At 61.9% G+C, this 56,529-nt stretch carries 49 protein-coding genes and 2 pseudogenes (2 of these 51 only partly in view); 32 read left to right on the top strand and 19 right to left on the bottom strand.

The window, feature by feature from the left end:
* Positions 1-752: the 3' portion of a methyl-accepting chemotaxis protein gene (locus UCMB321_RS31870; protein WP_425338605.1), read on the top strand. The gene continues 271 nt to the left of window position 1, outside the view; only the last 752 of its 1,023 coding nucleotides appear in the window; its start codon lies off the left edge, out of view; the stop codon is at positions 750-752.
* A 169-nt stretch (positions 753-921) separates the two neighbouring features.
* Here the strand turns inward: UCMB321_RS31870 and UCMB321_RS22430 are convergent, their stop codons facing one another.
* The 5 genes from UCMB321_RS22430 to norR all read right to left on the bottom strand — a co-directional run bounded on the left by UCMB321_RS22430 (position 922) and on the right by norR (position 5,201).
* Positions 922-1,674, bottom strand: a complete 753-nt coding sequence (locus UCMB321_RS22430) for a YkgJ family cysteine cluster protein (protein WP_040070720.1) — start codon at positions 1,672-1,674, stop codon at positions 922-924.
* A 102-nt stretch (positions 1,675-1,776) separates the two neighbouring features.
* Positions 1,777-2,100 (bottom strand): hypothetical protein, encoded by a 324-nt coding sequence (locus UCMB321_RS22425; protein ID WP_040070718.1) that lies wholly within the window; start codon positions 2,098-2,100, stop codon positions 1,777-1,779.
* Positions 2,101-2,136: 36 nt separating this feature from the next.
* Positions 2,137-2,628, bottom strand: a complete 492-nt coding sequence (locus UCMB321_RS22420) for a GNAT family N-acetyltransferase (protein WP_040070717.1) — start codon at positions 2,626-2,628, stop codon at positions 2,137-2,139.
* A gap of 1 nt (position 2,629) precedes the next feature.
* Positions 2,630-3,532, bottom strand: a complete 903-nt coding sequence (locus UCMB321_RS22415) for a chemotaxis protein CheV (RefSeq protein WP_040070715.1) — start codon at positions 3,530-3,532, stop codon at positions 2,630-2,632.
* A gap of 118 nt (positions 3,533-3,650) precedes the next feature.
* A complete protein-coding gene (norR, locus tag UCMB321_RS22410) occupies positions 3,651-5,201 on the bottom strand; it encodes a nitric oxide reductase transcriptional regulator NorR (RefSeq protein ID WP_040070713.1) in 1,551 nt (516 codons plus the stop codon).
* A gap of 155 nt (positions 5,202-5,356) precedes the next feature.
* Between norR and hmpA the strand changes: the two genes are divergently transcribed.
* From hmpA to UCMB321_RS31860, 10 genes and pseudogenes are all read left to right on the top strand, one after another.
* The gene (gene hmpA / locus UCMB321_RS22405; protein WP_040070711.1) at positions 5,357-6,538 is read left to right on the top strand and encodes an NO-inducible flavohemoprotein; all 1,182 of its coding nucleotides are present in this window, start codon (positions 5,357-5,359) and stop codon (positions 6,536-6,538) included.
* A gap of 353 nt (positions 6,539-6,891) precedes the next feature.
* The gene (locus tag UCMB321_RS22400) at positions 6,892-7,401 is read left to right on the top strand and encodes a disulfide bond formation protein B (RefSeq protein WP_040070709.1); all 510 of its coding nucleotides are present in this window, start codon (positions 6,892-6,894) and stop codon (positions 7,399-7,401) included.
* Between the two features lie 803 nt (positions 7,402-8,204).
* Positions 8,205-9,143, top strand: coding sequence for a ubiquinol oxidase subunit II (cyoA, locus tag UCMB321_RS22395; protein WP_040070707.1), 939 nt, complete (start codon positions 8,205-8,207; stop codon positions 9,141-9,143).
* Between the two features lie 3 nt (positions 9,144-9,146).
* Positions 9,147-11,165: a cytochrome o ubiquinol oxidase subunit I gene (cyoB, locus tag UCMB321_RS22390; RefSeq protein WP_040070705.1), complete on the top strand. Its 2,019-nt coding sequence runs from the start codon at positions 9,147-9,149 to the stop codon at positions 11,163-11,165.
* A gap of 3 nt (positions 11,166-11,168) precedes the next feature.
* Complete coding sequence (locus UCMB321_RS22385; RefSeq protein WP_040070704.1) at positions 11,169-11,795, top strand: cytochrome o ubiquinol oxidase subunit III; 627 nt, start codon at positions 11,169-11,171, stop codon at positions 11,793-11,795.
* Positions 11,796-12,125, top strand: a complete 330-nt coding sequence (gene cyoD / locus UCMB321_RS22380) for a cytochrome o ubiquinol oxidase subunit IV (protein ID WP_040070701.1) — start codon at positions 11,796-11,798, stop codon at positions 12,123-12,125.
* A gap of 10 nt (positions 12,126-12,135) precedes the next feature.
* The gene (cyoE, locus tag UCMB321_RS22375) at positions 12,136-13,023 is read left to right on the top strand and encodes a heme o synthase (protein ID WP_040070700.1); all 888 of its coding nucleotides are present in this window, start codon (positions 12,136-12,138) and stop codon (positions 13,021-13,023) included.
* Positions 13,024-13,448: 425 nt separating this feature from the next.
* Positions 13,449-13,754 (top strand): DUF4124 domain-containing protein, encoded by a 306-nt coding sequence (locus UCMB321_RS22370; RefSeq protein ID WP_040070698.1) that lies wholly within the window; start codon positions 13,449-13,451, stop codon positions 13,752-13,754.
* 132 nt (positions 13,755-13,886) lie between these two features.
* Positions 13,887-14,657, top strand: a pseudogene (locus tag UCMB321_RS31865) (MCP four helix bundle domain-containing protein); the annotation flags it as partial.
* Positions 14,649-15,512, top strand: a complete 864-nt coding sequence (locus tag UCMB321_RS31860; protein ID WP_425338604.1) for a methyl-accepting chemotaxis protein — start codon at positions 14,649-14,651, stop codon at positions 15,510-15,512. The pseudogene UCMB321_RS31865 and the gene UCMB321_RS31860, both read left to right, overlap by 9 nt.
* A gap of 7 nt (positions 15,513-15,519) precedes the next feature.
* On the opposite strand, the gene UCMB321_RS22360 is transcribed toward UCMB321_RS31860, so the two are convergent.
* Positions 15,520-16,104, bottom strand: a complete 585-nt coding sequence (locus UCMB321_RS22360; RefSeq protein WP_040070694.1) for a DedA family protein — start codon at positions 16,102-16,104, stop codon at positions 15,520-15,522.
* 75 nt (positions 16,105-16,179) lie between these two features.
* Positions 16,180-17,085, bottom strand: coding sequence for a LysR family transcriptional regulator (locus tag UCMB321_RS22355; protein ID WP_040070693.1), 906 nt, complete (start codon positions 17,083-17,085; stop codon positions 16,180-16,182).
* Between the two features lie 102 nt (positions 17,086-17,187).
* On the opposite strand from UCMB321_RS22355, the gene UCMB321_RS22350 reads away from it, so the two are divergent.
* Positions 17,188-18,423, top strand: a complete 1,236-nt coding sequence (locus UCMB321_RS22350; protein WP_084615133.1) for an acetylornithine transaminase — start codon at positions 17,188-17,190, stop codon at positions 18,421-18,423.
* Between the two features lie 189 nt (positions 18,424-18,612).
* Here UCMB321_RS22350 and UCMB321_RS22345 read toward each other — a convergent pair whose 3' ends face one another.
* Both UCMB321_RS22345 and UCMB321_RS22340 read right to left on the bottom strand, forming a co-directional pair.
* Entirely contained in the window at positions 18,613-19,626 is a 1,014-nt protein-coding gene (locus UCMB321_RS22345) for a sensor domain-containing diguanylate cyclase (protein ID WP_040070690.1), read from the bottom strand.
* 185 nt (positions 19,627-19,811) lie between these two features.
* Complete coding sequence (locus UCMB321_RS22340) at positions 19,812-20,516, bottom strand: hypothetical protein (RefSeq protein WP_040070689.1); 705 nt, start codon at positions 20,514-20,516, stop codon at positions 19,812-19,814.
* Between the two features lie 335 nt (positions 20,517-20,851).
* Between UCMB321_RS22340 and bcsQ the strand changes: the two genes are divergently transcribed.
* Genes bcsQ through UCMB321_RS22295 form a run of 9 tightly spaced genes read left to right on the top strand, consistent with a single transcriptional unit; the run spans position 20,852 to position 35,544 of the window.
* A complete protein-coding gene (bcsQ, locus tag UCMB321_RS22335; protein ID WP_040070687.1) occupies positions 20,852-21,967 on the top strand; it encodes a cellulose biosynthesis protein BcsQ in 1,116 nt (371 codons plus the stop codon).
* Positions 21,964-24,225, top strand: coding sequence for a UDP-forming cellulose synthase catalytic subunit (gene bcsA / locus UCMB321_RS22330; RefSeq protein ID WP_040070685.1), 2,262 nt, complete (start codon positions 21,964-21,966; stop codon positions 24,223-24,225). Before bcsQ ends, bcsA begins: the two co-directional genes overlap by 4 nt.
* Positions 24,222-26,528, top strand: coding sequence for a cellulose biosynthesis cyclic di-GMP-binding regulatory protein BcsB (bcsB, locus tag UCMB321_RS22325; protein WP_040070684.1), 2,307 nt, complete (start codon positions 24,222-24,224; stop codon positions 26,526-26,528). The genes bcsA and bcsB overlap by 4 nt, the downstream gene beginning before the upstream one ends.
* Complete coding sequence (gene bcsZ, locus UCMB321_RS22320; protein ID WP_040070682.1) at positions 26,525-27,706, top strand: cellulose synthase complex periplasmic endoglucanase BcsZ; 1,182 nt, start codon at positions 26,525-26,527, stop codon at positions 27,704-27,706. Before bcsB ends, bcsZ begins: the two co-directional genes overlap by 4 nt.
* Positions 27,688-31,584 (top strand): cellulose biosynthesis protein BcsC, encoded by a 3,897-nt coding sequence (locus tag UCMB321_RS22315; protein WP_040070680.1) that lies wholly within the window; start codon positions 27,688-27,690, stop codon positions 31,582-31,584. The genes bcsZ and UCMB321_RS22315 overlap by 19 nt, the downstream gene beginning before the upstream one ends.
* Positions 31,585-31,603: 19 nt before the next feature.
* Positions 31,604-32,290 carry an SGNH/GDSL hydrolase family protein gene (locus tag UCMB321_RS22310; RefSeq protein ID WP_040070678.1) on the top strand — a complete coding sequence of 229 codons (687 nt, stop codon included), beginning with the start codon at positions 31,604-31,606 and terminating at the stop codon, positions 32,288-32,290.
* Positions 32,287-32,964 carry a cell division protein FtsQ gene (locus UCMB321_RS22305; RefSeq protein WP_040070677.1) on the top strand — a complete coding sequence of 226 codons (678 nt, stop codon included), beginning with the start codon at positions 32,287-32,289 and terminating at the stop codon, positions 32,962-32,964. The genes UCMB321_RS22310 and UCMB321_RS22305 overlap by 4 nt, the downstream gene beginning before the upstream one ends.
* A 19-nt stretch (positions 32,965-32,983) precedes the next feature.
* Entirely contained in the window at positions 32,984-34,399 is a 1,416-nt protein-coding gene (locus UCMB321_RS22300; RefSeq protein ID WP_040070675.1) for an MBOAT family O-acyltransferase, read from the top strand.
* Positions 34,399-35,544 carry an alginate O-acetyltransferase AlgX-related protein gene (locus tag UCMB321_RS22295; RefSeq protein ID WP_040070674.1) on the top strand — a complete coding sequence of 382 codons (1,146 nt, stop codon included), beginning with the start codon at positions 34,399-34,401 and terminating at the stop codon, positions 35,542-35,544. Before UCMB321_RS22300 ends, UCMB321_RS22295 begins: the two co-directional genes overlap by 1 nt.
* A 153-nt stretch (positions 35,545-35,697) precedes the next feature.
* On the opposite strand, the gene UCMB321_RS22290 is transcribed toward UCMB321_RS22295, so the two are convergent.
* The 3 genes from UCMB321_RS22290 to UCMB321_RS22280 form a co-directional block, all read right to left on the bottom strand.
* A complete protein-coding gene (locus UCMB321_RS22290) occupies positions 35,698-37,098 on the bottom strand; it encodes an amino acid permease (protein WP_040070672.1) in 1,401 nt (466 codons plus the stop codon).
* A gap of 189 nt (positions 37,099-37,287) precedes the next feature.
* On the bottom strand, positions 37,288-37,524 hold the full coding sequence (locus UCMB321_RS22285; RefSeq protein WP_040070670.1) for a hypothetical protein: 237 nt from the start codon (positions 37,522-37,524) through the stop codon (positions 37,288-37,290).
* Positions 37,514-38,302, bottom strand: a complete 789-nt coding sequence (locus tag UCMB321_RS22280) for an MlaA family lipoprotein (RefSeq protein ID WP_040070669.1) — start codon at positions 38,300-38,302, stop codon at positions 37,514-37,516. Before UCMB321_RS22280 ends, UCMB321_RS22285 begins: the two co-directional genes overlap by 11 nt.
* A 169-nt stretch (positions 38,303-38,471) precedes the next feature.
* On the opposite strand from UCMB321_RS22280, the gene UCMB321_RS22275 reads away from it, so the two are divergent.
* From UCMB321_RS22275 to kdoO, 7 genes and pseudogenes are all read left to right on the top strand, one after another.
* Positions 38,472-39,182: a response regulator gene (locus UCMB321_RS22275; protein WP_040070668.1), complete on the top strand. Its 711-nt coding sequence runs from the start codon at positions 38,472-38,474 to the stop codon at positions 39,180-39,182.
* Positions 39,183-39,250: 68 nt separating this feature from the next.
* Positions 39,251-40,528 (top strand): sensor histidine kinase, encoded by a 1,278-nt coding sequence (locus UCMB321_RS22270; RefSeq protein ID WP_084615136.1) that lies wholly within the window; start codon positions 39,251-39,253, stop codon positions 40,526-40,528.
* Positions 40,529-40,791: 263 nt separating this feature from the next.
* A pseudogene (locus tag UCMB321_RS31855) lies at positions 40,792-41,820 on the top strand (HAMP domain-containing protein); the annotation flags it as partial.
* Positions 41,821-41,913: 93 nt separating this feature from the next.
* The gene (locus UCMB321_RS31850; protein ID WP_425338603.1) at positions 41,914-42,678 is read left to right on the top strand and encodes a methyl-accepting chemotaxis protein; all 765 of its coding nucleotides are present in this window, start codon (positions 41,914-41,916) and stop codon (positions 42,676-42,678) included.
* Between the two features lie 94 nt (positions 42,679-42,772).
* Positions 42,773-43,561 (top strand): DeoR/GlpR family DNA-binding transcription regulator, encoded by a 789-nt coding sequence (locus UCMB321_RS22260; protein ID WP_040070665.1) that lies wholly within the window; start codon positions 42,773-42,775, stop codon positions 43,559-43,561.
* A 110-nt stretch (positions 43,562-43,671) separates the two neighbouring features.
* A complete protein-coding gene (locus UCMB321_RS22255; protein ID WP_040070664.1) occupies positions 43,672-44,142 on the top strand; it encodes a hypothetical protein in 471 nt (156 codons plus the stop codon).
* Positions 44,143-44,424: 282 nt separating this feature from the next.
* Positions 44,425-45,294, top strand: coding sequence for a Kdo hydroxylase KdoO (kdoO, locus tag UCMB321_RS22250; RefSeq protein ID WP_040070663.1), 870 nt, complete (start codon positions 44,425-44,427; stop codon positions 45,292-45,294).
* Between the two features lie 194 nt (positions 45,295-45,488).
* On the opposite strand, the gene UCMB321_RS30830 is transcribed toward kdoO, so the two are convergent.
* A complete protein-coding gene (locus UCMB321_RS30830; protein ID WP_157016036.1) occupies positions 45,489-45,632 on the bottom strand; it encodes a hypothetical protein in 144 nt (47 codons plus the stop codon).
* Positions 45,633-45,694: 62 nt separating this feature from the next.
* On the opposite strand from UCMB321_RS30830, the gene UCMB321_RS22245 reads away from it, so the two are divergent.
* Positions 45,695-46,138 (top strand): TM2 domain-containing protein, encoded by a 444-nt coding sequence (locus UCMB321_RS22245; protein WP_040070661.1) that lies wholly within the window; start codon positions 45,695-45,697, stop codon positions 46,136-46,138.
* Positions 46,139-47,148: 1,010 nt separating this feature from the next.
* Positions 47,149-47,697, top strand: coding sequence for a sterol desaturase family protein (locus UCMB321_RS22240; protein ID WP_052451340.1), 549 nt, complete (start codon positions 47,149-47,151; stop codon positions 47,695-47,697).
* Here UCMB321_RS22240 and UCMB321_RS22235 read toward each other — a convergent pair.
* Positions 47,666-48,520: a DUF4087 domain-containing protein gene (locus UCMB321_RS22235; protein ID WP_040070659.1), complete on the bottom strand. Its 855-nt coding sequence runs from the start codon at positions 48,518-48,520 to the stop codon at positions 47,666-47,668. The genes UCMB321_RS22240 and UCMB321_RS22235 overlap by 32 nt on opposite strands.
* Before the next feature lie 133 nt (positions 48,521-48,653).
* Positions 48,654-49,643 carry a LysR substrate-binding domain-containing protein gene (locus tag UCMB321_RS22230; RefSeq protein WP_167337457.1) on the bottom strand — a complete coding sequence of 330 codons (990 nt, stop codon included), beginning with the start codon at positions 49,641-49,643 and terminating at the stop codon, positions 48,654-48,656.
* A gap of 85 nt (positions 49,644-49,728) precedes the next feature.
* On the opposite strand from UCMB321_RS22230, the gene UCMB321_RS22225 reads away from it, so the two are divergent.
* Together UCMB321_RS22225 and UCMB321_RS22220 are read left to right on the top strand one after the other, a co-directional pair.
* On the top strand, positions 49,729-50,898 hold the full coding sequence (locus UCMB321_RS22225; protein WP_040070655.1) for a M20 aminoacylase family protein: 1,170 nt from the start codon (positions 49,729-49,731) through the stop codon (positions 50,896-50,898).
* Between the two features lie 65 nt (positions 50,899-50,963).
* Positions 50,964-51,752, top strand: a complete 789-nt coding sequence (locus tag UCMB321_RS22220) for an ABC transporter substrate-binding protein (protein WP_040070654.1) — start codon at positions 50,964-50,966, stop codon at positions 51,750-51,752.
* Positions 51,753-51,932: 180 nt separating this feature from the next.
* Here the strand turns inward: UCMB321_RS22220 and UCMB321_RS22215 are convergent, their stop codons facing one another.
* From UCMB321_RS22215 to UCMB321_RS22200, 4 genes are all read right to left on the bottom strand, one after another.
* The gene (locus UCMB321_RS22215; protein ID WP_040070653.1) at positions 51,933-53,135 is read right to left on the bottom strand and encodes a hypothetical protein; all 1,203 of its coding nucleotides are present in this window, start codon (positions 53,133-53,135) and stop codon (positions 51,933-51,935) included.
* A gap of 209 nt (positions 53,136-53,344) precedes the next feature.
* Positions 53,345-53,566 carry a formate dehydrogenase subunit delta gene (locus UCMB321_RS22210; RefSeq protein ID WP_040070651.1) on the bottom strand — a complete coding sequence of 74 codons (222 nt, stop codon included), beginning with the start codon at positions 53,564-53,566 and terminating at the stop codon, positions 53,345-53,347.
* A complete protein-coding gene (gene fdhF / locus UCMB321_RS22205) occupies positions 53,563-56,451 on the bottom strand; it encodes a formate dehydrogenase subunit alpha (protein WP_040070649.1) in 2,889 nt (962 codons plus the stop codon). Before fdhF ends, UCMB321_RS22210 begins: the two co-directional genes overlap by 4 nt.
* Positions 56,448-56,529 carry the final stretch of a formate dehydrogenase beta subunit gene (locus tag UCMB321_RS22200; protein WP_209437198.1) on the bottom strand. The gene runs 1,481 nt beyond the window's last position, so only the last 82 of its 1,563 coding nucleotides appear in the window; its start codon lies off the right edge, out of view — the gene reads right to left on this strand; the stop codon is at positions 56,448-56,450. Before UCMB321_RS22200 ends, fdhF begins: the two co-directional genes overlap by 4 nt.

Below are 56,529 nucleotides of genomic sequence, written 5' to 3'. Positions count from 1 at the left end.
AGGCCGAAACCGACCAGGTCGCGGCGGCCATCCAGCAGATGAGCGCCAGCGTGGCCCAGGTCGCCAGCAATGCCCAGCAGGCGTCCGAAGCGGCCGACCAGGTGGGTAGCGAAACCCGCGAGGGTCATCATCTGGTGGGGGAAAGTCGCAGCGCGGTGTTGCGCCTGGCCGACGAACTGGCGCGGGCCACCGAGGTCATCCTGCATCTGGAGAGCCACAGCACCGAGATTTCCACGGTGCTGGAAGTGATCCGCGGGATTGCCGACCAGACCAACCTGCTAGCGCTCAATGCCGCCATCGAAGCCGCCCGCGCCGGGGAGCAGGGCCGCGGGTTCGCGGTGGTGGCCGACGAGGTGCGTGGGCTGGCCCAGCGTACGCAGCAGTCGACCAACGAAATCCAGCGGATGATCAGCAACCTGCAGGACGGTGCGCGCAATGCGGTGACGGTGATGCAGCAGAGCAGCCAGCAGGCCGAGGACAGTGTGCAGCAGGTCCAGCAGGCGGCCGATGCCCTGGCCGGGATCAGTCAGCGGGTCAGCCGGATCACCCAGATGAGCCAGCAGATCGCTTCGGCGGTGGAGGAGCAGAGCAGCGTCAGCGAGGACATCAGCCGCAATATCGTCAGTATCCGCAATGCCTGCGAGGCGCTGGTCAGCGTCGGCAAGCAGAGCCATCTCAACTCGGGCGATGTGGCGGGACTCGCGGACGACCTGCGCTCACTGGCCCAGGAGTTCTGGCGCAAGCGCTGCTGAAATACCTCGCTGGCTGACGGGGTCAACGCGATCTCTTGTAGGAGCCGGCTTGCTGGCGATGGCGTCCGAATGATTGCCGCAAGACTCAAGGGCCTCATCGTCGGAACGCCGCCCGCAGCAAGCCGGCTCCTACAGGTCCGTGTTTCTCCAGGGGGATCTTTATCAGGGCTCAGGCTGGCTGCAAGGCGATAAAGGCATAGGTTGTCGCCGCTTCGCTCACCACCCGCGCCCCCGCCGCCTGCAACTGGTCGGCGATGCCCGGGCCGGAGACATGAAAGCTCCACTCGCCCGCCGCCGGCCAGTGCGTCAGTTGTCGCACCTGGTCAATCGCCGCCGCGAACGCCGACATCTGCGGCAGGTAGGCGGTAAAGCCGTCCCCCTTGAGCGCCGTGGTGCGAATGCCCAGCTGTGCGCAGATCACTTCCTTGGCCTGGATGTCGTCACGGTCGGCCTGGCGCGAGGCCTCGATCAGCCGCGCCAGTTCCGGGTCCTGCAACTGTCCACCGACGATCAGCAGCGGTTGCGTGTCTTGCCAGGACTCGGGCGGGCAGTCCTTGGCCTCGGGCCGCAGCGGGATATGCGGATTGATTTCCATCGGGTAGATCCGGCACACCAGTGGCCGCCGTTGATAGATCCGGCAGAGCAGGTCTTCGTCAAGATTCCGGCAGGGGCCGCTGTTGTAGGCGGCAAAGGTGATGGCGACACGGGCTTCGGTGCGACCGCTGGGCACGCCCCAGGAGCGGCGCAGCACGTGATCGCGTTGGGCTTCCGGCAGGCCCGGGCCATCCGTCAGGAAGGCTTCGACCAGGACAATCACCTGGCCGCCGTCCGCGGCCCATTGCCGGGCCTCGGCAAGCGTCAGGGGCACATGGTGATCGGTGCAGCATTTGCCGCAACCGACGCAGGAAAAATGGGTACTCATGGGGGAAACGACCGAAAGGCAAGGACAGGGCAGGGACGGTGACGTAATTCCGTTTTGTTTCGCCGTGGAAGCTTCGGTCAAAGCAAGTTATGCGCCAGCCGCTCAGTTGCTGCGGGCGGGCATGACCGAGTCCCATTCACTGATGACGGCACTCTTGCTCTTCTTGTTGTACAGGCACAATTCGGTACCCGGCTGGTTCTTCATGTGCGCCTGGGGATAGCGACCGTGCAGCAGCAGCGCGGTGTAGCCGACCTTGTCGTCGAATTGCGCGGGGTTGCCCACGGGCTTGACGTTCTTCAGTTTGCTGGCCTTGGTGCAACTGGCGACCACGGCCTTGTTGTAGCTTGCCCAGGCGTCCGGGCTGGCGGCCTGGGCCTGGCTGGCCAGGGTGACGAGGCTGATGAAGAGCAGGGTGAAGGCTTTCATGACAGGTCTCCTTCAAGGGCGGCGGGCAAGGGGGGATTATGCCTGAGCCGGGCTGACTTCATAGCGTTCGATAAAGCGCATGCCGGCGCGCTCGTAGAGTCGCCTGGCGACCAGGTTGTTCTCCATGACCTTGAGATCGACGAAGGCTTCGCCCCGCGAGGCGAACACCTTGAAGGCCTGGCGCAGCAAGGCCTGGCCGAGGCCTTGGGCGCGCCGACGCGGATGCACCACCAGGTCCTTGATATAGGCGCTGGTCCAGCACAGGGCGACACCGACCAGGCCATGCTCGTCCAGGGCGATCAGGCACAGCGAGGGATCGAATTCGGCGTCGCTGATGAAGCGTTCGCGCCACTCGGCGAAGCCTTCGACGCTGCCGCCGCCGTCCCGGTAGCCCAGCTTCAGCAAGGCATGCACCGGTTCCATCAGGTCCGTTCGCAACACGCCCACGCGGATACCGGTCGGCCACTGGGGGAGGTCCAGCAAGTCGTCGAGGTCCTTTCGCAGCAACTGGCAGTGACGGTCCGACATTTCAGATCCCTTGGGCCGCGACGGTCCTGGCGGCCTGGATCAGGCACTTGGTCAGTTCCGGCGAGGAAAACTTGGTCAGCACCGCATTGGCCCCGGCCAGCCTGGCCTTTTCACTGTTCATGGCGCTGTCCAGCGAGGTATGCAGGAGGATATAGAGGTCCTGGAAATCCGGGGTTTCGCGCACCGTGCGGGTGAAGGCGTAGCCGTCCATCTCGGACATCTCGATGTCGGAGACCACCACGTTGATCTGCTCGGCGGTGCCTTGCAGCTCCAGCAGGCAACCAATGGCGTCCTTGGCGCTGCGGGCGGTGTGGCAGGTCAGGCCGAGGTTGCGCAGGGTGTGCACCGATTGCTGCAGGGCCACCTGGCTGTCGTCGATCACCAGGATACGTGCATGGCCGAGGATTTCCGCTTCTTCCATGCTCAGTTCGGTCGGCGTGACGTCGATCTGCACCGGCGCGATGGCGTGGATGACCTTTTCGATATCCAGCACCTGGACCAGCGTCCCGTCGACCTGGGTCACCCCGGTGATAAAGGCCTTGGGGCCGCCGGAGCCGTAGGGTGGCGGGCGGATATCGGTGGTCAGGCAATGGACGATCTTGCTCACCGCCTGGACATGCAGGCCCTGTTTGGAACGGCTGATATCGGTGACGATCAGGCAACCGCCGTCCGGGTCCACCAGGGGCCGTTCGCCGATGGCGCGGCTCAGGTCGATCACCGACAGCGAAGCCCCGCGCAGGGTGGCGATGCCTTTGACGTGGGGATGGGACTCCGGCAGCTTGGTCAGCGGCGGGCAAGGAATGATTTCACTGACTTTCAGCAGGTTGATCGCCATCAGCTTGCCGCTGCGCAAGGTAAAGAGCAGAAGTGACAGCGAGTCTGCGCGGGCTTTGTTGGAAGACATAGAAACCTTCTGTGGAAAAAGGTGGTCCGGGACAGGTTAACCCTGAACGGCTCTCGATGATGGGTTATCGACCCGAGAGGAGCGGGCTTTAGGCGTCATGCACAACTCCCTCGTAGGTTTACTTCAAGTTCAGGCGTTTCGCCATCCGCCCCAGGTTGGCCCGGTCCAGCCCCAGTTCCCGGGCGGCGCTGGCCCAGTTGTGCTGGTGTCGCTCCAGGCAGGCGCTGATCAGTTGCCGCTGGTAGTTTTCCGTGGCCTGGCGCAGCTCGACACCGCTCTCCAGGCTCGGCGGGGCAGGGGGTGGCGCTGCCGGGGGCTCTGCCGCCGCTGTCGGCAAGTCCAGATCGGCGGCGCTCAGGCTGAGGATCTTCGGCCGTTCGTGGCAATTGCCCAGGGCTTTCAAGGCGCTGCGCCCGATCAGGTGTTCCAGTTCCCGTACGTTGCCCGGCCAGTTGTAGGCCAGCAGCGCCGCCTGCGCATCCGGGCTCAGGCGCAAGCTGCCCAGGCCCAGGCGCGAGCGGTTCTGCTCAAGGAAAAAACCGCTCAACAGCAGGACATCGCGACCGCGATCGCGCAGCGCCGGCACTTGCAGCGGGTAGACGCTCAGGCGATGGTAGAAGTCGGCGCGATAGCGTCCGCTGCGCACCTCTTCGGCCAGGTCGCGGTTGGTGGCGGCGATCAGGCGTACATCCACCTGATGCTCGCGGTCCGAGCCCAATCGCTGCAGCTGGCCGCTTTGCAGCACCCGGAGCAATTTTGCCTGGACGGTCAGCGACAGCTCGCCGACCTCATCGAGAAACAGCGTCCCGCCATTGGCCAGCTCGAACTTGCCCCGGCGATCGCTCACGGCGCCGGTGAAGGCGCCGCGCACGTGACCGAACAACTCGCTCTCCACCAGGGTATCCGGCAGGGCGGCACAGTTGAGGCTGATGATGGGTTTTTCCGACCGCGGCGAGGCGGCATGGATCGCCTGGGCGACCAGTTCCTTGCCGACCCCGGTTTCACCGGTGATCAGTACCGTCAGGTCGCTGCCGCCCACCAGGTTGATCTCTTCCACCAGGCGCTTGTGGGCTTTGCTCTGGCCAATCATTTCGCGATTTTGCGGGCCGTTGGCCTGGCGATAGAGTTCGGCGCGCTGGTGTTCGTCCTCGACGCGCAACGCCAGGCGTTCGATGCGTTCGGCGGCATTGACCGTGGCCGCCGCGAGGCTGGCGAAGGCCTGCAGGGCATCGAGCTCGATCCGTTCGAAACGCTCCGGGTCGAGGGCGTCGAGGGTCAGCAGGCCCCAGGGGCGTTCATCGATGAACAGCGGGCAGCCCAGGCAGTCATGGACCTCCAGGTGTTCGGTCAACCCCTCCACCAGGCCGTCGTAGGGGTCCGGCAGATCGGTGTCGCTGTCGAAACGGGTCGGCCCTTGGCTGCCGAGCAGGATCTGGAAACGCGGATGCTCGCTGACTTTGAAGCGCCGACCGAGGGTGTCGGTGCTCAGGCCATCGACGGCCAGCGGCACCAGCCACTCGCCGTCCAGGCGCAGCAGCGCGGCGGCGTCACAGGGCAGCAGGGCGCGCATGGCTTCGAGCAGGCGTCGATAGCGTTCGCTTTCCGGCAGCTCCCGTGAGAGATCCGAGACCAGCGGCAGCAGGGTGGTCAGCAAGAGTTTTGCAGTCATATTGACTCCTGTGGTGTCAGAATGACTATAAAGTGCTTGTGGTCTTTATGACTAACATTATTTTAACTAATTGATTTATAAGGTTTTTAATTTTGGCATGGAGTGTGATTGATACAGGTCAATTCAGATCAAACCTCACACCCAGGAGTTGACCCATGCTGAGCGTTCAAGACCGTGCCATCGTCAAATCGACTGTCCCGCTGCTGGAAAGCGGCGGCGAGGCGCTGATCACTCACTTCTATCGGATGATGCTGTCCGAGTATCCGGAGGTGCGCCCGTTGTTCAACCAGGCCCACCAGTCCAGCGGCGACCAGCCCCGGGCCCTGGCCAACGGTGTGTTGATGTATGCCCGGCATATCGATCAGCTCGACCAGTTGGGCGATCTGGTGGCCAAGATCATCAACAAGCACGTCGCGCTGCAGATCCTTCCGGAGCATTACCCGATTGTCGGCACTTGTCTGCTGCGGGCCATCCGTGAAGTGCTCGGCGATGAAATCGCCACCCCCGAGGTGATCGCTGCCTGGGGCGCGGCCTACAACCAGTTGGCCGACATCCTGATCGGTGCCGAAGCCGCGATCTATGACGAGAAGGCCCTGGCGCCCGGCGGCTGGCGCGGTGCCCGTCTGTTCAAGGTCGCGGCCAAGGTCGAGGAAAGCCTGGAAATCACCTCGTTCTACTTCGAACCGGTGGACGGCCAACCGATCCTGGCGTTCACGCCCGGGCAGTACATCGGCATGAAACTGGTCATCGATGGCGAAGAGGTGCGGCGCAACTACTCGCTCTCGGCGCTGGCGAAGGCCGGGCAGTACCGGATCAGCGTCAAGCGCGAGGCGGGGGGGCGGGTGTCGAACTACCTGCACGACCAACTGGCGGTCGGCGCCACCCTGGAGCTGTTCCCGCCGGCGGGCGAGTTCACCCTGGCGGCCAGCGACAAGCCGCTGGTGTTGATCAGCGGCGGGGTCGGCATCACACCTACCTTGCCGATGCTTGAAGCCGCCTTGGCGAGCGAGCGGCCGGTGCACTTTATCCACTGCGCGCGCAATGGCCAGGTGCATGCTTTCCGTGACTGGGTCGATGGCCTGGCCGAGCGCCATCCGCAACTCAAGCGCTTCTATTGCTATGCCGAGGATGACGGCGTGAGCCCGCCGGCGGACAAGGTCGGCTTGCTGAGCCAGGAACAGTTGGGCGAGTGGTTGCCGCAGGAACGTGACCTGGATGCCTACTTCCTCGGACCCAAGGGGTTCATGGGCGCGATCAAGCGTCACTTGAAAGCCCTGGGGGTGCCGGAGAAGCAGAGCCGGTATGAGTTCTTCGGCCCGGCCGCGGCGCTGGAGTAACCTGCGAGACAGCCGTGGCAGGCGCATCCTCCACGGCTGTCGGGATCAGGGATTGCGCGGATGGATAAAAATCCCCGGGCGCGTTAATCCCGGTTTAATCGGTTTGTCGTTAATTCGCCGATCATTGTCGGCGATCCTGTGGTGGTTTACCCATACTCCCGCGGACACTGGCGTGGTGTGTTCAATACGCTCAAAGGTCATGGTCAACGTGTAGACTTGCCGGTAACGAATGTCCGTCGGGTTGAAACGGTCGGATCGCGACCCATGGGCCTATGGGACACAATCTCGGTCTGATGACGCAGCGTGTTGCGCTGCCCTCTGGCCGATCCAACAACGAGTCTAAGGGAAACAGGATGACTGACGAAATGATGCGGCTGGGACGGGAAAAGCGCTTCCTGGTCCTGCTGGGGCTGATCTGCCTCGCCTTGATCGGCGGCGCGTTGTACATGCAGGTGGTGCTGGGCGAACTGCCTTGCCCGTTGTGTATCCTGCAGCGCTACGCCTTGCTGTTCATTGCGCTCTTCGCCTTTATCGGCGCGTCCATGCGCACCACGCGCAGCCTCACGGTGCTGGAAGTGCTGGTATGGCTCAGTGCCGTCGGCGGCATCATTGCGGCGGGCCGGCATGTCTATATCCAGGCCAACCCGGCGGTGAGCTGCGGCATCGACGTGTTGCAACCGATCGTCGATGGCCTGCCCCTGGCGTCGATCTTCCCGTTGGGCTTCCAGGTCGAGGGTTTCTGCGAAACACCGTACCCGCCGGTGCTGGGTCTGTCCCTGGCGCAGTGGGCGTTGGTGGCCTTCGTGCTGACGGTGCTGCTGGTGCCGGTGGGTATCTACCGCAATCGCCGGAAAAGCCGCTGATTCCTGCGTCTGGTCCTTGCAAAAACGCCCCGATTCTTTGTACAAGGTCGGGGCGTTTTCGTGTCCGCCAAACCTGCTGAAAGACACCCTGATGCGGGGCAATAAGAGGGGTGAAAAAAGTGCGACATATTGTCACGTCGCAGCGGTCGCACCCGCGGTTTCGGACCTCGATGTCATCTTCTGATTGACAGCCATTCTCGAAAAAGTTCCCTTCCTCCCTCCCGGCATCGACGGTTTGCCGAGGCGGCCTCGACACCCCCCGGATACCCACCCAACGCCCCGTCATGCTTGGGCCAGAGCCTCTTTCAAAAGCCCCGGCGCGGCGCTTTCGGGGCGGATCAGTTGTCCGACAAAAGAAAAGATCACAGCTTTTTGTTGAGAATGAAAATCGATACAATTCACGATCGTTGCAAAAACAGTTAATGATTGTTGCCTGAATTGATAAAAAATATTTCAGGATGAGACGTGGTTTATAAAACGCGACCTCACTACAATCGCCGCACTGAATGTCCGGCGCCGCGCTGCCTGAGCGCAATAGGGCGGTCGAAGGGCGCAAGGGCGCTATGCGGCCCCAGGTGCTGGCAGTCTTTCCAAGTATCCGCACCAAATGGAATTGGTCTGTAAAAAGGCCTATGACCCAAGAAATCGAATAAGAACTCACGCCCGTTCCAGAGGTGCCGATCAGCGATTGGCGCGACGGACAGGCCCTTATTCAATCGGAAAAAATTGCCAACCCTTGGCAGGGTGAAGTGTTGGCTATCGAAACCCAACTGCATTGCGCAAGCTGCTTTAGAGGTCGTGAGATGAGTAAAACAAGGTATCCCAGATTCTTAGGCTTATTGCCGCTGCTCGGCACGTTGTTGCTGGGAGGGTGCAACATGACCTTGCTCGACCCGAAGGGTCAGGTGGGCCTGGACGAACGTAACCTGATCATCACCGCTACGCTGCTGATGCTGTTGGTCGTGGTGCCGGTTATCTTCATGACCCTGGCCTTCGCCTGGAAATACCGCGCGTCGAACAAGGACGCCACCTACGCGCCAAAATGGAACCACTCGACCAAGATCGAAATCGTGATCTGGGCTGTTCCCGCGATCATCATCCTGTTCCTGGGCATCGTGACCTACAAGTCGACCCACGCCCTGGACCCTTATCGTCCGCTGGAATCCGACGTCAAGCCGATCACCGTCGAAGTGGTCGCCCTGGACTGGAAGTGGCTGTTCATCTACCCGGAACAGGGTATCGCCACCGTCAACAAGCTGGTCTTCCCGGCCAAGACCCCGGTGAACTTCAAGATCACTTCCGACAGCGTGATGAACTCGTTCTTCATCCCGGGCCTGGGCGGTCAGATCTACGCGATGGCCGGCATGCAGACCAAGCTGCACCTGATCTCCAACGAGAATCATGAGTACGAAGGGATTTCCGCCAACTACAGCGGCGCCGGCTTCACCGGTATGAAATTCAAAGCGACCGCAACCAGCCAGGCGGATTTCGATGCCTGGGTAGCTGAGGTCAAGAAGGCACCTAAACAGCTTGAACAAGCTGAATACGCAGCCCTTTCCAAGCCAAGCCAAGACAATCCGGTCGAGCTTTATTCCACCGTTACGCCGAACCTGTTCCAGACCATCGTCGACAAGTACGAAGGGATGAAACCAGGCAAGCCGGTCGAGCACGAGAAGAAAGAAGTGGCCGCATCGGAAGGGATGGACATGAGTTCGCATTCAGCTGCCGGGGCAGAGGAGTAAACGATGTTTGGTAAATTAAGTTGGGACGCGGTCCCGTTCCACGAGCCGATTGTCATGGTGACCCTTGCCATGATCGCGGTCGGTGGTCTGGCGTTGTTCGCGGCGATCACCTACTTCAAGAAGTGGACCTACCTGTGGACCGAGTGGTTGACCTCCGTCGACCACAAGAAAATCGGTGTCATGTACATCGTCGTGGCCATGGTCATGCTGCTGCGCGGTTTCTCCGACGCCATCATGATGCGTACCCAGCTGGCCATGGCCACCGAGGGTTCCCCTGGCTACCTGCCGCCTCACCACTATGACCAGATCTTCACCGCCCACGGTGTGATCATGATCATCTTCATGGCGATGCCTTTCTTCACCGGCCTGATGAACATCGTCGTGCCGCTGCAGATCGGTGCGCGTGACGTGGCCTACCCGTTCCTGAACTCCCTGAGCTTCTGGCTGCTGGTCTCCGGCGTGGTGCTGATCAACGTTTCCCTGGGTGTCGGCGAATTCGCCAAGACCGGTTGGGTGGCCTATCCGCCGCTGTCGGGCCTGCAATACAGTCCGGGCGTGGGGGTGGATTACTATATCTGGGCGCTACAGCTATCAGGGCTGGGTACGACGTTGACCGGGGTGAACTTCCTGGCCACCGTGCTGAAAATGCGTACCCCTGGCATGAAGCTGATGGACATGCCGATCTTCACCTGGACCTGCACCTGGGCCAACGTGCTGATCGTCGCTTCGTTCCCGATCCTGACCGCTACCCTTGCTTTGCTGACGCTTGACCGCTACATGGATTTCCACATTTTCACCAATGAACTGGGTGGGAATCCGATGATGTACGTCAACCTGTTCTGGGCCTGGGGTCACCCCGAGGTGTACATCCTGATCCTGCCGGCGTTCGGGGTCTTCTCCGAAGTCATCTCGACCTTCTCCGGCAAGAAACTGTTCGGCCACCACTCGATGATCTACGCCAGTGGCGCGATCTCGGTGCTGGGCTTCATGGTTTGGCTGCACCACTTCTTCACCATGGGTTCGGGTGCCAACGTCAACGCCTTCTTCGGTTTGGCGACGATGCTGATCTCGATCCCGACGGGTGTGAAGCTGTTCAACTGGCTGTTCACCATCTACCGTGGTCGTCTGCGCTTCACCAGCCAGGTGCTCTGGACCCTGGGCTTCATGGTGACCTTCGCCATCGGTGGCATGACCGGCGTACTGCTGGCCGTTCCGGGTGCCGACTTCGTCCTGCACAACAGCCTGTTCGTGATCGCGCACTTCCACAACGTGATCATCGGCGGTGCGGTATTCGGTTACATCGCCGGCTTCAGCTTCTGGTTCCCGAAAGCGTTCGGCTTCAAGCTGCACGAAGGTTGGGGCAAGGCCGCGTTCTGGTTCTGGATCAGCGGCTTCTTCGTCGCGTTCATGCCGCTCTATGCACTGGGCTTCATGGGCATGACCCGTCGCCTGAACGCCAGTACCAACCCTGAGTGGGTGCCTTACCTGTACGTGGCACTGTTCGGCGCGGTCCTGATTGCCTTCGGTATCGCTTCGCAACTGATCCAGATCTACGTCAGCGTGCGTGATCGCAAGCAGAACCTGGACGTCACCGGCGACCCATGGAACGGCCACACCCTGGAATGGTCGACTTCCTCGCCACCGCCGTTCTACAACTTCGCCGAACTGCCGAAAGCCGATGTGGTCGACGCGTTCACCGAAGCCAAGGAAAACGGTACGGCCTACTCGGTGCCCAAGCGCTACCAGCCGATCCACATGCCGAACAACACCGCGACCGGTCTGGTCATGGGTGCCCTGCTGACCGTCTTCGGTTTCGCGATGATCTGGCACATCTGGTGGATGGCCATCGCCGGCCTGGCCGGTACCGTGATCTATTTCATCATCCACGCCGCGCGTGATGATCAGGGTTACATGGTGCCAGTGGACGTCATCGAGCGCATCGAAGCCGAGCAGCACAAGGTGCTGGCGGCCGCGAAAGTGACTCCTGCCACCCGTGTCGAATCTTCGCTGGAAAAGGCTTAAACCATGTCGAATGCAGTGACTCATGCTGGACACGCCCATGGTCATGACCATGGGCATGATGACCATCACCACGACTCGGGCGAGATGACCGTCTTCGGTTTCTGGCTCTACCTGATGACCGACTGCATCCTGTTTGCGTCGATCTTCGCAGCGTACGCGGTACTGGTTAACAACGTAGCGGGTGGCCCGTCGGGCCACGACATCTTCGAACTGCCTTACGTGCTGGGTGAAACCGCCTGCCTGTTGCTCAGTTCGATCACCTACGGCTTCGCCATGCTGGCGTTGTTCAAGGGCAAGAAAAGCCAGGTACTGGGCTGGTTGGCGATCACCTTCCTGTTCGGCCTGGGCTTCATCGGCATGGAAATCAACGAATTCCACAAGCTGATCGAAGAAGGCTACGGTCCTAACCGCAGCGGCTTCCTGTCCGGCTTCTTCACCCTGGTCGGGACCCACGGTCTGCACGTCACCAGCGGCCTGATCTGGATGGCCGTGATGATGTACCAGGTCTGGAAAAACGGCCTGACGCCGACCAACACCACTCGCCTGAGCTGCCTGAGCCTGTTCTGGCACTTCCTGGACGTCGTGTGGATCTGCGTATTCACCGTTGTTTACCTGATGGGGACCCTGTAAATGGCTAATGCACACCATTCCAGTGATGCCAACCACGGCAGCGTGAAGTCCTACATGGTCGGCTTTGTCCTGTCGATCATCCTGACGATCATCCCGTTCGGCCTGGTGATGTACCCGTCGCTGCCGAAGGCGGCCACCCTGGGGATCGTCCTGGTCTTCGCCGTGATCCAGGTGCTGGTGCACCTGGTGTACTTCCTGCACCTGGACCGTTCGGCGGCGCAGCGTAACAACGTGATTGCGTTTATTTTCGCGGCGCTGGTGATCGTCCTGCTGGTGGGTCTGTCGCTGTGGATCATGTTCACCATCCACACCGTCATGATGGCGAAGTGAGGTAGACCCGATGTCGCTCAAGCACTTTATCCAAATCACCAAACCGGGGATCATTTTCGGTAACGTGCTTTCTGTGGCGGGTGGCTTCTTCCTGGCCTCCAAGGGGCATGTCGATCTGGCCATCTTCCTGGCGGCCATGATCGGCACTTCGCTGGTGGTGGCCTCCGGTTGCGTGTTCAACAACTGCATCGACCGTGACATCGACCTGAAGATGGAGCGCACCAAGAACCGGGTGCTGGTTCAGGGCCTTATCTCCCTGAAACTGGCCCTGGTCTATGCAACCGTCCTCGGGGTCGCCGGCGTGGCGCTGCTGTACCGCGTCGCCAACCCGTTGGCGGCGCTGTTCGCGGTGATCGGCTTTGTCATCTACGTCGGCTTCTACAGCCTGTACTTCAAGCGCAAGTCGGTTCACGGCACGCTGATCGGCAGTCTGTCGGGGGCGATGCCTCCGGTGATCGGCTACGTGGCGGTGAGCAACAGCTTCGACATGGCTGCCCTGACGCTGCTGGTGATGTTCAGTTTGTGGCAGATGCCGCATTCGTACGCGATCGCGATCTTCCGCTTCAACGATTACCTGGCCGCATCGATTCCGGTGTTGCCGGTGAAGCGTGGGATCCGCGTGGCCAAGAAGCACATCCTGCTGTACATCCTGGCTTTCCTGGGCGCGACGTTGATGCTGACGTTCAGTGGTTATGCCGGCATGAGCTACCTCGCCGTGGCCGCGGCCATGGGCATGTACTGGTTGTACATGGCCTGGACCGGCTACAAGGCAGTGGATGACACGGTCTGGGCACGCAAGCTGTTCGTGTTCTCGATCTTCACCATCACGGCCCTGAGCGTGATGATGTCCCTGGACTTCAAGGTGCCGACCGAGTTGTTGCTGACTTACGCGCACTGAGTTCATGGCCTGACGAGAAAGCCCCGCCTTCGGAAGAAGTGCGGGGCTTTTTCATGTTTGCGCCCTTGTAGGAGCAGCCGGTCGACGCTCGATTGCTCGCGATGGTGGCCCAGGCACCTCGGGGTATCAGATACTCCGCGTTATCGTTGGCGTCCATCGCGAGCAAGCTCGCTCCTACAGGGGGGGGGGGGTTTCGGGATATGGCGAAAGGCTTACATGCTGTGACAGTAATCTCCTCTGTTGACCTTTTACCACCGGGCTTAATCTAAACCCATCGCTGCTGCGCAAGGATGCGCGCAGGATCACGGATGATCGACCCAGGCCATGGAGGCCGCCGACAGGATGTCGGAATGCTTTGGAGAAAACCCGCTTCGGCGGGTTTTCTTTTATCTGTGGATGACCATCACGTACAGGGACGCACACGCATGGGCAGATGCCTGGTCTTCGTTCTATTCCTCAGCGCCTCCTGCTCGGCTTTCAGTGCCGACGCCTACAAATGCGTGGGCCATGACGGCAAGGTCAGTTTCGCCGCGCAGCCCTGCGCGCCGGACCAGGGTGTGTCCAGCTGGCAGGCGCGCACCCAGCGCACGCAGCTCAAAAGCGTCTCGGTCGATGACGCCAAGCCCGACAACATCAATCAGCGTGCCACGAAGATCCTGCAGGCGGGCTATCGCACGCACATCACCTACAAGGTCAAGATCGTTCCCGCGCCCGGGCAGAAAGCCCCCTGAGCCATCCTGTCGCGCGAGTGAAATTGTCCGGCAATTATTTCAAGTTGTCGTACAACGTGCCGATAGCCTGCCAACTCTGGAGCTACAGGCTGGGGGTCGCTGACCCGAAGCCATAACAAAAAGGCGGTCGTCATGTTTCTTCGTCAACTGAATATCGCACCTCGCGCCGCGTTGGGTTTTGCCTTGATCGCCGTGCTGGTGGCCTGGCTCGGGGTGTTCGCCCTGGGCCAGATGTCGAACATCCGCGACGGCGAGTTGGCGGTGGAAAACCAATGGCTGCCGAGTATTCGCGGCGGCGACGAGATCCGCGAGATCATGTTGCGGATCCGTACCATCTCCCTGCGCATGGCCCTGGACCAGGACCCGAAGAACATCGCGGTGTACCGTGGCCAGATGGACGTCCGCGACAAGGAATTGAGCGAGCGGATCGCCGCCTACGACAAACTGGTTACCACCCCCGAGGCCCGGGTGTTGTACGACCAGTTCAAGACGACCTTCACCGCGTACCGCGCCGGCATTGCCCAATCCTTCACCCTGGCCGAGCAGGGCCGGCGCGACGACCTGATCAAGCTGCTGCTGGTGGACATGAAGACCGTGGTCGACGGTTCCGGCAAGCAGCTGACCGACCTGGCCGACCTCTTTGCCAAGCAGGTGGCGGCCGAGAGCCAGAAGTCCGAGGCGCATTACAGCCGCTCGCGGATGATCGTGATCCTGTTCATTGTCCTGGCGGCCCTGGCCACCGTGGGGCTGGCGATGCTGCTGACGCGCAGCATCGTCAAACCCCTGGGGCAGGCCCTGAGTGCGGCGCAGAATGTGGCGCGCGGCGACCTGACCCAACGCATCGAAAGCCACGGCGACGATGAGGTCAGTCACTTGCTCGAAGCCCTGGCCACCATGCAGCAGACCTTGCGCGACACCTTGCAGGGCATCAGCGGTTCGGCGACCACCCTGGCCACGGCGGCGGACGAACTGAATGCGGTCACCCAGGGCAGCAACGAGGGCCTGCAACAGCAGAGCCATGAAATCGAACAGGCGGCCACGGCGGTCAACGAAATGACCACGGCAGTGGAAGAGGTGGCGCGCAATGCCGTCTCCACTTCCGACGCCACGCGCCAATCCAGTGAATCGGCGCGAGTCGGCCAGGAACGGGTGAGTGAAACCGTCGGCGCCATCAGTGCCCTGTCCGGGGATGTCGAGCGTACCGGAGAACTGGTGCGCTCCCTGGCCGATCAGTCGCAGGGCATCGGCAAGGTCCTGGAGGTGATCCGGGCCATTGCCGAGCAGACCAATCTGCTGGCGCTCAATGCCGCCATCGAGGCGGCCCGGGCCGGGGAGAGCGGTCGCGGTTTCGCGGTGGTGGCCGATGAGGTGCGGGCCCTGGCCCATCGCACGCAGCAGTCGACCCAGGAAATCGAGCAGATGGTGTCTGGCATGCGCAGCGGCTCGACCCTGGCCCTGGAATCCATGCACACCAGCAGCACCCGGGCCGCCAGCACCCTGGCCTTGGCCGAACGGGCCGGCGAGGCGTTGCTGACCATCACCGCCTCGGTGCATGAAATCCACGAGCGCAACCTGGTGATCGCCAGCGCCGCGGAAGAACAGGCCCAGGTGGCCCGGGAAGTCGACCGTAACCTGGTGAACATTCGCGACCTGTCGCTGCGCTCGGCGACGGGGGCCGATCAGACCAGCGCCGCCAGCCATGAATTGTCGCGGCTGGCGAACTCGTTGCAGGGCATGGTGGGGCGCTTCCGGCTGTGAGCCCGGCTCAGGCCTTGTGCTGTTCCTTCGCCTTGGCCCGTAGATGTCGCGCCAGGGCGATCCCCCCGACGACGATCACCACGCCGACCGCGATGGGCAGGCGATAGGGTTTGAGATCGCCCAGCAGGCTCTCGAGAAACTGCCCAGCCCAGTAGCCGGCACTGGCAAAGAGCGCGGCCCAGACCAGCGCCCCCAGCAGGTTCATCAGACTGAAGCGCAGCGGCGACAGCCGGCTGGCGCCGATCACCATCGGGCCTACCAGGCGCATGCCATACAGGAAGCGCACGGAGAAGATCGACGTCAGCGGATGGCGGTGAATCAGGCCGGTCACTCGTTCTATGGCGGCCTGCTGGCGATGCAGGCGTGGCAGCAGGCGGGCGCCAAAGTAGCGGCCGATCCAGAACAGTGCCTGGTCTCCCAGCATCCCGCCGAGGCTGGCCCAGAAGATCACCAGAGGCAGGTGCAGGGCCTGCTGGTGCGCCGCCACCCCGCCGAGGATCAGGATGGTTTCCCCTTCCAGCAGGCAGCCGATGAACACGGCCAGGTAGCCGTAGGTGGCGAGCAGGTTATTGAAGTCGATGTGTTCGAACATAGGCACTCGCAGGTTCCTGTAGCGATGTGTGATAGGTGATCAGACGGTTTGTCGCGTCAACCATGCCCGATTTCGTCAACGCTTGCCCCACTGCTGCAGCGCAAAGTCCACGAAATAGCGTAGCTTGGGCAACCGGTAACGATCCTGGGCGTAAAGCAGGTTCATCGGTCGGCAGGGGAGCTTGTAGGTCTCGAGGATCGGCACCAGTCGCCCGGTCCGCAGATCGTCATGCAGCAGCACGTCGGGCAGCATCACGATGCCCATGCCGGTCAGCGCGGCCTGATACAGCCCGGCGGAACTGTTGATCGTCATCGGCCCGCTCACCGGGACCAGGATCTCGCCCGCAGGGCCCGTCAGGCTCCACAGCTTTTCCGCCGAGCGCCAGTCATCCCCCGCGGGATAGGCGAACGCCAGGCAGTGGTGATGGCTCAGGTCCGCAGGCTCCAGCGGTGTGCCGTGGCGTTCCAGGTAGGCAGGCGCCGCGCAGATCGTCAGGGCATAGTCTTCCAGCGGTCGGGCAATCAGGTTCGACGGTTCGATGGCGCCCAGGCGAATCGCCACATCGAAGCCATTCTCGATCAGATCCATGCGGTCGTTGGTCAGCACCACATCGAGTTTGACCTGTGGATAAAGCTGCGTGAACGTATTCAAGGCCGGGGCCAGGCTTTCCGAGCCGAAGGTCAGCGGCGCGGTGATCCGCAGGGTGCCGCTGGGGTCGCCGAGGGCCTGTTCCGCCAGTTGCTCGGAGTCGGCCACCAGCCCCAGCACCTCAAGGCAGCGCTGATAGTAAGTCGCGCCGAACTCGGTGAGGCGCTGGCGTCGCGTTGTACGACTGAGCAGGCTGACACCCAGCCGTTGCTCCAGCGCGCGCAAATGATTGCCGACCATGGTCGTGGACATTTCGCATGCCCGCGCGGCAGCCGTCATGCTGCCGGCTTCCACCACCTTCACGTACACCGACATTGCCTGGAAAAGGTCCATTATCAAGCCCGGCTTTAAAATGTTTAAAGTAAGTCGGCGTTTATCCAACTCAGGTGGCTAACGATACTAAAAAAACCACCACGATGCCTGGAGCTCGACGCCATGACCGCCACTAGCCTGATGACCACCTATCAACCGCTGGACCTGGGTTTCGTCAAGGGACTGGGCACCCGCCTGTGGGACCGCGAAGGGCGCGAGTACCTGGACGCGGTGGCGGGCGTAGCGGTGACCAATATCGGTCATTCCCACCCGCGCCTGGTGAGTGCGATCTGCGAGCAGGCCGGCCTGCTGCTGCACACCTCCAACCTCTACAGCATCGACTGGCAGCAACGGCTGGCCCAGCGCCTGACCCGGCTGTCGGGCATGGATCGGGTGTTCTTCAACAACTCCGGCGCCGAGGCCAACGAAAGTGCGCTGAAACTGGCGCGCCTGCATGCCTGGCACAAAGGTATCGAGAAGCCATTGGTGGTGGTCATGGAAAACGCCTTCCACGGACGCACCCTCGGCACCTTGTCCGCCAGCGATGGCCCGGCGGTGCGTCTGGGCTTCCATGAGCTGCCGGGAGACTTCATCAAGGTGCCGTACGGCGACCTGGCGCTGCTGCACAGCATTGCCCGCAGCCACGGCCAGCGGATCTGCGCCGTGCTGATGGAGCCGATCCAGGGTGAAAGCGGTGTGCAACTGCCGCCGCCGGGCTACCTGAAAGCCGTACGGGACCTGTGCAAGCGGCGCTCCTGGTTGCTGATGCTCGACGAAATCCAGACCGGTATCGGGCGTACCGGCCAGTGGTTCGCGTTCCAGCATGAAGGCATCGTCCCGGACGTGATGACCCTGGCCAAGGGCTTGGGCAACGGTATTCCCATCGGTGCCTGCCTGGCGCGGGGCAAGGCGGCCGAACTGTTCACCCCGGGCAGCCATGGCAGCACCTTCGGCGGTAACCCGCTGGCCTGTCGGGCGGGTTGCACCGTGCTCGACATCATCGAGGAGCAGGGCCTGGTCGCCAATGCCCGGCAGCAGGGCGAGCGCCTGCTGGCACGGTTACGGGCCGAACTGGGCGACTGCCCTCAGGTCCTGGCGATACGTGGGCAAGGCTTGATGATCGGCATCGAACTCCGGCAGCCGGTGCGTGAGCTGGCCCTGATCGCGGCCCGGGACCAGGGTTTGCTGATCAACGTGACCCGGGGCAAGGTCATCCGCCTGTTGCCACCGCTGATCCTGGACGAGCAGGAGGTCGAGATGATTGTGAAGGGTGTGTGTGGGGTGTTGCAGCCGGAAAGAACCGGGGTAATGGCGAAAGGCTTACAGAGCGGGACAGCAATCGCCTCTATGAGTGTTTGAGCGGCAGCCTTAATCTAGACCCATCACTGCTGCGCAAGGATGTGCACAGGATCAGGGACGATCGACCATAGCCAGGATGGCAACCGACAGGACGTTGGAATGGTCAGAAGAAAACCCCGCTTCGGCGGGGTTTTTTGTTTATATCAGCAAAAGCGGCGATGCCGGGTCACGACCAGGGTGAACACGGCTTCAATTGGAAATCACGTTCTTGCCGGCGCCCTTGGCGCGATACAGGGCCTGATCGGCCCGGCCCATCAGTTCCGCCATGGCCTCGTCGGCGTAACGTTCCACCACCCCGAAACTCATGGTCAGTGGACTCGGGCCCAGGGGCCTGCAGTGCAGCAGGCGCTCGCGCATCTGTTGCGCCAGGTTCATGGCGACGGCAAGCGGGCTGTCGGGCAGGACAATCATGAATTCGTCGCCGCCCCAGCGCGCCAGCAGATCGGTGTCGCGCAGGCAGCCCTGGAGCGTTTGCGCCACCTCGACCAGCACCGTGTCGCCACCTTGATGCCCGTGCTGGTCGTTGATCCGCTTGAAGTCATCGATATCCATGGCAATCAGCGACAGCGCCTGGCGAAAGCGCCCGGCGCGCTCGCACTCCCTGGACAGGATCTTTTCCAGGCGATAGCGGTTGGCGACCCCGGTCAGTGAGTCGCTCTCGGCCAGGCGGCGGTTTTCCTCGAGCTGGGCCTGCAATTGCCGATTGACCCGGGACAACTCGGCCGTCCGCTCGGCGACGATGGCCTCGAAGGACAGGGTGCGCAGTTCCAGTTGTTCGAGCAGGCGCCGTTGGTCTTCGAGACTACGGTGGGCGCCGATCATGCGGGCGACAGAGCCGTCGGGGTTGCGGGCGATCACATAGCCGCGGTCTTCAACCAGGATATAGCGGCCGCTGCGGGTTCGGCAGCGGTACTCGGCGTGATAGCCCAGGGTGCGTTCATTCAGATGATCGTCGAAGTGGGCCATGACCCGCGAGTAGTCGTCGGGATGAATCACGCTCTCCCAGGCGAAGACGCTGTTCGGCAGGGAGTTGGGCAAGTAGCCGAGCATCTCGTACCAGCCGGGGCTGCGGTAGACCAGGCCGGTATTGGCGTTCCAGTCCCAGACGCCATCGCTGACCAGCTCGAGGATCGCATGCACGACGTCGTCGTTGATATCACTGAGTGGGGTGTTCCAGGGGCCATTGTGGGTGGTGTCGACCATCGCTGCTCACTCCTTTGGCATTGATTGGGGTGTCACGGGCCAAAAGCTGGGACGCGGGGGTCTATGGCACGGTAATACTGTACCGTTTGTTGTGGGAAATATAGAGGTAAGCGAGTCGGGAGGGCTGACCTTGAAACGCATCAGCCCCTTTTCATTCGCCACCGCTCCCATTCAGCGGCGGATCGTCATTGCTGGACTACGCTGTACCCCGCAAACGCCGTCTGCTGCTGAATCGCCGTGATGATGTTCTGGCGGGTCGCCGGCTGTTCGTTGCCCTCGTTATCCACAAAGGTCTCGCTCAGCAATTCGGCCAGGTCGCCGTGTCCGGCAAAGGCAAAGCCGAGGAATTCGAACGCTTCGCGATCGGCATTGGCCTTGGTGCGCGGTGTGCGCAGCGGGAAGGTGACGCTGACGTCTGCCTTGCTGATGACGAATACCGGCGCATCCTTTTTGGCGCGCGCGGCCTTGCCCTTGCCGGCGCCGGGGTTGCTCACCGCCTGGTGAGTCTGGTTCAGCACCTTGAGCGCCAGGCCATAGACCAGTTCCTGGAACGCCGGATCGTCCTTGTAGCTGGACAGGATCCGGCTGATCGGGAATTTCGTGCTCAGGTCTTCCAGGGCCGCGATGTCGGCGGCCTCGGCGTCCTTGAGTTGCTTGAGCTGGCCCATGAGTTCGTAGGCTTTGTCGTCGTCGAAACGGTCGTGCGCCTGGCGGATCGATGCGCGCAGTTCGCGAATCTGGTCGCTTTCTTTCGAGGTGTGGAAGGCGTCGAGAACCATCTCGCTGATGGTCTTGGCCTGGGGCACATGCTGGGAAAGATGGATAGCGTTTTCGTATTCGCGCTTGGCGGACAAGGAGGTTACGGCTTCATCGGTATGGGAATCAGGCATCGAAATTTCGCTATTTCAGTGTCGTTTGACTGGGGTGAGGCTCGAAATACCCTGGGCATTTCAGGGCGCCTAATCTATTGGACCCACGCACCGTTGTCACGGCTCAACCGGTCGGCGGCATCGGCTGAGGCAAATTTACCCCTGAGTAATGAATGGGTTGAGCGAATTCGCCAAATTATTGGCGAGTGTCAAAATTTTTATGATGAAAATCTATTGGACAACAAAATAATGACACTATCAAATTGATATGAAGGATTGGCAATGGAATGTACGAATAGACGTGTGCTTGTCCCCTGACATTTGAGTTGAACCTGATTGTAAGAAGGGATACCTACATGCACCGCTCAGATGACATTGCGAATCTGTTCAATCGATTTGGGGGAAGTGTCGAGAGCTATCGGGAAATCGAACCCAGCTACGACTACATCGAAGAGGCTGTGGAGCTCTTCAATCCTGACATGAGCACGGCGCAGCCAGCCTGCGAAATCCCCGCGCCAGAGCCGCTGGCTGCCAGCAGCGCGCCTCAGCCAGCCGAACCCTCGAGTGTCATCTCGTCATCCTCCATGGCCCAGGTCGGTTCCACGCCGCTGAGCCGGCTGCTGTTGGAAATCGAACAACAGCGCGGCGGCGTGGCTGCCGAGCATCCCGTTGAACAAGGTGCGCCAAGGCTCAAGGCCAAGGTCATTGTCGTGGTTTCGGCCAAGGGCGGTGTGGGCAGGAGCACCCTGGCCGCCGCCTTGGCCTGCGCGATCAAACGTGCCGGCGGGCGTACGCTCGCGCTCGACCTGGATCCGCAAAATGCCTTGTGCCTGCACTTGGGCGGCAGCGAGGACTGGCCGGGCATCGCCGCGTCCGACAGCGCTGACGAAGATTGGCAGCCGCTGGTCCGCAAAGGCTTTGCCGGCAGCCGTTGCCTGGCCTATGGCGTTGCCAGCGGGCCGCTCCGTCGGACCGTGGAACAGCGCCTGGAAAACGATCGTTTCTGGCTGGCCCGTCATCTGGCGCACCTGGCCCTGGATGAGCAGGACACGGTGGTTATCGACACCCCGCCAGGGGCGACGGTGTACCTGGCCCAGGCCCTGGAAATCGCCGATGTGGTGCTGGGGGTGACCCTGGCCGATGCGGCCGCCTACACCAGCCTCAACCAGCTGGACCGGCTGCTGGCGCCCTACCTGCAACGGGAAAGCCCCGCGCAATACAAAGTCGTGATCAACCAGTTGGACACGTCCCGCCAGTTCAGCCTCGACTTGTGCGAGGTGCTGAAGAAAAGAACAGGGCAGCAGCTGTTGGGCGTGATCCGCCAGGATCATTTCATCAGTGAAGCCTTGGCGTACGACCGCAATCCGCTGGCGCATACCCCAAGCACCCGAGGCTGTCAGGACGTCCTCGACCTCACAGGTTCGCTGTGCGAACTGCTCATGTACGGCACGCAAGAGTCCTCTTTGTCATGACCCGCGATCCAAACCTCACGCCCCATCTCCCGGGGCGCTCCGAACTGTGCCTCAACGCTTGGCTGGCGCGCTTCAATCGATGGCCGGGGGCATTGCGCAAGACATTGATTCTGGGCAGCTCGCTGGTGGGCGGGCTGTTGCTGCTCAGCATCGTCAGCGCACCGCTGGACCTTTACAGCCAATGCCTGTTTGCTGCGCTGTGCTTCGGCCTGGCCTTGCTGGTCAAGCGCATGCCGGGACGTTGGCCGATCCTGTTGCTGGTCGTCACGTCACTGATCGCCTCGCTGCGCTATATGTACTGGCGCCTGACCGAGACCATCGGTTTCGAAGGCTGGCTGGACATCGCCTTCGGCTATGGCCTGGTGCTGGCGGAGATCTACGCCCTGGTGGTGCTGCTCTTCGGTTATGTGCAGACCGCCTGGCCCTTGCGCCGTCGGCCAGTGCTGCTCACCGCCGATCCCGGCGACTGGCCGACGGTGGATGTGTTCATCCCCACCTACAACGAAGCCTTGAGCATCGTGAAGCTGAGCATCTTCGCCGCCCAGGCGATGGACTGGCCCAAGGACAAGCTGCGGGTGCATGTGCTGGACGACGGCCGTCGCGACGAGTTTCGAAGGTTCTGCCAGAGCATCGGCGTCAACTACATCACCCGTGCCGATAACGCCCACGCCAAGGCCGGCAACCTCAATGCGGCCCTCAAGGTGACCGATGGCGAGTACATCGCCATGTTCGACGCCGACCATGTGCCGACCCGTTCCTTCCTGCAGATCGGCATGGGCTGGTTCCTCAAGGACCCCAAGCTTGCGATGTTGCAAACACCGCACTTTTTCTTTTCGCCGGATCCGTTCGAGAAGAACCTCAAGACCTTCCGCGTCGTGCCCAACGAAGGCGAGCTGTTCTACGGGCTGGTGCAGGATGGCAACGATCTGTGGAACGCCACTTTCTTCTGCGGCTCCTGCGCCATCCTGCGGCGCCAGCCGCTGGAAGAAATCGGCGGCGTGGCGATTGAAACCGTCACCGAGGATGCCCACACCGCCCTCAAGCTCAACCGGGCCGGCTACAACACCGCGTACCTGGCGATCCCCCAGGCCGCGGGCCTGGCCACCGAAAGCCTGTCGCGGCATATCAGCCAGCGTATCCGCTGGGCCCGGGGCATGGCGCAGATCTTCCGCCTGGACAATCCGTTGATGGGCAAGGGTCTCAAGCTCGGCCAGCGGATCTGCTATGCCAACGCCATGCTGCACTTTTTCTATGGCTTGCCGCGCCTGGTGTTCCTCACCGCGCCCCTGGCGTACCTGATCTTCGGTGCGCAGATCTTCCACGCCTCGGCGCTGATGATCACCGCCTATGTGCTGCCGCACCTGTTCCATTCCAACCTGACCAATTCCTGTATCCAGGGGCGTTTCCGGCATTCGTTCTGGAACGAGGTCTACGAGACGGTGCTGGCCTGGTACATCATGCCGCCGGTGCTGATGGCACTGATCAAGCCCGGCTTCGGCGGTTTCAACGTCACCGACAAGGGCGGGATCATCGACCAGCAGTTCTTCGACTGGAAACTGGCCTGGCCCTACATCGTCCTGCTGTTGCTGAACCTCACCGGGCTGGGCTTTGCCGTCCACCAATGGATCTGGGGCGATCCCGCCACGGCGATCACGGTGCTGATCAACGCCCTCTGGACCCTCTACAACCTGATCATCACCAGTGCCGCGGTGGCGGTGGCCAGTGAGTCGCGGCAGATCCGCGCCGAACCGCGGGTGAGCGCCGAATTGCCGGTCAAGGTCGAACTGCCCGATGGCACGCCGGTGTATGGCGTGACCCAGGACTTCTCCCAGCGCGGACTCGGCATCAAGTTGCCGGCGGGTACCACGGTCACGGCCGGCGAGCGGGTGCGGGTGACGCTGTTCCGCAGCACCGCCACCTGCGAGTTCGACACCACCGTGGTGTTCAGCAAAGGGCATTACATGGGCGCGCTGTTCGATCCGTTGACCCTGCGCCAGCAAAGCGAACTGGTGCGCATGACCTTTTCCCGTGCCGACACCTGGGCCACCAGTTGGGGCAGCGGCAAGCTCGATACCCCGCTGTCGGCCTTGCGCGAGGTCAGCGCCATCGGCCTGGCTGGCATGGGCACGCTGGTCAAGGCGCTGTTGTTGCCCGCGCGTCGGCGCCCGGCCGATCGACAGGCGTCCGTCCGCCCGACCCCAGTTGTCAGAAAAAATGCTCCGTTGAAACCGCTTTCATCACTTATGGACAAGTCATGACCCACACACCGTTGACCCGCGGCGCCCTGCGCCACACTCGCCGTCCGCTCATGTTCCTGGCCTCATCCGCGTTGTGCCTGGGCGGGTGGGTGCATAACGCCTGGGCCGAAACCGCCGCGGCGGTGCCTGTCGCGCCAGCCAACGTCGCGCCGCAAGCGCCGCTCGGCAGCTACAGCCACCACCTGACCCTCAAGCAGCTGGGGCGCCTGGACACCATGAACCTGCACGGCGTGGAAGCGGCCGACAGCGTCAGCTTCAACATCCGCGCCGACGAGGTGGTCAATAGTGCGCAATTGTTGTTGCGCTACAGCTACTCGCCGGCATTGCTGGCCGACCTGTCGCAGATCAACGTGCTGGTCAACGATGAAGTGGCCGCCAGCCTGGCGCTGCCCAAGGACGGCGCCGGCAAGCCGCAAGAGCAGGTGGTGAATATTCCGGCGCACCTGATCACCGAGTTCAACCGTCTGCGCCTGCAATTCATCGGGCACTACACCATGCAGTGCGAAGACCCGCAGCACAGCAGCCTGTGGGCCAAGATCAACAACAGCTCGCAGCTTGAACTCAACGTGTCGCCGATTCCCCTCAAGGACGATCTGTCGATCCTGCCGCTGCCGTTTTTCGACCGTCGCGACGCGGGCCCATTGAACCTGCCGTTCGTGTTTGCCAAGGCCCCGGATCACGCCGCCCTGGAAGGGGCCGGTGCGCTGTCGTCGTGGCTGGGGGCCCTGGCGGCTTATCGCGGCGCCAGTTTTACCAGCCAGGTGGGGCAACTGCCGGACAAGGGCAACGCCATTGTCCTGGTCGAGAGCAAGGAAGCCGTGCGGCTGGGTGGGCTTGCGATTCCTGCGCCGAAGGGCCCGACGGTCACCCTCGTGGCCCATCCCGGCGACCCCCGCGGCAAGCTCCTGATCGTCGCCGGCCGCGACAGTGCCGAACTCAAGCTCGCGGCCTCGGCGGTGGCCCTGGGCAGCAAGGCGCTGGTGGGCAACAGCGTGGTCATCGACCATCTGGATTCGCTGGCCCCGCGCAAGCCCTATGACGCACCCAACTGGCTGCCATCCGATCGACCGGTCAAGCTCGGCGAACTGCTCGACCCCAAGCTGCTCAGCGTGTCCGGTTACAACCCGGGTTCCATCAGCGTGCCGCTGCGCTTGCCGCCGGACATGTTCAACTGGCGCGAGGAAGGCGTCCGGCTGGACCTGAAATACCGTTACACCCCCCAGCAGGAGTCGAACAATTCCTCCTTGCTGGTGAGCCTGAACAACACCTTCATGAAGTCGATGCCCCTGCCTTCGATGAAGAGCCTGGGTGGTGGCGAAAGCCTGCTGACGCTGTTGCAGAAGGATGAAAGCCTGCCCCGCGAAGCCGTCGTACGCATCCCCCTGGGTTCCGCCGGTGCGCGCTCGCAATTGCAGCTGCGGTTCATGTTCGACTACATCAAGCAGGGCGAATGCCGCGACATCATCATCGACAACATGCGCGGCCTGGTCGACCCGGATTCGACCCTCGACCTGAGCGGCTACAACCACTACATCGCCTTGCCGAACCTGGGTGTGTTCAACGACAGCGGCTTCCCGTTCACTCGCCTGGCCGACCTCTCGCAGAGTGCCGTGGTGCTGCCCGACGGCAGCGGGCCGGCGGAGTGGGGCGCTTACCTGACCGTGCTCGGGCGCTTCGGCGACTCCACCGGCTACCCGGCCACGGCCGTGCAGGTGGTGAGTGCCGCGGACGTGCAGTCGGTCAGTGACAAGGACCTGCTGGTGCTGGCCTCGGGCGACAACCAGCCGTTGCTCAAGCAGTGGATCGACCGCTTGCCGGCCGGCGTCTCGGGCGACAGCCATCGCTTCGCGTTGTCCGACCTGACCTTGCGCGTGCGCCAGTGGATCAGCCCGGACCCGGCGGCCAACCAGCGCAAGCCGACCTTGAGCGTGAGCTACAGCGGTCCGCGCAGCAGCACTTACCTGGCCGGTTTCGAATCGCCGCTCAAGTCCGGTCGCAGCGTGGTGGTGATTGCCAGTGGCAGGCCCGAGGGGTTGGCCGAGGCCACGGCCGCGATGATCGGCGGCGACGCCTACAAGGACAGCCTCCAGGGTAGCCTGGCGGTGGTGAAGGGGACGGAGGTCACCTCGCTGGTGGCCGACGAACAGTATTACGTCGGCGAGCTGAACCTGTTCAAGCGCGTGCAATGGCTGCTGTCGCAGAATATGCACTGGATGTTGCTGGTGACCGTGCTGGGACTGTTGCTGATTGCCAGCCTGCTGTTCCTGTTCCTGCGTGCCCGTGCGCAGAAGCGCCTGTCATGAGTTTGCGCAGACTGCTGTTGTCCCTGGCGCTGCTGGCGCCGATGGCCGCGCAGGCGGAGTCCTGTTCATTGCAGAACTGGCCGCTGTGGAAAAACTACGCCGAGCGTTTCGTGCAGAAGGATGGGCGCCTATTGGGGTCGAGCATGGACCCCAACCAGAGTAGTTCGGAAGGCCAGGCCTACGGGATGTTCTTCGCCCTGGTCGGCAACGATCCGCTGACCTTCGAGACGCTGTGGCACTGGACCCGCGACAACATGGCCGGCGCCAATATCGCGCAGAACCTGCCTGGCTGGTTGTGGGGCCTGACCAGCACCGGTACCTGGAGTGTGCTCGACAGTAACTCCGCCAGCGATGCCGACCTCTGGATCGCCTATGCGCTGCTGGAGGCCGACCGCCTGTGGCACAAACCCGAGTACCGCAGCGACGCCCAGCGGATCCTGAACAACCTGGACAAGACCCTGGTCCGCACTATCCCGGGCCTGGGCAAGATGCTGTTGCCGGGCCCGGTCGGCTACGAGCACCCGGACCAGCTCTGGCGTTTCAACGCCAGCTATATGCCGATCCCGCTGTTACGGCGCTTCAGTCGGGAGAGCCCGTCCGGTGCCTGGAAGGAGATCGCCGAAAGCACCGCGAAGATGATCGCCGACAAGAACATGAACCGTTTCGGCTTCGTGCCCGACTGGGTCGGCTACCGGGGCACGGACGTCAACAAGGGCATGTTCGTGGTCGACAAGTTCACCTCGGCACAGGGCAGCTACGACGCCATCCGCACCTACCTGTGGGCCGGCATGACCTCGTCCGCCGATCCGCTGGCCAAGCCGATCCTCGACAGTCTCGACGGCATGGCCCAGTCCGTCGCCTCCACCGGCGTGCCGCCGGAAAAGGTCCAGGTCATCACCGGTGTCACCGAGGGCATCGGCCCTTACGGTTTCTCCGCGTCCCTGGTGCCCTACCTGCGGGCCAAGGGCTTGCCGCTGTTGGCGGACCAGCAGCAGCGCATCGTCGACGAGGCCATCGCGCACTACAGCAACCCCGCCGATCCGGCCTACAACCAGCACCAGTACTACCACGTGATGCTGAGCCTGTTTTCACTGGGCTGGAGCGAAAAACGTTATCAGTTCAACAAGGACGGTACCTTGAAAGTGTCCTGGGAGGCTCCATGCGCCAGCAAACCCTAGCCCTGGCGGTGTGCGCCGCGCTGGTCGCCCTGCCGGGACTGGCCGCCGATCTCGGCACCCCGCAGTCGCTGCTGATCCAGCAGGGTTACTACTGGCAGGCCAAGGAACATCCCGACCGGGCCGCCGAGGCCTGGAGCAAGCTGTTGAACCTGGCCCCCGAGCAGCCCGACGCGCTCTATGGCCAGGGCCTGATCGACCTGCAACGCAAGCGCCTGGACGGTGCCCGCCAGTACCTGGCCCGGTTGCAGGCGATCAAGCCGCTGCCGCGCCTGGCCTTGCAACTGGAGCAGGACATCGCCCTGAGCCCGGACGACAAGCAGCAACTGCTGGAAAAGGCCCGGCAACTGAGCGACGCCGACGAGCGCGACAAGGCGGTGGCGGTGTACCGGCAATTGCTCGACGGACACCCGCCGCAAGGCCTGATCGCCCGTGAGTACTACAACACCCTGGGCTTTGCCACCGGCGGTTGGCCCGAGGCCCGCGCGGGCCTGGAGCGGCTGCGTCGGGAACGCCCCGACGACGCGATCCTCGACCTGTTCCTGGCCCTGCACCTGGCGCGCAACCCCGACAGTCGTGCGGAAGGCATTCGCGCCCTGGCGCGCCTGTCGCACAACCCGGACATCGGCGGCAACGCCGACGAGACCTGGCGCTTCGCCTTGCAATGGCTGGGGCCGCCGTCCCGCGACCAGGTGTCGTTGTTCCAGCAGTATTTGCAGGCGCACCCCAGCGACAACGAGATCCGTGCCCTCATGGACAAGGGCATCGCCCAGGGGCGCGGCGGTGCCGGCTGGCAGCGCGACCCGCAGGTGGCGCGCGGTCTCAAGGCCCTCGATGGCGGTGATATCGCCGCTGCCGAACAGGCCTTGCAGACCCGTCTCAAGGAACGCCCCAACGACTACGATGCCCTCGGTGGCATGGGCATCGTGCGCCAGCAGCAGAAGCGCCTGGGCGAGGCCGAAAGCTACCTGGTGCAAGCCACTCGCCTGCCGGGCGGCGCGCAGTGGAACGCAGCCCTCGAGGACGTGCGCTACTGGATCCTGCTGGACAACGCCGGCGAGGCCCAGCGCGGCGGTCGCCAGGCCCAGGCCCGCGAACTGATCGAACAGGCGATTGCCAAGAATCCCGCCGAGCCGGCCGGTCCCACGGCCCTGGCCAATTGGCAGGCCCAGGCCGGGCAACTGGACGCCGCCGAGGCCGGCTACCGGCAGGTGCTGGCGCGCACGACGAATTATCCAGAGGCGCTAGCCGGGCTGATCAACGTACTGTCCCGGAGCGGCAAGTCCGACGAGGCGTTGCGCCTGATCGACGGATTGTCGGCGGCGGACCAGGCACGCCTGGCGCCCAGCGTGAAAATTCGCGCCCTGCGCGCCATCCAGGTAGCCAAGCTGGCGGAGCGTCGCGGTGATCTGGCGGCGGCGCAAAAGGCCTACAAGGATGCGCTGGCTGACGACCCGAAAAATCCCTGGACCCGCTTCGCCCTGGCCCGTGTCTACCTGCGCGATGGCCAGACCCAAGTGGCCCGCGACCTGATCGACGAACTGCTCAAGCAACAACCCGATCAGCCCGACGCGCTCTACACCAGCACTTTGCTTTCGGCCGAACTGGGTGAGTGGAGCAAGGCCCAGCGCACCCTGTCGCGGATCCCGCCCGCCAAGCGCAGCCGCGACATGAATGAGATGGAGCTGGATATCCGTCTGCATCTGCAGACCGAGTTGGCGGTGGACGTGGCCCGCCGTGGCCAGCGCCAGGAAGCCTGGGCCCTGCTGTCGCGCTGCGAGCCGCTGGCCGGGCAGAAGCCCGAGCGGGTTGCGGTGTTGGCGGCTGCCTATGCCGAAGCCGGCAACCCGCAACAGGGCGTCAGCCTGATGCGCCAGTTGCTCGACAAATCGCCGTCGACCCCCGACCTGCAATTGCTCTATGCCGGGGTGCTGCTCAAGGCCGACCAGGACGTGCAGGCCAGCGATATCCTGCGGGACTTGCAGGGCAAGCCGATGAACGAGACCGCCAGCCAACGCTATGAAGACCTGCTGTTTCTCTACCGGGTCAAGCAGGCCGATCAGCTGCGGGAAAAGAACGACCTGGTGGCGGCCTTCGACATGCTGTCGCCGGCCCTCAAGCAACGGCCCAACGACAGCCAGGCGGTATCGTCCCTGGCGCGCATGTATGCCGCCAGCGGCAATACGGCAAAGGCCCGGGAGCTCTATGGACCGCTGATCAAGGCCGACCCGGGCAATGCGAAACTGCAGTTGGGGCTGGCCGATATCGCCCTGCAAGGACGAGACTTCGACCTGGCCGAGCAATCGGTGAAAAAGGCCCTCGAGCTGGAGCCCGGGGTGCCGCAGACCCTGACCGCTTCCGCACGGATCTATCGTGGCATGGGCAAGACCGGTGAGGCCGGCAAGCTGCTGCGCAAGGCCATCGAGATCGAAGACAGCCAGCGCCAGGATCTCTACGTCATGGCGCCCGCGCAAGCCCCGGCGCAGTCCGCCAACCCCTTCGTCGGCTTGCCCGGACAGCGTAGCCAGGTGACCGCCCTGGCGTCGGCGAACCAGGTTCCGCCGCCGGTCAATGCCCCGGTCGTAGGCTTGGGTGTGGGCCTGGGCAGCGGCGACAGCGACGCGGTACCGACGGCGATCGAACGCAGGAGCGGCCTAGTGGCGGCCAATGCCTTCGACAATCCCTACGCCCGCGAAAGCACCCCGCGCCCGACGTTGAGCCCGGCACAACGGGCCTTGAACGAGATCGTCGAGGATCGTACCGGCTATGTCGCCCAGGGCCTGACCGTGCGCAGCAACAACGGCGAAAAGGGCCTGAGCAAGCTGACGGACATCGAGGCCCCGTTCGAAGTCAGCGTGCCGGTGGGCGACAACAGCGCCAGCATGGCGTTGCAGATCACCCCGGTGTCACTGTCTTCCGGCAGCCCGGACAGCTCCAAATCTGCCCAGGCGCGTTTCGGAGCCAGCGGCCTGGACCCCGTCGGTTCGCAGACAGCCAACGGTGTCGGCGTGGCCGTGGCCTACCGGGACAAGGAGCAAGGCCTCAAGGCCGATCTCGGCGTCAGTCCCATGGGCTTCCTCTACAGCACGCCGATCGGCGGTGTCAGCCTCAATCGGCCCTTCGACGGCAATTCCGATTACCGCTACGGGGTGAGTGTCTCGCGCCGGGCGGTGACCGACAGCGTGACCTCCTTTGCCGGCTCCCGCGATTCGCGCACCGGGGACAAGTGGGGCGGTGTGACGGCCAACGGCGTACGCGGCGAACTGAGCTATGACGATCAGCAAGTCGGTGCCTACGGCTACGGTTCGGCGCATGTGCTGCTGGGCAACAACGTCGAGTCGAACAACCGCTTCGAACTGGGCAGCGGTATCTACTGGTACCTGCGCAACGCCCCCGACAGCATCCTCACCCTGGGCCTGAGCGGTTCGGCGCTGACCTATGCCAACAACCAGGACTTCTACACCTACGGCCACGGCGGTTACTTCAGCCCGCAGACCTTCTTCGCCCTGGGCGTGCCGATCAGTTGGTCGCAACGCACCGAGCGCTTCACCTACCGGATCAAAGGCTCGGTGGGTGTCCAGCATATCGGCCAGGACAGCGCCGAGGTCTTCCCCGGCCACAGCGAGTTGCAACCACGGGCCACGGCCGCCGGGCTGACCGGCTACGGCAGCAACAGCAAGACCGGCATCGGCTACAGCCTCAATGCCGCCGGCGAGTACAAGTTCGGTTCGAGCTTCTTCCTCGGCGGCACCCTGGGCGTGGACAACTCCAGCGATTACCGGCAGCTCAGTGGCGGCCTGTACCTGCGCTACACCTTCGAGGACATGACCGGGCCCATGGCCCTGCCGGTCAGCCCCTTCGGTTCCCCTTATTCGAATTGACTCAACGAGGAAATGATTCATGGCTTCTTCCGTACTCGCAGGTTTGACCTTGCTCGTGATTGGCGAAAGCCACATGAGTTTCCCCGACTCGCTGATGAACCCGCTCTACGACAACCTGACCCAGCAAGGTGCCCAGGTCCACGCCATCGGTGCCTGCGGCGCCAACCCGGCGGATTGGGTCACACCCAAGCTGAAGCTCGATTGCGGCGCGATTCGCGAGCCGGGCGAAAAGATCAAGGTGATGAGTCGCGGCACCCTGGACACGCAACCGATCAAGGACGTGATCGCCAAGGACAAGCCGAACCTGGTGGTGCTGATCATGGGCGACACCATGGCCTCCTATAAGACCACGCCGTTTCCCAAGGTCTGGGCCTACCAGAGCGTCACCGCGCTGACCAGGCAGATCGCCGACAGCGGTGCCAAGTGCGTGTGGGTAGGGCCGGCGTGGGGCAAGGCCAACGGCAGCAACACCAATGAAAACCAGTACGGCAAGAACCAGGTCCGCACCCAGTTGGTGGCGGGCACCCTGGCCAATATGGTCGCGCCGTGCACCTACATCGACTCGACCAAGTTCTCCAAGCCCGGCGAGTGGACCACCTCCGACGGCCAGCACTTCACCATCGCCGGCTACAAATCCTGGGCGGCGGCCATCGGTCAATCATTGAACGAACTGCCCGCCGAAGCGGTGAAAGGAGCAGCCAAGTGAAACGGATTTTCAATGGCGTTGGCGCCCTGGCCGGCCTGGCCCTGAGTGCGAGTGCATTCAGCGGCCCCATTGCCCTGTATCCCACCGGTCCGTCCCAGGACTCGGCCTATCTGCGCTTCGTCAATGCCGCCGACACCTCTCTGGAACTGACGCCCGAGGGCGCCAAGACCAGCCTGAAACTGGAGAATGGCCAGGCGGTCAGCGGCTTTATTCCGGTGTCGGGCGGTCGGCCGATCAGGGGCACCTTGAGCCGCGACGGCAAAAGCGTGCCATTGGACGTGAAGGTGAACGCGGGCGATTTCGCCACGGTGTTCGTCCTGGCCGATGCGCGGCAGGGCATCCGACAAGTGCTGGTCAGCGAGGCCTTCGATATCCCCAACCAGCTCAAGGCATCGCTGGCGTTGTTCGACGCCGACTCCGGTTGTAGCGATGCGCGGATCAACCTGGCCGGGCGTGATGTCGACCTGTTCCAGAAGGCCCCCCCCGGCAATCCCAGGCGCCAGGAGTTGAATCCACGGGCATCGCTGGCGGTGCAGTTGGTCTGCGCGGGCAGCCCGGAGGGTTCGCCGGTCGAGCTTGGGGCGCTGGAAGCGAACAAGCGCTACAGTTTGTTATTACTGCCTTCGTCGACGGGGCCGCGCCTGATTACCGCCACGGATAGCTTGTCCAACTGAATCGGAAGCGCCCGTCGCCATGGTCTTCGCCTCGCTTGAATTCCTGACACTGTTCCTGCCAGCGTTCCTGCTGGTCTATGCCCTGGCCCGACCTGGCTGGCGTAACCTCATCCTGTTGCTGGGCAGTTGGTTGTTCTATGGCTGGTTGAGTCCGCTGTTCCTGTTCCTGCACATGGTGCTGACGCTGCTGGCCTGGGTCGGCGGCCTGCTGGTGGACCGCTCGAGGGAGGATTCGCGGGGCCGGATCCGCCTGTTGATCGCGCTGGTCGTGATCAACACGGCCGTGCTCTGCTGGTACAAGTACGCGAACATCCTCGCCGCGACCTGGAACCAGTGGATCACCTATTACGGCGCCATGCCCATGGCCTGGCAGCGCGTGGCCTTGCCGGCGGGGCTGTCGTTCATTGTCCTGCAGGCGATCTCCTACCTGGTGGACGTGCACCGCCACGTGGTACCGGTGGAGCGTAGCTTCATCAACTACGCCACCTACATTTCCATGTTCGGCCACTCGATTGCCGGGCCCATCATTCGTTATGACTGGGTCCGTCGCGAGCTGAACCAGCGCTATTTCAACTGGTCGAATTTCTCCCTGGGCGCGCGCCGGTTCATGATCGGCCTGTGCATGAAAGTGCTGGTGGCTGACACCTTGTCGCCGCTGGTGGACGTGGCCTTTCACCTGGACAACCCGTCCTTCGCCGACGCCTGGATCGGTTGCCTGGCGTATTCGCTGCAGCTGTTCTTCGACTTCGCCGGCTACAGCGCCATGGCCATCGGCCTGGGGCTGATGCTGGGGTTTCACTTTCCGGAAAACTTCAACCGACCGTACCTGGCCTACAGCATCCAGGACTTCTGGCGGCGCTGGCACCTGTCGTTGTCCAGCTGGCTGCGCGACTACCTGTACATCGCCCTGGGCGGCAATCGCAAAGGTGTGTGGGAAACCTATCGCAACCTGTTCCTGACCATGGCCATCGCCGGGCTCTGGCATGGCGGCGACAGTTGGAACTACCTGCTCTGGGGCTCGGCCCATGGCGTGGCGTTGTGCGTCGACCGGGCCTGGTCGCGTTCCAGCCTGCCGGGTCTGCCGCTCTGGGCCTGCCATGTCGCCACCTTGTTGTTCGTCTGCCTGGCCTGGACGCTGTTCCGTTCGCCGGACTTTGCCACGGCCCTGAGCATGTACGGCGGCCAGTTCGGTCGGCACGGCTTTGCCCTCGGCGACGCCCTGGCCGTGACCTTGCGCCCGGTGCACGGACTGGCGGCGTTGCTGGGGCTGGTGTGCATTCTCGCGCCGCTGTTGCAGGCCCGGGTGGAACGACGATTCGCAGGCAACGAGCTGTTCGTGTTGGCTGCGGCCTTTTGGCCCGTGCTCGGCTTCACCCTGTCGTTCGCTCTGATCGCCAGCCGTGAAGCCGTGCCCTTTCTGTACTTCCAATTCTGATGAGCCAGTCAACGCAATCCCCGTCCGTCGCCCCCACGCCACCCAGCGCGCTGGCGGTGCGCGCCAGTCCCCTGGCGGGCGTGATATTCACCTTGTTCCTGGCGTTGGGGGCGTTGTCCTGCGTCTGGTTGATGATCAAGGGGTCGATCGAGTTCGTGCCCAAGGTGGTGACGCCGGACATGCTCCTGCACGGCGAAATCACCCATCGTTTCGCCAAGACGCTGTCGGATGCGCCGTTGCCTGAACAGGCCGCCGACCTTGAACGCGGTGGCAGCTGGCTGATCGTCGGCGACCTCGGGCCACGGGTACGCGAAGGCTGTCCGGACTGGTTGTTCCTGAGTGACGAACTGCGCCTGAACCGTAACGCGGCGGTCAATGCCCAGGCCAAGGCACAGGCGGTGATCGATCTGCGCCAGGCGTTGAACAAACGCGGTATCGAGTTGCTGGTGGCGGTGGTGCCGGACAAGAGCCGAATCGCGGCGGCGCAACTGTGTGCGCTCAGGCGTCCGGCCTCATTCCAACCACGGATTGCCGGCTGGTTGGCTGGGCTGCAAGGTGCGGGCGTGGCGGCGGTGGACCTGACGCCGGGTTTGCAGGCACTGGGCGAGGGCGCCTACCTGCGCACCGATACCCACTGGAGTGAGGCCGGGGCCAGGGCGGCGGCGTGGCGGATTGCCGAGGCGATCGGTGCCTTGAAGTTCAGTGCCACGCCGCACAAGGGCTATGAGCTGAGTACGCAAGCCAGTGCCGTGCGCCCGGGTGACCTGGTGCGGCTGGCGGGGATTGATGGGTTGCCGTTGGCGCTGCAGCCAAAGGCCGAGAGCGTGGCGACGACGCAGATCAAGGAACGGGCGGATACGGCGACGGGCGAGAACCTCGACGATCTGTTTGGCGATGGCAATCTGCCGAACACGACGTTGATCGGTACGTCGTTTTCGCGCAACTCGAATTTTGTCGGATTCCTGGAGGCTGCGGTGGGGGCGCCGGTGGGCAACTTTGCCAAGGATGGTGGCGAGTTTTCCGGGGCGGCGAAAGCCTACTTCGACAGCCCGGCATTCCGGCAGACGCCGCCGAAGTTGCTGATCTGGGAGATTCCGGAGCGGGATCTGCAGACGCCGTATGACGGGAGTGTGCGTTTGCCTTGAGACCGCGTCGTCTGCATCGCGAGCAAGCTTGCTCCTACAAGGCCATGTCGTTCACAAGGCCACGGTACGACACAAACCTGTAGGAGCAAGCTTGCTCGCGATGAACGATGACGCGGTCTCCCGGTTAAATCGCAATGGTCCCAACCCGCCCGCTCAACTGACGGTGCGAACCCGGCCCTTGGCCAGCCGCAGTCGGTACAGCCCATAGATGAACAGCACCCACACCGGCATCACATACACCGAGACGCTGATCCCCGGAATCATCAGCATGACCCCCAGGATCAGCGCGACGAAGGCCAGGCACAGGTAGTTGCTGAAGGGTGTCCAGAACGCCTTGAAGCCCGGAACCACGCCTTGCTGTTCCATGGCCTTGCGGAATTTCAGGTGGGTCAGGCTGATCACGATCCAGTTGATGATCAACGAGGCCACTACCAGCGCCATCAACAGCTCCAGCGCTTCATGGGGCGCCACGTAGTTGACCACCACGCACAGCAGTGTCACCAGGGCCGAGACACCGATGGCCCGTACCGGCACCCCCTGCTTGTTCAGTTTCATCAACGATTTTGGCGCATCGCCTTGTTCGGCCAGGCCGAACAGCATGCGGCTGTTGCAGTACACGCCGCTGTTGTAGACCGACAGGGCGGCGGTCAGGACCACCACGTTGAGGATCTGCGCCGCCGCGTCGCTGCCGATCAGGGCGAAGATCTGCACGAACGGGCTGCCGCTGTAGGCGTCGCCGGAGGCGCCGAGCGTGATCAGCAACTGATCCCACGGGTACAGCGACAACAGCACGGTGAGCGCACCGACGTAGAAGATCAGGATCCGAAAGACCACCTGGTTGATCGCCTTGGGGATCACCTTGCGCGGCTCGCTGGCCTCGGCGGCGGTGATACCCACCAGCTCCAGGCCACCGAAGGAAAACATGATGAAACACAGCGCCATCAGCAGGCCGCTGAAACCATTGGGGAAGAACCCGCCATGGTTCCACAGGTTGCTGACCGAGGCTTGCGGGCCGCCGGTGCCGCTGATCAGCAGGTAGCAACCGAGGGCGATCATGCCGATGATCGCCACCACCTTGATGATCGCGAACCAGAATTCGGTTTCGCCGAACACCTTGACGTTGGTCAGGTTGATCAGGTTGACCAGCACGAAGAACACTGCCGCGCTGACCCAGGACGGCACGTCGGGCCACCAGAACTGCACGTACTTGCCCACGGCCGTGAGCTCGGCCATGCCCACCAGCACGTAGAGCACCCAGTAGTTCCAGCCGCAGAGAAAGCCCGCGTAGCCGCCCCAGTATTTGTGGGCGAAGTGGCTGAACGAGCCGGCCACCGGTTCCTCGACGATCATTTCGCCCAGCTGGCGCATGATCAGGAACGCGACGAAACCACAGATCGCATAGCCGAGGATCATCGCCGGGCCCGCGGACTTGAGTACGCCGGCAGACCCCAGGAACAACCCGGTGCCGATGGCCCCACCCAGGGAAATCAGCTGGATATGGCGGTTTTTCAGGCCGCGCTTGAGCAAACCCGGTGTCAGGTTTTCACCCGTCATTGCTTCACCTTCTCTAGTTTTTCTTCTCGGTGTCGACCTGAGCGGGCCAGGCGTGCAACCGGTACTGAATGCTCGACATAAGCGGCGTGGATATTAAATCCCGAAGGTGCGGGGCTCAAGTATTACGCGGGTTCGAGGGGGAAATAGAGAATCAGCTGTAGGATCGTGGCGGGCCTCGAGGGCCGTGCGTCAGGCGTTGTGTCCCGCCTGCTGGGCAAACCAGTGCAATACCTCGTTCATCGGCACCTGGTGATGCTGTTCGACCCATTGCGACCCTTGCGGGCTGTAGTGTTCGGTGTAGTGGCTGAGGATCAGGTGGTGCCGGTCGTTCGACAGCCGCAGGCTGACTTCATGGCAGTGCAGTTCGCTGTCGGCGTGCTTGCTCACCCGTTGTTCAAGGATCAGTGCCGGCTGTTCAGAAGCCATCCCGGGTGGCTCCCTGGCAGCGGTCTTTCTCCGGTTGGGTGCTGCCCTGCTTGCCTTCCAGCACGAAAGCCGCGCGATGTTCGGCGACGACGTCACGCAATGCGCTGTAGTAGTCCGGCAGTTTTTGCAGGCTGTCGGTGAGCGGCAGCAGCTCGGCACGCTGGTCGATCACACCACCGACCAGGCTGGTCGTCGCCAGGGTCTGCAGGCTGTCGCTATTGTTGCCGAAGGGGTTGAAGGCCAAGCCGAGCACGCGTCCGGCGGCGTCGCGGGCGTTGCCGGTGCCCAGCAGCGGCAGTTCGACGATGGGCCCGTTGCCGATGCCCCAGACGCCGAACGTCTGGCCGAAGTCGGCGGTATGACGGGGGATGCCCATCGGGTCCGAGACGTCGATCAGGCCCACCAGGCCGAGGGTGGTGTTGACCGTGAAACGCCCCAGGGTATTGGCCGAACGCTTCAGGTTGCCTTGCAGCAGGTCGTTGACGAACACCTTGGGTTCGGCAAAGTTGGTGGTGAAGTTGTGCACACCCTGCTGGAAAACATTCGGCAGGTGGCGATAACCCCGGGCCACGGGGGCCAGGGCATAGTCATCGACGGCCTTGTTGAAGGCAAAGATCCCCCGGTTGACCCGCTGGGCCGGGTCGAAGACCGGGTAGTCCACCTGTGCGCAACGGGCGCTTGCCACCGGAGCCGGACTGCTGCAGCCGACCAGGTACGAGACGGCCAGCAACAGCGTGGCGTGGCGGATCAGGGCGGGCGAACACTTGAGCGAGGGCATGGGCAAACGGTCTCTGCGGAAGAAGGTTGGCGGATGCTGCCAGCCGCGTCTTGCTCAAAGATGTCTGCTTTATTGCACCGCTGATGGTTTATTACCGGATTGAAATATATGACGGAACGCGTCGAATGGTTTTAGATGGGCTCTTTCCAACTTCAAGTGATGGCCGCCGGTGAGCAGTCTGTTGATCGTGGACGATGACCTCGAGGTCCTTGCCCTGTTGAAGAAGTTCTTTGTGCTGCAGGGTTATACGGTAGAGGTCGCCGCCGATGGTGCCGCGCTGTGGGCCGCGCTGGAGCGTCAGGCCCCGGACCTGATCATTCTCGACCTGATGCTGCCGGGGGAGAACGGCCTGATGCTGTGCCAGCGCCTGCGCCGGCAGTACGCGACCCCGGTGATCATGCTGACCGCCATGGGTGAGTTGAGCGACCGGGTGGTGGGCCTGGAAATGGGCGCCGACGATTACCTGAGCAAACCCTTCGACGCCCGCGAGCTGCTGGCACGGGTCCGGGCGGTGTTGCGCCGGGCCGGGGAAAGCCGGCCCTTGAGCGGCGAGCTGCCGCGCCCGCTGATCCGCTTTGCCGACTGGCAACTGGACCTGACCCGGCGCGAGCTGCGTTCGCCGGATCAGGTGATGATCCCGCTGTCGGCCGGGGAATTCGATCTGCTGCTGGTGTTTGTCGAGCATCCCCAGCGCATCCTTACCCGCGAGCAACTGCTGGACCTGGCGCGGGGGCACAGGCATGACGCTTTTGACCGCAGCATCGATGTCCAGGTCAGTCGCCTGCGGCGCAAGCTGGAGTTCGACACCAAGCGCCCGGCGATGATTCGCACGGTGCGCAATGGCGGCTACCTGTTCACCCCTGATGTGACACGCCAGTGAGCGGCCGCGGAACCGGGCGTTATCGTCCAAAGGACACCGTGGCGCGCTGGATCGCCCTGACTATCCTGATGGCCATGCTCACGGCGCTGGCGTTCAATGCGTTGTTCGTGAAGCTGGCCGGTGTCTGGGCTTATCCGCCGCTGAGCGAGACCGGCCTGCTGGAAAAGGTCGCGTCCCTCAGCCGTGTGATCGAAGCCTCGGAGCCCGGGCAGCGTGCCCGCCTGGCCGCGCTGGTCAGTGATCCGAACACGCAGGTGAATTGGTACGCTGATCGTCACGACATTGTCCTGCCGAAAACTGTCAAAGCCGCCGAGGGCCGTGGTGCACAGGCCATGCGTCAAGCGCTGGGCTCGCCAAATCGCTGGATCGAGGCCTATCAACCCTCCGATTGGGAGGGGCCGAACGGGCGTTATGCGTTGCTGATCCAGCTGACCGACGGCTCTTGGCTGATGTGTTCTGCCGCGTCGCGCAGTTGGGGGTTGGAGGAGGGACCGCGCCGGCTGATCGTGATCATACTGGTGCTGATCTCCACTGCGGTGGTCACCTTGATTGCCACCCGCCGTCTGGCCAGACCCCTGCAACAGTTTGCCCAGGGCGCGCGGCGTTTTGGCGTCGACTTCCGCGCGCCGCCGGTGGAGCCGGTCGGGCCCCATGAAATCCGCCAGGCGATCCTCGCCTTCAATGCCATGCAGGCTCAGTTGCAGCACTTCATCAAGGATCGCACGCAGATGCTCGCGGCCATCTCCCATGACCTGCGCACGCCCTTGACCCGCATGCGCCTGCGGGGGGAATTCATCGAGGACGAGGAGCAACAGCAGCGACTGTTTCGCGATGTCGATGAGATGCAGGCGATGATCAACTCCGCGCTGGAGTTCTTCCGCGACGATGCGCGCCTGGAAGAGACGACGTCCTTCGATCTGGCGGAATTGCTGCAAACCCTGGTGGACGATTATCGCGACCAGGCCATTGAGGTCGGCTTCGAAGGACCGGCCAGATGGGTGTATTTCGGGCGCCCGCTGGGACTGAAGCGAGTTGTCGGCAACTTGCTGGATAACGCCATCAAATACGGCTGTGAGCCAACGATCCGCTTGGAACCGGACGGCGAGCGGCTGTTGATCCGCGTAGAGGATCGTGGGCCGGGTATTGCGCCGGCTGATCTTGAGCGGGTGTTCGAACCGTTCTTTCGGCTGGAGAGTTCGCGCAACAGGAGCACGGGGGGCGTCGGATTGGGATTGTCGGCGGCACGGGCGATTGTGCTGGAGCAGGGGGGCGAGCTGACACTGAGCAATCGCGCGGGTGGCGGGTTGATCGCCTTGGTGGCGTTACCGGTGCAAGGGGGCTTGTAGGCGGCGTTCGGCGGATGTGTCGGTCATCGTGTCAGAAACTGGTCAGTGACGTTATTACAACTTCACACCCTGCTATATGTTCACTTATCGAAGTGAGGTGATCACTTTTTTTGATCCCAGCCCCCAACTATTTGTTGTTTGACAACATTTTAGCGAACACTGAAACTTTCCCTATTAAGGGTGGTTTTCACCCTGCCCATTGTTTTGTCCTGCCTTGATATAACACCCAACAAAAAGTCCTCCATTGTGCAGTAGCCAAAACCATGAATATTCGTTTGAAGTTCAGTCAGAAGATCCTGCTCGCCGTTTCTACAGTTGTAGTTGTGGTCTTTGCGGTTTTCGCACTTTATGGCGATTATCAGCAACGCAATGAAATCAGTGGAAATATCGAAAACAACTTGCACACCACCGGGCAGGTCCTGGCCCAGAATATCCAGACGTGGCTGAGCGATCGTTTACTGTTGGTCGAGGCGATGGCCCAGGTGGTCGCGCTCGACCCGGCCCGGGAGAAAGTCCGCACGCTACTTCAACAGGCGGCGCTCACCTCGACCTTCGTCGCCAGCTACAGCGCAACCCGCGACGGTGCCTTCGATATCTTTCCCGAGCGGGTCATGCCCGATGGCTACGATCCCCGCCTGCGGCCCTGGTATTCGGATGCGGTCAAAAATGGTCCGATCCTGACCGAGCCCTATATCGGCGTGGGCAGCGACTACCTGGTCATGAGCGAGGCGGCCCCGGTGAAGTCCGGTGGCCAGGTCCTGGGTGTCCTGGGCGTCAACATCAGCCTGGACAAGATGGCCAGGATGATCAACGCCCAGGATTTCGGCGGCATCGGCTATGCCTTCCTGGTCAGTGCCGACGGCAATATCCTGGTGCACCCCGACAAAAGCCTGGTTACCAGGAACCTGCGGGATATCTACGGCATGGAGCCGTCGCGGATCGGTGCCGACCTGACCCAGGTGCAACAGGCGGGGAGCGCGCAGTTGCTGACCTTCATGCCCGTGCAGGGCCTGCCTTCGGTGAAATGGTATGTGGGCCTGGCCGTCGACAAGGACAAAGCCTACGCGGCGCTGACTCGGTTTCGCCTCTCGGTGCTGATCGCGACCGTGGTATTGCTGACCATCACCTTTGTCCTGCTCAGCCTGTTGATCCGGTTGCTGATGAAGCCCTTGCACCACATGACCCGTGCACTGGAAGACATTGCCCAGGGTGATGGCGACCTGACGCAGCGCCTGGCGATCCAGTCGCGCGACGAGTTCGGCAACCTGGCGGGCGCTTTCAACCGTTTCGTCGAGCGCATCCACGGTTCGATCCGCGAAGTGGCTTCGACCACCGCCCGCTTGAGCCAGGTGGCCAGCCGGGTCGTCGAGGCCTCCAATGCCTCGATGAGCAACTCGGATGATCAGTCCCATCGCACCAGCAGTGTCGCGGCGGCGATCAATCAATTGGGCGCCGCTGCCCAGGAGATCGCCGTGAATGCCGCGGACGCCTCGCAGGGCGCCTCCGATGCACGGGACACGGCGGATGAAGCGCGGCGGGTGGTCGAGCGCTCGATCCAGGCGATGGATGAACTGTCGGCCAAGATCCTTTCTTCCAGCGAACGGATCGAGCAGCTCAATAGTCACACTTCGAGCATCGGTCAGATTCTCAAAGTGATCCAGGCGATCTCCGAGCAGACCAATCTGCTGGCGCTGAATGCCGCCATCGAGGCCGCCCGGGCGGGCGAGTCCGGACGCGGTTTCTCGGTGGTCGCCGATGAGGTGCGCAATCTCGCCGGACGCACCCAGGCCTCGGCCCAGCAGATCCACGGGATGATCGAGGAACTGCAGGTCGGGTCCCGTCAGGCGGTCCGCACCATGACCGAGAGCCAGCAGTACAGCGCACAGAGCGTGGCCATCGCCAATCAGGCCGGCGAGCATCTGGGGCAGGTCACCCGGCGTATCGGCGAGATCGACGGGATGAACCAGTCGGTGGCCGCCGCCACCGAAGAGCAGACCGCCGTGGTCGAGGCGATCAACATGGACATCACCCAGATCGACACCTTGAACAAGGACGCGGTGGAGAATCTCAACGCCACGCTGCTGGCCTGTTCCGACCTGGAAGAGCAGACGGCCCGGTTGGAGCAGTTGGTCAGCGGTTTCCGTATTTGAGGAGCCCTTCATTCAAGGGCGCCTTCACGCAGAGTTGCCATTCGCCCGGGAGTCTCGTATAAAACGGCATAAACGTGCAGATTCAGGCAAAAACATGCAAGGACTTCATCAAGCGTCGGAACTGCCGCACCTGCGGCGGCAAAAGATCCTGTTATTGCTCGAACGGGATGGCAAGGTCATGGCCTCGGAGCTGGGCCAGCATTTCGCGGTCTCGGAAGACACCATCCGCCGCGACCTCGCGGAACTCGCCCAGGCCGGGCTGTTGCAGCGGGTCCATGGCGGCGCGCTGCCGCGGCCCAAGGACACCGGCAAGGATTACCTCACCCGGATCGCCGAACCCAACGAAGTGAAAACCCGCCTGGCGCAGCTGGCGGCACAGCGGGTCGAGGAAGGGCAGATCGTGCTGTTCGACTCCGGCACCACCACCTTGCAGATCGCCCAGTCGCTGCCGTCTGGACTATCGATCACCGCTGTCACCTGTTCGCCGATGATCGCCATGACCCTGGCCGAGCACCCGGGCATCACCGTGATCCTGGCCGGCGGCAAGCTCAACCCCGCGACCATGGCCTCTGGTGGGCACGAGGCGCTGCGGCTGATCCAGGGCGTCAAGGCCGACCTGCTGTTTACCGGCGTCTGCGCGATTCATCCGGAGATGGGGATTACCTCCGTGCATTACGACGAAGTCGCGGTGAAACAGGCCATGCTCGACAGCGCCTCGCACGTGGTGGCGGTGACCACGGCCGACAAGCTCGGGGCCGTGGAGCCTTTTGTGGTGGCGCCCTGTACGCGTTTGCAGACGATGATCACCGAGCGTTTCGTGCCGTCGGACGTTATTGAGGCTTATCGGCGAATGGGCGTTGAAGTGGTGCAGGCGGATGTATAAGACGGTGGCCTTGGTGACGGGCCTGATTTGAAACAAGTGTTCATACAGTCGCTCCAGTGGCATGGGAACGGGGTGTTATAGTTTTTACTCATGCCAAAGGAGTGGTGGTGATGACCTTTGAATCATTAGTGGGGCAGTATCTGTTTTTGCCCATGCTCGATACCTTCGAGTGGCCGGATAATATGTGGCCCTGTTTCGAGATCCTGGCGGGGCATGGATTCATAGGGCGGATGACTTGTCTGTACAGCGCCGCGAGCCAGGATAAAACCCTGACGGGCGTCATTCAGTACGATGAGCAAGACCAGCGCCTGAACATTGTCTTTGATGCCTTGCTCGCTAACCCCGAGTGCGACGTCGAAGGCAGTTTTTGCGAACTCTATAAAGCACCCTCGCAAGAGGCGATACGGAGAATGCAAAGTGCAACACATTATGAATGGGTCGAAACCAGTGCGGGTGAATACAACCTGTGGCTGAAAACCTCTGCACACGGCGATGCGATTCTGAAATTTGCCGTATCGGATGAGATCGGAGAGGCCGTGAGCGCCCGGGCAAGAGCCGATCTGATCAATCAGACCGGTTAATCGCCGGGGATTTTGCTCACCCGTATTCCCTGACGTTTTCCCAGAAAATACGACCGTTTGTCGCTTCGATCTCCCCTTTCCGGGAGGCGTGGCCGTAGGTCGCTGCAATCTTTTGCGCCCGTGGCTCCCGGGCTTTTCAGAGGGTTCTACAGGTCGTCGAAGTGTCTAGCTTGGCTCTCTTGAGAGGAGGTGTCTTGCAATCAGAGGTAACAAGACATTGCAATGATCGGTCGGAGCGCCGCATCATTGCCAGCCTATTCCACCAAGAGGCCCCCTGAGGAAATGGATTCTCAGATCATAGGCATCGACTTCGCCGACTGGCGGATGCCTGAAGTGAACGCGGACTGGATTGCCGCGTTGGAAGCCGGCAAGGTGCTGTACTTCCCACGCTTGTCGTTTGAGTTAAGGGAAGAAGAGAAGTCCTTGCTCCGCCCGGATATTCGCTCGCCCAAGGCACGCAATATCAGCTTGGATGCGAATAATCACCTCAAGGGCGCAGAAGGCGATGCCGCCGTGCAACAGGCGCTGACCGAGATGATCGGACGCTTCCGTGAGCAGGCGCAGACGCTGGTGTACTCGCTGCTGCCCCGTTATCAGGGGGCCTTGCGCCTGGCTCCTACCAGCTACCGTCCGATGCAGGTCGAGACCCGCGCGCAGTCCTGGCGTGCCGATGACCGTCGCCTGCATGTCGATGCCTTTCCTTCGCGTCCCAACTATGGCGAGCGCATTCTGCGGGTGTTCAGCAACATCAATCCCGAGGGCGTACCCCGCGTGTGGCGTGTCGGCGAGCCTTTCGAAACGGTCGCTCGCAAGTTCCTGCCACGGGCCAAACCTTATGTGGCCTGGCAGGCGAGTGTGCTGAAGGCGTTGCGGATCACCAAGTCATACCGCAGTGAATATGATCACCTGATGCTGCAGTTGCATGACGGCATGAAGGGCGATCAGACCTACCAGGAAACCGCCGAGCAGGTGACCATGCCATTCGCCGCGGGTTCGGTCTGGGTGTGCTTCTCGGACCAGGTGCCGCACGCGGTCATGTCCGGCCAATACATGCTTGAACAGACCCTGCACATTCCCGCCGACAAGCAGTACGACCCCCAGGCCAATCCCCTGGCGATCCTGACACGGATGATGGGTCGGCCTTTGGTTTGAGGGCCAGAGAGGCAGGACTTCCCGTGCTGCCTCTAGACGCCGCGCCAGCGAAATAGTAGCTTTTCTCACCAAAGCCCTTTGCTCCTGGCCGTCTCCACGCGCCAGTGACCCAGGCCTTCATAGCGGTTAAGGAAGATGCAGTGAAACTGCCGATGACGTGCTGAACGCTTTCAGCCCGGCTCGGCAATCACTTTTCAAGGATGAGCGATGGCCTGTCGGTCCAACTCCTCAAACCTGAAAAACACCTGACCGTATTGATAGATATCGACGACCGCTGTTCGGCGATTGTCGATGGAGCGTTCGCGCAGGTGCAGGTTGTCCGGTAAAAGTGATCTCACGGCGTTCAATCCCCTAGAGGCTATCCCGCGTTCCCCGTCCCGCACTTCCCAAGGAGCTGTAAATGAAAGGCAAGATTCTGAGTTACGACAACAACACCCGTAACGGCATTATTTCCGGTGATGACGGCAACCGTTACACCTTCGACGTTGTCGAGTGGAAAGCGGCGGTACTGCCCAAGGTCGGCGCGAGTGTCGACTTTGCCAGCAATGGGGCGTTTGCCGAAGCCATCTTCGCCGACAGCGCTGCGGCGAGCGGCAACTCCAAGAAGATCCCGGCGGCCTTGCTGGCGTTCTTTCTCGGTGCCTTTGGCGTGCACAAGTTCTACCTGGGTTACAAAACCCAAGGCGTGATCATGTTGCTGGTGTTCCTGTTCGGCTGGCTGTTGCTCGGCATCCCGTCGATCGTGATCAGTATTGTCGCCTTTATCGAATTCATCATTTATCTGATCAAGTCCGATGAAGACTTCGAGCAGACTTATGTGGTTGGTAAAAGAGGCTGGTTCTGAGTCGCTGATTTCGGGCTTGAGTGAGCCCGGGTCGGGGCAGGGGCACGTTGGGTGCTCCTGTTCGACTGAAGAGCATCCTGTCTGTGCCCCGTTGTGCCTTACCCTCTCGATCCTCGCTAAGAACACGCTTGCTCGCGACGGCCGCCAGGCCGACGCGGCTTGTTTAGGCTCGCCCCGGGTTTGAGGGGGAGCGAGCTGTCATGTGGTCGCTGCCGAATAAGTCGAGGCGAAAAAAAACCACCTTAGTAGGGTGGTTTTTTCCGCAAGCCTGATATGGAACCGGCTTGCTCATCTCACTGAGACTGCTAGCGAAGAGTCCTCAATTTACTGGAACCGTGAATATCGCGCAAGTCTGAGAGCGGTTTGGGGTGTTTCTGAATGTTTAAATAGAGAGCTTGAAATTTTTTGATTGAAGTATTTCGGGGGAGTAACACTTTTTACTTCCAATATCGTGTTTGAGCTAGGGTATGATTTTCTGGCTCTTTCGTTAAAAAGACTTTTTGAAGTGGTCAAGCCGGCGCGCGCATTTTGGACCTCCTGACACGGCTTAGTAACCCGTGCCGGACTGGCTCAGGGGGCCATCAGCCTGGCCACCTCACTGAGACTGTTTAGCGATGTTCTCGAAGGCATACATGTTCCGGTAAGTATGCTGGAGGGTTGGCCCACTTTGGGGGTCAATTTATGTCCAAGATTTTTCGACGTACCTGGAGCCCGTAGTCAACTTATTACGGGTTTATCACCTGTATGAGTTTCTACGGGATCACTACGATAATCAGCGGTAAGGGTTATTGAAGTGGCCTGCCCCGGTTTCGGTCGGGGCGGGTTTTGATTCGGATCCTAGGGGCGGCTGTTGGGTTGTCTCCTTCCTCGTCAGAGACTGCATCCTTTGAAAAAGCGGATGTGGAATCACTCATCGCATTCGATTTGCCCGCCTACCGAGGTATGCTTGAGCACGGCTCAAGCATTTCCCAGCCGCTTTTCCCGACGTACCTGCGAGCTCACGGCGTTCCATGATCACCCACGTTGCTCTGTTTCTCTGCACCTTGATGGCCATGGAAGGGGTCGGCTACCTGGCGCACAAGTACGTCATGCACGGCTGGGGCTGGTTTCTGCACCGCTCCCATCATGAGGAGCATCTGGGCACCTTCGAGACCAACGACATCTACCTGCTGGTATTGGCGGCGGCGGCCATCACGCTGATCGTACTGGGCAATAGCGGGTACGACCCTCTGCAGTGGATCGGTGCCGGGGTGGCGGCGTTCGGAATCATCTATGTCGTGGTGCATGACGGCATCGTCCACCGCTATTGGCCGTTTCGGCCGCGACCCCGCCATCGTTATCTGAAGCGCCTGTATCAGGCGCACCTGCTGCATCATGCGGTGAAGGGGCGCGAGAACAGCGTGTCGTTCGGCTTTCTGTACGCGCCTCCGCTGCGCACGCTGAAGAGGCAGTTGCGTGAGTCGCGTGAGGCGGCTGGGCGCGGAGAGGAGGGGCGTCGCTCAGTGTTAACCGCAATTTCTGGTTGTTCTACTTCTCGTCAAACCGAACCGACCGAATGATTGCGCCGATCGTGTCGAAGTCCTGGTAATAACCCACGGTATCGAACAGCAACTGCGTCTTGGCGTTGTACACAATGGCCATCAGGCAGGTACCTCCGGCGGCATGAAAGCCGGTTTCTTCGTCACCGACGCCACAGGTCTGGGTCGTCTGCATGCCTTTCCAGCCCGGGCCTTCGATGAGGTCGACGGGGCTGGGCGAGTCCATGCCGGCGCTACGCATCCAGACACCGTCTTCCTGGGAAAAGATCATGCTGTCGGCGGCCTGTTGCAGTGTGCCGTGCTGGACGCACAGGTTGAGGGTGTACTCCTCGTTGGTCCGAGTCTTTGGCTGATTGAGGTTCAGACACTCCTTGTTCTTGCTGACCTTCCAGCCCTTTGGGTAGCTGAAGCTGAAACCTTCTGCCTGATAGGGTTTCATGCCTTTGGCTGAGGCCGGCACCTCGTGTGGCCGTGGCGCAAGCGGATTTGCCGGCTCGTGCAAGGTTGTATCGTTGCGGCAGGCCGCCAGCGGGCGGGCGATGGCGTTGGTGAGGTTGTTCAGGCGGTGGGTCTCGGGATTGGCGCTGGCGGTCATGCAACCACAGCCGTAGCCATAATGCCCATTGGTGCGGACCCATTGCGCATCGTTGAACTGTGGCCAGTTGCCTTCGGCCTGGTAGCCGCCCTGAGTGGCGATCTCCCAGATACCGTCACGGTCGGTGAGGGTGGCGTTCGACGGGGTCGGGTTTTCGAACCAGCCGCAGCGGCGTTCAACTTTGTCGGCGGCGTGAACCGGCAGGATCACGCAGGTGAGCGCGAGGGTGAGCAGGGAGAGGCGGGGCATGGAACGTCCTTGTCTGTGATCATCACATGGCGGCGATGCGCTGGAGTGGTCGCCGAAAGCATAGGTGATGATATCGAAACCTGGGTTTCTCCCGCCGTACCGCCGCTCGATTTTCGCTCTTTCGCAGGCGTCCTCACAGTCTCAGCCGCAAGGTTTCAAAAAGCTGCCGATCTTCCTTTTTCGCCGAGCGCGCATGGCGCCGGATGACCTGCAACAGGCAATCCGTGAAGCACAGCGCCGGCTTGCTCAACGCGCCATTGCGGCGCGTCACGATGCTGAGCTGCCTCGGTTCGAACTGCTCAACCAACTCCAGGGACACCAATCGACCAAGAAAGGGCGGTGCCATACTGAGGATCGACGGTCCCCAGGTACACATGTCGGCCCGCTCGAGCAGCATCTGCAGGATGGCCAGCGAATGGGCGCGGACGATGCGTTTTTCATCGATCCGAGCGCCGTGTTGCCAGAACAATTCCTGCATCAACCTATCGTGCCCGTCTGGCGCATAGTTCAGCGTCCAGTCCTGCTCCAGCAGTTCATGGATCGATCGCGCACCCTGGCAGGCATGACCCTGGCGGACCAGCACCGACGTCTGGTAGTCCAGCAAGGTCTCACTGGCGAACTCCTGGGCGGATGGCGTCGGGTGCAACTGGCCAATCGCAAAATCCATGCTGCCATCGCGTAACAGCGGCTGGGCCACCGCCATCAGGCTTTCGAACAGTTCCAGGTGGATTTCCGGCATGCGTTCGCGAAAGGCCACCACCACTTCGGGCAGGAAGGTCAGCGCGATCCAGGGGGTGACCCCGACACATAGCCGTCCCTGAGCCTTGCCACGCAGGTGATCAAGCTCGGTTTGCGCGTGTTCCAGCTGCTTGATCACCAGTCGGGCGTGAGTCAGCAGGACTTTGCCGTATTCGGTGAAGTTCAGGCCGCTGGGTGTTCGGCTGAACAGCGGTAGTTGCTGGCTGGTTTCAAGCTCGCGCAGGGCTTTGGTCACCGCGGCCTGGGAAATATCCAGCGAACGCGCAGCAGCACGGATACTGCCGGTTTCGGCACAGGCGATCAGTGCCTGTAATTGATGCAGCTTCATCTGCTCACCCTGGTGACAACTCATGGTTGTCATCATAACCAAACTGCGTCTCCCCAGCCTGGAGTCCCTTCCCTAAGATCCACCCCATCAACCGCTCAGCTCTTGTCGAAGGGGTACAAAAATGGATGCTGGCCATGTCCTGCCTGGTATTGCAGCGCTGCAAGATGAAATGATCGCGCTGCGTCGCAGCATTCACGCGCATCCCGAACTGGGTTTTGAAGAGTTTGTTACCAGCGAACGTGTTGCCCAGTGTTTGACCCAGTGGGGCTTTCAGGTCAGCACCGGCGTCGGCAAGACCGGTGTCGTCGGTACCCTGAAAAATGGCGAAGGCCGCTCCATCGGCTTGCGTGCCGACATGGACGCGCTGCCGATTCAGGAAACCAGCGGTTTGCCCCATGCCAGCCGGATCGACGGGGTCATGCATGCCTGCGGCCACGACGGTCATACGGCAACCTTGCTGGCAGCCGCCAGGCACTTGGCCCAGACCCGGGCGTTCAACGGCACGTTGCAGGTGATCTTCCAACCGGCTGAAGAAGGGCTGGGCGGTGCCCGGAAAATGCTGGAGGACGGCCTGCTCGAACGCTTTCCGTGTGATGCGATCTTTGCGATGCATAACATACCGGGTTATCCCGTCGGACACCTGGGGTTCTACAGCGGGCCGTTCATGGCCTCGGCCGACACGGTGACGATCAATATCATCGGCAACGGCGGTCACGGCGCGGTGCCGCACAAGGCGATTGACCCGGTGGTGGTCTGCTCGTCCATTGTGATCGCGCTGCAAAGCATCGTCTCGCGCAACGTCAACCCACAGGATGTGGCGATTATCACGGTGGGCTCCATTCATGCCGGCAGCGCTTCGAATGTGATCCCGTCCAGTGCCCAGATGAGCTTGAGCGTGCGTGCGCTGACACCTGAGGTTCGCCAGTTGCTCGAAGTCAGGATTACCGAACTGGTCAACGGCCAGGCCGCCAGTTTCGGTGCCCGGGCCGAGATCGACTATCAGCACTGTCATCCCGTGTTGATCAATCATCCCGAGCACACCGCGTTCGCCCGCGAGGTCGCCCTGGATTGGTTGGGCGAAGGGCAACTGATCAACGATCTACGGCCCTTCACCGCGAGTGAGGACTTCGCCTTCATCCTGGAAAAGTGCCCTGGCAGTTACTTGGTGATTGGCAACGGTGAAGGCGAGAGCGGCTGTCAGCTGCACAACCCCGGCTACGACTTCAATGACGCTTGCCTGCCGATCGGGGCGAGCTACTGGGTCAAGCTGGTCGAGCGTTTCCTGAGTTGAGACGCCGTATTTTCGCGCGTCGGTTTGTACAAAACATCGTCTGTGGTCTGAAGAGGAAAATAACAATGAACAAGATGATTGCGGCTGTATCCCTGGTTTTCCTGACGGCCTCCAGCCTGGCCGGTGCGGCCGACTGGTCCGGGAAAGTCTTGAGGCTGGGTATCGACCCCACGTACCCACCGCTGGAATACAAGAACAATGATGGCTCGCTGACCGGCTTCGGGGTCGATATCGCCGAAGCGCTCTGCGCCGAACTGAAAGCCCACTGTGTCTGGGTGGAAAGCAGCTGGGACGGGATGATCCCGGGGTTGCTGGCGCGCAAGTTCGACGCGGTGGCGTCGTCGATGACCGTGACGCCCAAGCGCCAGGAGCAGATCGCTTTTACCGACAAGGTCTCCAATGCGCCGGCACGGCTGGTGGTCAAGCGTGGATCGGGGCTGCTGCCGACCCTTGAGTCCCTCAAGGGCAAGCGCATTGGCGTGGAGCAGGGCTCGACCCAGGAGGCTTTTGCCAAAGCCGTTTGGGGGACGAAGGGGGTGGACGTTCTGTCGTATCAGAATCAGGACCAGGTCTACGCCGACTTGGTGGTGGGCCGCCTAGATGCCTCGCTACAGGGGGCGATTCAAGCCAGCTACGGCTTCCTCGGCACAGCGGCGGGCAAGGACTATGAGTTTGCCGGTGCGACCCTGGATGATCCGGCCTTTTTCGGTGTCGGTGATGGCATCGGCTTGCGCAAGAGCGATGTCGAGCTGCGCGAAGACTTGAACAAGGCCCTGGCGACTATTCTGGCCAACGGCACTTACGCACGCATCAACAAGAAATACTTCGACTTCGACGTCTACGGCGCGAAATGACCCCCTCGTTCCCTTGAACGGAGCGGTCGTGCGGACCGCTCCTTTACAGCATCCCTACACCACACCCTGATAAAAAAAGGGAGAGTGAAATGCTTCTGGAAGGCCTTGGCCTGCAGATAGTGCTCAACCGGATGTCTAATCATGTGGTTTTTTTCATCAGGGACGGAAGGCCCTATCCCATCAACTGAGATAGCGTGCTATTCCCTGGCCTGTTCCCCTGGGAGAGGCCACTACCGTGCCAGACACCACTATCTTTCCATCGCTTTGCAAAGAAACACCTCTCGCTGAATCCAAACCGCCTAGGTTTGTCATGAGTCGACCGTGTGACCCGAATTCAGTATCCAGTGCTCCATTGGGCAGAAAACGCATTAGTGTGAAGTTGGCGGTTTCGACACTCCCCAAGGACTGTCCGACTGCAATGATTTTATCGTCAAGCTGAATGGCTACGGCCATATTTTGAACTTCGTGCTCCTCAAAGCCGATGATCGCAGGTGCGCCGTGATTAAAGGTATTGTCCAGACTCCCGTCGGAGCTGACTCGCGTTGTCAGGGGCCGGAATCCCTTTTGCTCAAAGAACGCATAACCCACGGCGACGATTTTCCCATCCCGCTGCAGCATAGCTCCCGAAAATTGTGCCAACGTGCTGGATTTTATTTCCAGCGTCACAAAGCCATTTTCACCGAAACTAGCATCGGCTTGGCCATCGCTCAGATAACGTGCAAACAGCAGGACGCCATTTTTTGAACCGGCTAGAAGCAGTTTGCCATCCGGGAGAACGATCACTGATGAGAAGTAGACTTTCCCGACGAACACCATACCGGTCCTGCCAAAGGTCGGATCAAGGTGCCCTTTGCTGTCGAGACGAAGAAGCACTTCGTCATAAACCTCAAAATCTCGTTCCGCTCTTGCGGCGAGTACGATTTTTCCATCGGGTTGAATTGCCACGGCATGAGCAACATCGCTTCCAGCCGGCAGATCAATAAAGACACGCCCCTCTCTACCAAAGGTGGTGTCCAATTTTCCGTCAGGCAGGGTTCTGATGAAATAGAGAATTTCTTCGAACGGTTCTCCGACGCTGCCAAATATCAAGGCGTTTCCATTGGAGTCCAAGGTCAAGCCTGCCTGTACTACGGGGACCCCAGGAATAAGGTTGATGCGCTTTATTCCGTGGTCGCCAAAAGAGTCATCCACCTCGCCATTGCTGAGGTGCCGTACCAGGACAACATCATTGGCACTGAATCCCGCCGTGAGTATTTTTCCGTCGTTGAGTAATTTTGATGATCCTCGAAAGGGGCCTTGAGCGAGAGTGAACAGTACTTTTCCCTCGTCACCAAAGCTTGGGTCGAGATCGCCTGCCGCTTTAGTTGCCTTGTGCGTAGCCATATCCGTTTCTCTTTAAAGGAAGGATGGAGAGGCCACTTATAGGGGAGGGCTTTCTTGTCTGCCTACTGTCAGAAATGACAGTAGCGACGAGCGGCAAGGATAAGAGAAGCACTTGCTTTTCAGGGGAATGTACAGTTTTGAAAAAATGTTGGAGCGCCCCTTGGCCCGTCTTCACCGGCCAAGGAGCAATCTCAAGGGCTCGTGTAAACCTAAGCCTCCCAACCCGCCCCACTGACCGCCGCCTGCGCCAGTGGGTGCAAGTCCGCCCCCTGATGCTCCGTCTGCCAGGCCAGCAGTTCCTTGCGCATGCCGGGCGTCCAGAACAGCTGCAGATGATTGCGCACGCCGAGCACGGCTTGTTGCTGGTCCGGTTCGCTGGCGAAGTACTGGGCGATCTGGTTGGCCATCTTGATCAGGTTGTCAGTGCTCATCGGCGCACCTCGGCTTTTGCTCCGGCACTGCCTTCATGGCGGCGTTGGTCGAGCAGGCGTTGTTGTTCGTCGCTGAAGGCCTGGTAGCGTTTCTGCCACTCGGAAGGGTGGTAGACACGACTGACTTCCACGGCGGTGACTTTGTACTCCGGACAGTTGGTGGCCCAGTCGGAGTTGTCGGTGGTGATGACGTTGGCCCCCGACTCAGGGAAGTGGAAGGTGGTGTACACCACCCCCGGGGCGACCCGCTCGGTGACCCGCGCACGCAGCACGGTCTGTCCGGCGCGGCTGCCGATACCGACCCAATCGCCTTCGTTGATGCCACGGCTCTCGGCGTCGGTCGGGTGGATTTCCAGGCGGTCTTCGTCGTGCCAGGCGACGTTGTCGGTACGCCGGGTCTGGGCGCCGACGTTGTACTGGCTGAGGATGCGCCCGGTGGTCAGCAGCAGTGGATAGCGGCTGTTGACCTTTTCCTCGGTGGGCACGTAGCCGGTGAGCATGAAGCGCCCTTTGCCGCGTACGAATTCCTCGATGTGCATGGTCGGCGTGCCGTCCGGTGCCGCAGCATTGCACGGCCATTGCAGGCTGCCGTGGCGCTCCAGTTCGGCGTAGCTGACGTTGGTGAAGGTCGGTGTCAGGCTGGCGATTTCATCCATGATTTCCGATGGGTGCTGGTAGTTCATCGGGTAACCGAGGGCGTTGGCCAAGGCCACTGTGCCTTCCCAGTCGGCCTTGCCGCCCAGCGGTTCCATGACTTTGCGCACGCGGGAGATGCGTCGCTCGGCGTTGGTGAAGGTGCCGTCTTTCTCCAGGAACGACGCGCCCGGCAGGAACACGTGGGCGAACTTGGCGGTTTCGTTGAGGAAAATATCCTGTACCACGATGCATTCCATGGCCGACAGGGCCGCGGTGACGTGCTGGGTATTGGGGTCGCTCTGGGCGATGTCTTCGCCCTGGCAATACAAGCCCTTGAAGCCGCCGGCCAGGGCAGACTCGAACATGTTGGGAATGCGCAGGCCCGGATCGGGTTGCAGCGTAACGTTCCAGGCCTGTTCGAATTGCGCCCGTATCACCTCGTTGGAAATGTGCCGGTAGCCGGGCAACTCGTGCGGGAAGGAGCCCATGTCGCAGGAGCCCTGAACGTTGTTCTGCCCGCGCAGCGGGTTCACGCCCACGCCCTCGCGGCCGATGTTGCCAGTGGCCATGGCCAGGTTGGCGATGCCCATGACCGCGGTGCTGCCCTGGCTGTGTTCGGTTACGCCCAAGCCGTAGTAGATCGCCGCGTTGCCGCCAGTGGCATATAGGCGGGCGGCGGCGCGGATGTCGGCAGCGGCGACGCCGCAGATGTCGCCCAGGACTTCCGGCGAGTTTTCCGCACGGCTGACGAACTCGCTCCAGTGGGCGAAATCGTTGCCCTCGCAACGGGCGTCGATAAAGGCCTGGTCGAGCAGGCCTTCGGTGACGATGACGTGGGCCAGGGCATTGAGCATGGCGACGTTGGTGCCCGGGCGCAGGGCCAGGTGCAGTTCGGCGCGGCCATGCACCGTGTCCACCAGGTCGATGCGGCGTGGGTCGATGACGATCAGCCGCGCGCCTTCACGCAGGCGGCGTTTAAGCTGGGAGGCGAACACCGGGTGGGCGTCGCTGGGGTTGGCGCCGATCACCAGGATCACGTCGGCCTGCATCACCGAGTCGAAACTCTGGGTCCCGGCGGACTCGCCCAGGGTTTGTTTCAGGCCATAGCCGGTCGGCGAGTGGCAGACCCGCGCACAGGTGTCGACGTTGTTGTTGCCGAAGGCGGCGCGCACCAGTTTCTGCACCAGGTAGGTTTCTTCGTTGGTGCAGCGGCTGGAGGTGATCCCACCAATGGAGTCGCGGCCGTACTTTTGCTGCAGCCGGCGGAATTCGCTGGCGGCGTAGGTCACCGCTTCATCCCAGCTGACTTCCTGCCAAGGGTCGTTGATGTGCTTGCGGATCATCGGCTTGGTGATGCGATCCGGGTGGCTGGCGTAGCCCCAGGCAAAGCGCCCCTTGACGCAGGAGTGGCCGTGGTTGGCCTGGCCGTTCTTGTCGGGAACCATGCGTACCAACTGGTCGCCTTTCATCTCGGCGCGGAACGAGCAACCCACGCCGCAATAGGCGCAAGTGGTGATCACGGCGCGTTCGGGCTGACCGAGTTCGACCACGCTTTTTTCCATCAGCGTCGCGGTAGGGCAGGCTTGCACACAGGCGCCGCAGGACACGCATTCCGAGTCGAGGAAATTCTCGCCTCCGGCGGCCGCGACCCGGGATTCGAAACCGCGCCCGGTGATGGTCAGGGCAAAGGTGCCCTGGGTTTCTTCGCAGGCGCGCACGCAACGGTTGCAGACGATGCACTTGCTCGGGTCGTAGTCGAAGTAGGGGTTGGAGGTGTCCTTCTGGTCGGCCAGATGGTTGTCGCCTTCATAGCCGTAACGCACCTCCCGCAGGCCGACCTGGCCGGCGACGGTTTGCAGCTCGCAGTTGCCGTTGGCCGAGCAGGTCAGGCAGTCCAGCGGGTGATCGGAGATGTACAGCTCCATGACGTTGCGGCGCAGAGTGGCGAGCTTCGACGTCTGGGTGTGCACGTTCATGCCTTCGCTGACCGGCGTAGTGCAGGACGCCGGGTAGCCGCGCATGCCGTCGATCTCCACCAGGCACATGCGGCAGGAGCCGAAGGCTTCCAGGCTGTCGGTGGCACAGAGTTTCGGAATGGTGGTGCCCAGCAGCGCGGCGGCGCGCATCACCGAGGTGCCTTCGGGCACGCTGATGCTGCGACCGTCGATGTTCAGGGTGACCTGCACCTGGCTGTCGCGGGCAGGGGTTCCAAGGTCGATATCGGTGTTCGGGTCGAAGAGCGTGATCATTGGTCGGCCTCCGAGGGCTGCAGACCGAAGTCGGCGGGGAAGTACTTGAGGGCGCTGGCCACGGGATAGGAAGTCATG

It is taken from the genome of Pseudomonas batumici (genome assembly GCF_000820515.1).
In the GTDB taxonomy this organism is placed as follows: Bacteria; Pseudomonadota; Gammaproteobacteria; order Pseudomonadales; family Pseudomonadaceae; genus Aquipseudomonas; species Aquipseudomonas batumici.
This window is presented reverse-complemented; position numbering and strand designations above follow the sequence as displayed.

What these genes read in the sequence shown, in the direction of transcription:
- UCMB321_RS22430 (WP_040070720.1), bottom strand. Translation starts at nt 1,674, where the DNA reads ATGAGTACCCATTTTTCCTGCGTCGGTTGCGGCAAATGCTGCACCGAT.
- UCMB321_RS22425 (WP_040070718.1), bottom strand. Translation starts at nt 2,100, where the DNA reads ATGAAAGCCTTCACCCTGCTCTTCATCAGCCTCGTCACCCTGGCCAGC.
- UCMB321_RS22420 (WP_040070717.1), bottom strand. Translation starts at nt 2,628, where the DNA reads ATGTCGGACCGTCACTGCCAGTTGCTGCGAAAGGACCTCGACGACTTG.
- UCMB321_RS22415 (WP_040070715.1), bottom strand. Translation starts at nt 3,532, where the DNA reads ATGTCTTCCAACAAAGCCCGCGCAGACTCGCTGTCACTTCTGCTCTTT.
- norR (WP_040070713.1), bottom strand. Translation starts at nt 5,201, where the DNA reads ATGACTGCAAAACTCTTGCTGACCACCCTGCTGCCGCTGGTCTCGGAT.
- hmpA (WP_040070711.1), top strand. Translation starts at nt 5,357, where the DNA reads ATGCTGAGCGTTCAAGACCGTGCCATCGTCAAATCGACTGTCCCGCTG.
- UCMB321_RS22400 (WP_040070709.1), top strand. Translation starts at nt 6,892, where the DNA reads ATGACTGACGAAATGATGCGGCTGGGACGGGAAAAGCGCTTCCTGGTC.
- cyoA (WP_040070707.1), top strand. Translation starts at nt 8,205, where the DNA reads ATGAGTAAAACAAGGTATCCCAGATTCTTAGGCTTATTGCCGCTGCTC.
- cyoB (WP_040070705.1), top strand. Translation starts at nt 9,147, where the DNA reads ATGTTTGGTAAATTAAGTTGGGACGCGGTCCCGTTCCACGAGCCGATT.
- UCMB321_RS22385 (WP_040070704.1), top strand. Translation starts at nt 11,169, where the DNA reads ATGTCGAATGCAGTGACTCATGCTGGACACGCCCATGGTCATGACCAT.
- cyoD (WP_040070701.1), top strand. Translation starts at nt 11,796, where the DNA reads ATGGCTAATGCACACCATTCCAGTGATGCCAACCACGGCAGCGTGAAG.
- cyoE (WP_040070700.1), top strand. Translation starts at nt 12,136, where the DNA reads ATGTCGCTCAAGCACTTTATCCAAATCACCAAACCGGGGATCATTTTC.
- UCMB321_RS22370 (WP_040070698.1), top strand. Translation starts at nt 13,449, where the DNA reads ATGGGCAGATGCCTGGTCTTCGTTCTATTCCTCAGCGCCTCCTGCTCG.
- UCMB321_RS31860 (WP_425338604.1), top strand. Translation starts at nt 14,649, where the DNA reads ATGCAGCAGACCTTGCGCGACACCTTGCAGGGCATCAGCGGTTCGGCG.
- UCMB321_RS22360 (WP_040070694.1), bottom strand. Translation starts at nt 16,104, where the DNA reads ATGTTCGAACACATCGACTTCAATAACCTGCTCGCCACCTACGGCTAC.
- UCMB321_RS22355 (WP_040070693.1), bottom strand. Translation starts at nt 17,085, where the DNA reads ATGGACCTTTTCCAGGCAATGTCGGTGTACGTGAAGGTGGTGGAAGCC.
- UCMB321_RS22350 (WP_084615133.1), top strand. Translation starts at nt 17,188, where the DNA reads ATGACCGCCACTAGCCTGATGACCACCTATCAACCGCTGGACCTGGGT.
- UCMB321_RS22345 (WP_040070690.1), bottom strand. Translation starts at nt 19,626, where the DNA reads ATGGTCGACACCACCCACAATGGCCCCTGGAACACCCCACTCAGTGAT.
- UCMB321_RS22340 (WP_040070689.1), bottom strand. Translation starts at nt 20,516, where the DNA reads ATGCCTGATTCCCATACCGATGAAGCCGTAACCTCCTTGTCCGCCAAG.
- bcsQ (WP_040070687.1), top strand. Translation starts at nt 20,852, where the DNA reads ATGCACCGCTCAGATGACATTGCGAATCTGTTCAATCGATTTGGGGGA.
- bcsA (WP_040070685.1), top strand. Translation starts at nt 21,964, where the DNA reads ATGACCCGCGATCCAAACCTCACGCCCCATCTCCCGGGGCGCTCCGAA.
- bcsB (WP_040070684.1), top strand. Translation starts at nt 24,222, where the DNA reads ATGACCCACACACCGTTGACCCGCGGCGCCCTGCGCCACACTCGCCGT.
- bcsZ (WP_040070682.1), top strand. Translation starts at nt 26,525, where the DNA reads ATGAGTTTGCGCAGACTGCTGTTGTCCCTGGCGCTGCTGGCGCCGATG.
- UCMB321_RS22315 (WP_040070680.1), top strand. Translation starts at nt 27,688, where the DNA reads ATGCGCCAGCAAACCCTAGCCCTGGCGGTGTGCGCCGCGCTGGTCGCC.
- UCMB321_RS22310 (WP_040070678.1), top strand. Translation starts at nt 31,604, where the DNA reads ATGGCTTCTTCCGTACTCGCAGGTTTGACCTTGCTCGTGATTGGCGAA.
- UCMB321_RS22300 (WP_040070675.1), top strand. Translation starts at nt 32,984, where the DNA reads ATGGTCTTCGCCTCGCTTGAATTCCTGACACTGTTCCTGCCAGCGTTC.
- UCMB321_RS22295 (WP_040070674.1), top strand. Translation starts at nt 34,399, where the DNA reads ATGAGCCAGTCAACGCAATCCCCGTCCGTCGCCCCCACGCCACCCAGC.
- UCMB321_RS22290 (WP_040070672.1), bottom strand. Translation starts at nt 37,098, where the DNA reads ATGACGGGTGAAAACCTGACACCGGGTTTGCTCAAGCGCGGCCTGAAA.
- UCMB321_RS22285 (WP_040070670.1), bottom strand. Translation starts at nt 37,524, where the DNA reads ATGGCTTCTGAACAGCCGGCACTGATCCTTGAACAACGGGTGAGCAAG.
- UCMB321_RS22280 (WP_040070669.1), bottom strand. Translation starts at nt 38,302, where the DNA reads ATGCCCTCGCTCAAGTGTTCGCCCGCCCTGATCCGCCACGCCACGCTG.
- UCMB321_RS22270 (WP_084615136.1), top strand. Translation starts at nt 39,251, where the DNA reads ATGGCCATGCTCACGGCGCTGGCGTTCAATGCGTTGTTCGTGAAGCTG.
- UCMB321_RS31850 (WP_425338603.1), top strand. Translation starts at nt 41,914, where the DNA reads ATGAGCAACTCGGATGATCAGTCCCATCGCACCAGCAGTGTCGCGGCG.
- UCMB321_RS22260 (WP_040070665.1), top strand. Translation starts at nt 42,773, where the DNA reads ATGCAAGGACTTCATCAAGCGTCGGAACTGCCGCACCTGCGGCGGCAA.
- UCMB321_RS22255 (WP_040070664.1), top strand. Translation starts at nt 43,672, where the DNA reads ATGACCTTTGAATCATTAGTGGGGCAGTATCTGTTTTTGCCCATGCTC.
- kdoO (WP_040070663.1), top strand. Translation starts at nt 44,425, where the DNA reads ATGGATTCTCAGATCATAGGCATCGACTTCGCCGACTGGCGGATGCCT.
- UCMB321_RS22245 (WP_040070661.1), top strand. Translation starts at nt 45,695, where the DNA reads ATGAAAGGCAAGATTCTGAGTTACGACAACAACACCCGTAACGGCATT.
- UCMB321_RS22240 (WP_052451340.1), top strand. Translation starts at nt 47,149, where the DNA reads ATGATCACCCACGTTGCTCTGTTTCTCTGCACCTTGATGGCCATGGAA.
- UCMB321_RS22235 (WP_040070659.1), bottom strand. Translation starts at nt 48,520, where the DNA reads ATGCCCCGCCTCTCCCTGCTCACCCTCGCGCTCACCTGCGTGATCCTG.
- UCMB321_RS22230 (WP_167337457.1), bottom strand. Translation starts at nt 49,643, where the DNA reads ATGATGACAACCATGAGTTGTCACCAGGGTGAGCAGATGAAGCTGCAT.
- UCMB321_RS22225 (WP_040070655.1), top strand. Translation starts at nt 49,729, where the DNA reads ATGGATGCTGGCCATGTCCTGCCTGGTATTGCAGCGCTGCAAGATGAA.
- UCMB321_RS22220 (WP_040070654.1), top strand. Translation starts at nt 50,964, where the DNA reads ATGAACAAGATGATTGCGGCTGTATCCCTGGTTTTCCTGACGGCCTCC.
- UCMB321_RS22215 (WP_040070653.1), bottom strand. Translation starts at nt 53,135, where the DNA reads ATGGCTACGCACAAGGCAACTAAAGCGGCAGGCGATCTCGACCCAAGC.
- UCMB321_RS22210 (WP_040070651.1), bottom strand. Translation starts at nt 53,566, where the DNA reads ATGAGCACTGACAACCTGATCAAGATGGCCAACCAGATCGCCCAGTAC.
- fdhF (WP_040070649.1), bottom strand. Translation starts at nt 56,451, where the DNA reads ATGATCACGCTCTTCGACCCGAACACCGATATCGACCTTGGAACCCCT.